At 74.0% G+C, this 56,317-nt stretch carries 50 protein-coding genes, 1 pseudogene and 1 riboswitch (1 of these 52 cut by a window edge); of the genes and pseudogenes, 18 read left to right on the top strand and 33 right to left on the bottom strand.

From position 1 onward, the window contains the following. The 5 genes from ACFV1L_RS28905 to ACFV1L_RS28885 form a co-directional block, all read right to left on the bottom strand. A protein-coding gene (locus tag ACFV1L_RS28905) for a hypothetical protein (protein WP_380371225.1) crosses the window boundary here: on the bottom strand, window positions 1–434 show its 5' portion. 418 nt of this gene lie to the left of the window's left edge; 434 of the gene's 852 nt are visible here — the first part of the coding sequence; the start codon lies at window positions 432–434; the stop codon falls past the left edge of the window. Continuing rightward, window positions 431–1,363, bottom strand: a complete 933-nt coding sequence (locus ACFV1L_RS28900) for a hypothetical protein (RefSeq protein ID WP_380371223.1) — start codon at window positions 1,361–1,363, stop codon at window positions 431–433. The genes ACFV1L_RS28905 and ACFV1L_RS28900 overlap by 4 nt, the downstream gene beginning before the upstream one ends. Window positions 1,364–1,397: 34 nt before the next feature. Continuing rightward, window positions 1,398–2,330, bottom strand: coding sequence for a hypothetical protein (locus tag ACFV1L_RS28895; protein WP_380371220.1), 933 nt, complete (start codon window positions 2,328–2,330; stop codon window positions 1,398–1,400). 199 nt (window positions 2,331–2,529) lie between these two features. Further along, on the bottom strand, window positions 2,530–3,921 hold the full coding sequence (locus tag ACFV1L_RS28890; protein WP_380371217.1) for a hypothetical protein: 1,392 nt from the start codon (window positions 3,919–3,921) through the stop codon (window positions 2,530–2,532). Between the two features lie 129 nt (window positions 3,922–4,050). Next, window positions 4,051–4,938, bottom strand: coding sequence for an LLM class flavin-dependent oxidoreductase (locus tag ACFV1L_RS28885; RefSeq protein ID WP_380371215.1), 888 nt, complete (start codon window positions 4,936–4,938; stop codon window positions 4,051–4,053). Window positions 4,939–5,448: 510 nt separating this feature from the next. Here ACFV1L_RS28885 and ACFV1L_RS28880 point away from each other — a divergent pair. Beyond that, a complete protein-coding gene (locus tag ACFV1L_RS28880; RefSeq protein WP_380371213.1) occupies window positions 5,449–6,714 on the top strand; it encodes a hypothetical protein in 1,266 nt (421 codons plus the stop codon). A gap of 112 nt (window positions 6,715–6,826) precedes the next feature. Here the strand turns inward: ACFV1L_RS28880 and ACFV1L_RS28875 are convergent, their stop codons facing one another. The 3 genes from ACFV1L_RS28875 to ACFV1L_RS28865 are packed head-to-tail and all read right to left on the bottom strand — an operon-like array spanning window position 6,827 to window position 9,155. Beyond that, on the bottom strand, window positions 6,827–7,729 hold the full coding sequence (locus ACFV1L_RS28875) for a hypothetical protein (RefSeq protein ID WP_380371211.1): 903 nt from the start codon (window positions 7,727–7,729) through the stop codon (window positions 6,827–6,829). Further along, window positions 7,726–8,430 carry a hypothetical protein gene (locus ACFV1L_RS28870; RefSeq protein ID WP_380371209.1) on the bottom strand — a complete coding sequence of 235 codons (705 nt, stop codon included), beginning with the start codon at window positions 8,428–8,430 and terminating at the stop codon, window positions 7,726–7,728. The genes ACFV1L_RS28875 and ACFV1L_RS28870 overlap by 4 nt, the downstream gene beginning before the upstream one ends. Continuing rightward, entirely contained in the window at window positions 8,427–9,155 is a 729-nt protein-coding gene (locus ACFV1L_RS28865; RefSeq protein WP_380371208.1) for a WXG100 family type VII secretion target, read from the bottom strand. The genes ACFV1L_RS28870 and ACFV1L_RS28865 overlap by 4 nt, the downstream gene beginning before the upstream one ends. A 291-nt stretch (window positions 9,156–9,446) precedes the next feature. On the opposite strand from ACFV1L_RS28865, the gene ACFV1L_RS28860 reads away from it, so the two are divergent. Beyond that, complete coding sequence (locus ACFV1L_RS28860; protein ID WP_380371205.1) at window positions 9,447–10,514, top strand: ParB-like protein; 1,068 nt, start codon at window positions 9,447–9,449, stop codon at window positions 10,512–10,514. 60 nt (window positions 10,515–10,574) lie between these two features. Here ACFV1L_RS28860 and ACFV1L_RS28855 read toward each other — a convergent pair whose 3' ends face one another. After that, entirely contained in the window at window positions 10,575–11,543 is a 969-nt protein-coding gene (locus tag ACFV1L_RS28855; RefSeq protein ID WP_380371202.1) for a LamG domain-containing protein, read from the bottom strand. Window positions 11,544–11,683: 140 nt separating this feature from the next. Next, window positions 11,684–12,661 (bottom strand): hypothetical protein, encoded by a 978-nt coding sequence (locus ACFV1L_RS28850; protein WP_380371201.1) that lies wholly within the window; start codon window positions 12,659–12,661, stop codon window positions 11,684–11,686. Window positions 12,662–12,925: 264 nt separating this feature from the next. Between ACFV1L_RS28850 and ACFV1L_RS28845 the strand changes: the two genes are divergently transcribed. The 3 genes from ACFV1L_RS28845 (at window position 12,926) to ACFV1L_RS28835 (ending at window position 15,239) form a co-directional block, all read left to right on the top strand. Beyond that, a complete protein-coding gene (locus ACFV1L_RS28845; RefSeq protein ID WP_380371198.1) occupies window positions 12,926–13,345 on the top strand; it encodes a hypothetical protein in 420 nt (139 codons plus the stop codon). A gap of 96 nt (window positions 13,346–13,441) precedes the next feature. Next, window positions 13,442–14,359: a hypothetical protein gene (locus ACFV1L_RS28840; protein ID WP_380371195.1), complete on the top strand. Its 918-nt coding sequence runs from the start codon at window positions 13,442–13,444 to the stop codon at window positions 14,357–14,359. A 67-nt stretch (window positions 14,360–14,426) separates the two neighbouring features. Further along, on the top strand, window positions 14,427–15,239 hold the full coding sequence (locus tag ACFV1L_RS28835; protein WP_380371193.1) for an HAD family hydrolase: 813 nt from the start codon (window positions 14,427–14,429) through the stop codon (window positions 15,237–15,239). 33 nt (window positions 15,240–15,272) lie between these two features. Here ACFV1L_RS28835 and ACFV1L_RS28830 read toward each other — a convergent pair whose 3' ends face one another. The 12 genes from ACFV1L_RS28830 to hisC form a co-directional block, all read right to left on the bottom strand. Further along, window positions 15,273–17,054, bottom strand: coding sequence for a GAF domain-containing protein (locus ACFV1L_RS28830; protein ID WP_380371191.1), 1,782 nt, complete (start codon window positions 17,052–17,054; stop codon window positions 15,273–15,275). A gap of 110 nt (window positions 17,055–17,164) precedes the next feature. After that, window positions 17,165–20,602 carry a thiol reductant ABC exporter subunit CydD gene (gene cydD / locus ACFV1L_RS28825; protein WP_380371236.1) on the bottom strand — a complete coding sequence of 1,146 codons (3,438 nt, stop codon included), beginning with the start codon at window positions 20,600–20,602 and terminating at the stop codon, window positions 17,165–17,167. 34 nt (window positions 20,603–20,636) lie between these two features. Beyond that, a complete protein-coding gene (cydB, locus tag ACFV1L_RS28820) occupies window positions 20,637–21,644 on the bottom strand; it encodes a cytochrome d ubiquinol oxidase subunit II (RefSeq protein WP_380371190.1) in 1,008 nt (335 codons plus the stop codon). A gap of 11 nt (window positions 21,645–21,655) precedes the next feature. Then, window positions 21,656–23,197: a cytochrome ubiquinol oxidase subunit I gene (locus ACFV1L_RS28815; RefSeq protein WP_380371187.1), complete on the bottom strand. Its 1,542-nt coding sequence runs from the start codon at window positions 23,195–23,197 to the stop codon at window positions 21,656–21,658. Window positions 23,198–23,498: 301 nt separating this feature from the next. Beyond that, window positions 23,499–24,962 carry a sensor histidine kinase gene (locus ACFV1L_RS28810; RefSeq protein ID WP_380371186.1) on the bottom strand — a complete coding sequence of 488 codons (1,464 nt, stop codon included), beginning with the start codon at window positions 24,960–24,962 and terminating at the stop codon, window positions 23,499–23,501. Between the two features lies 1 nt (window position 24,963). Further along, window positions 24,964–25,725, bottom strand: coding sequence for a response regulator transcription factor (locus tag ACFV1L_RS28805; RefSeq protein ID WP_380371183.1), 762 nt, complete (start codon window positions 25,723–25,725; stop codon window positions 24,964–24,966). A gap of 151 nt (window positions 25,726–25,876) precedes the next feature. Then, window positions 25,877–26,509: a hypothetical protein gene (locus ACFV1L_RS28800; RefSeq protein ID WP_380371180.1), complete on the bottom strand. Its 633-nt coding sequence runs from the start codon at window positions 26,507–26,509 to the stop codon at window positions 25,877–25,879. A 13-nt stretch (window positions 26,510–26,522) separates the two neighbouring features. Next, complete coding sequence (locus tag ACFV1L_RS28795; RefSeq protein ID WP_380371177.1) at window positions 26,523–27,725, bottom strand: ABC transporter permease; 1,203 nt, start codon at window positions 27,723–27,725, stop codon at window positions 26,523–26,525. Then, window positions 27,722–28,495 (bottom strand): ABC transporter ATP-binding protein, encoded by a 774-nt coding sequence (locus ACFV1L_RS28790; protein WP_380371174.1) that lies wholly within the window; start codon window positions 28,493–28,495, stop codon window positions 27,722–27,724. The genes ACFV1L_RS28795 and ACFV1L_RS28790 overlap by 4 nt, the downstream gene beginning before the upstream one ends. Next, window positions 28,495–29,883 (bottom strand): efflux RND transporter periplasmic adaptor subunit, encoded by a 1,389-nt coding sequence (locus ACFV1L_RS28785; protein WP_380371171.1) that lies wholly within the window; start codon window positions 29,881–29,883, stop codon window positions 28,495–28,497. The genes ACFV1L_RS28790 and ACFV1L_RS28785 overlap by 1 nt, the downstream gene beginning before the upstream one ends. 197 nt (window positions 29,884–30,080) lie before the next feature. Next, on the bottom strand, window positions 30,081–31,373 hold the full coding sequence (locus tag ACFV1L_RS28780; RefSeq protein WP_380371168.1) for a TrpB-like pyridoxal phosphate-dependent enzyme: 1,293 nt from the start codon (window positions 31,371–31,373) through the stop codon (window positions 30,081–30,083). 96 nt (window positions 31,374–31,469) lie between these two features. Beyond that, entirely contained in the window at window positions 31,470–32,546 is a 1,077-nt protein-coding gene (gene hisC, locus ACFV1L_RS28775; RefSeq protein ID WP_380371165.1) for a histidinol-phosphate transaminase, read from the bottom strand. Between the two features lie 287 nt (window positions 32,547–32,833). Between hisC and ACFV1L_RS28770 the strand changes: the two genes are divergently transcribed. From ACFV1L_RS28770 to ACFV1L_RS28760, 3 genes are all read left to right on the top strand, one after another. After that, a complete protein-coding gene (locus ACFV1L_RS28770) occupies window positions 32,834–33,991 on the top strand; it encodes a LacI family DNA-binding transcriptional regulator (RefSeq protein WP_035864529.1) in 1,158 nt (385 codons plus the stop codon). A 147-nt stretch (window positions 33,992–34,138) separates the two neighbouring features. Beyond that, complete coding sequence (locus tag ACFV1L_RS28765; protein WP_084223748.1) at window positions 34,139–35,287, top strand: metallophosphoesterase; 1,149 nt, start codon at window positions 34,139–34,141, stop codon at window positions 35,285–35,287. 149 nt (window positions 35,288–35,436) lie between these two features. Then, complete coding sequence (locus ACFV1L_RS28760; protein ID WP_380371162.1) at window positions 35,437–36,414, top strand: hypothetical protein; 978 nt, start codon at window positions 35,437–35,439, stop codon at window positions 36,412–36,414. Window positions 36,415–36,495: 81 nt separating this feature from the next. Here ACFV1L_RS28760 and ACFV1L_RS28755 read toward each other — a convergent pair whose 3' ends face one another. Continuing rightward, complete coding sequence (locus ACFV1L_RS28755; RefSeq protein ID WP_380371159.1) at window positions 36,496–37,725, bottom strand: M20 family metallopeptidase; 1,230 nt, start codon at window positions 37,723–37,725, stop codon at window positions 36,496–36,498. A gap of 195 nt (window positions 37,726–37,920) precedes the next feature. Here ACFV1L_RS28755 and ACFV1L_RS28750 point away from each other — a divergent pair, with 195 nt between their 5' ends. Next, window positions 37,921–38,724, top strand: coding sequence for a hypothetical protein (locus ACFV1L_RS28750; protein WP_380371157.1), 804 nt, complete (start codon window positions 37,921–37,923; stop codon window positions 38,722–38,724). Window positions 38,725–38,810: 86 nt separating this feature from the next. On the opposite strand, the gene ACFV1L_RS28745 is transcribed toward ACFV1L_RS28750, so the two are convergent. The 3 genes from ACFV1L_RS28745 to thiC form a co-directional block, all read right to left on the bottom strand. Continuing rightward, entirely contained in the window at window positions 38,811–39,299 is a 489-nt protein-coding gene (locus tag ACFV1L_RS28745) for a GNAT family N-acetyltransferase (RefSeq protein ID WP_380371154.1), read from the bottom strand. A gap of 77 nt (window positions 39,300–39,376) precedes the next feature. After that, on the bottom strand, window positions 39,377–39,856 hold the full coding sequence (locus ACFV1L_RS28740) for a hypothetical protein (protein WP_380371152.1): 480 nt from the start codon (window positions 39,854–39,856) through the stop codon (window positions 39,377–39,379). A gap of 326 nt (window positions 39,857–40,182) precedes the next feature. Further along, entirely contained in the window at window positions 40,183–41,967 is a 1,785-nt protein-coding gene (thiC, locus tag ACFV1L_RS28735) for a phosphomethylpyrimidine synthase ThiC (RefSeq protein ID WP_380371149.1), read from the bottom strand. Continuing rightward, window positions 41,963–42,096, bottom strand: a riboswitch (TPP riboswitch). (Overlaps the previous gene by 5 nt.) Window positions 42,097–42,266: 170 nt before the next feature. Between thiC and ACFV1L_RS28730 the strand changes: the two genes are divergently transcribed. From ACFV1L_RS28730 to ACFV1L_RS28700, 7 genes are all read left to right on the top strand, one after another. Continuing rightward, window positions 42,267–42,467, top strand: a complete 201-nt coding sequence (locus ACFV1L_RS28730; protein WP_380371147.1) for a hypothetical protein — start codon at window positions 42,267–42,269, stop codon at window positions 42,465–42,467. 185 nt (window positions 42,468–42,652) lie between these two features. Continuing rightward, window positions 42,653–44,137, top strand: coding sequence for an SPFH domain-containing protein (locus ACFV1L_RS28725; RefSeq protein ID WP_380371144.1), 1,485 nt, complete (start codon window positions 42,653–42,655; stop codon window positions 44,135–44,137). A gap of 140 nt (window positions 44,138–44,277) precedes the next feature. Next, window positions 44,278–45,285 carry a 3-oxoacyl-ACP synthase III family protein gene (locus tag ACFV1L_RS28720; protein ID WP_380371142.1) on the top strand — a complete coding sequence of 336 codons (1,008 nt, stop codon included), beginning with the start codon at window positions 44,278–44,280 and terminating at the stop codon, window positions 45,283–45,285. Continuing rightward, window positions 45,282–46,022 (top strand): glycosyltransferase family A protein, encoded by a 741-nt coding sequence (locus ACFV1L_RS28715; RefSeq protein ID WP_380371139.1) that lies wholly within the window; start codon window positions 45,282–45,284, stop codon window positions 46,020–46,022. The genes ACFV1L_RS28720 and ACFV1L_RS28715 overlap by 4 nt, the downstream gene beginning before the upstream one ends. A gap of 32 nt (window positions 46,023–46,054) precedes the next feature. Beyond that, window positions 46,055–47,515: a class I adenylate-forming enzyme family protein gene (locus ACFV1L_RS28710; protein ID WP_380371136.1), complete on the top strand. Its 1,461-nt coding sequence runs from the start codon at window positions 46,055–46,057 to the stop codon at window positions 47,513–47,515. 51 nt (window positions 47,516–47,566) lie between these two features. After that, the gene (locus tag ACFV1L_RS28705) at window positions 47,567–48,610 is read left to right on the top strand and encodes a cytochrome P450 (protein WP_380371133.1); all 1,044 of its coding nucleotides are present in this window, start codon (window positions 47,567–47,569) and stop codon (window positions 48,608–48,610) included. Between the two features lie 23 nt (window positions 48,611–48,633). After that, complete coding sequence (locus ACFV1L_RS28700) at window positions 48,634–49,539, top strand: NAD-dependent epimerase/dehydratase family protein (RefSeq protein ID WP_380371130.1); 906 nt, start codon at window positions 48,634–48,636, stop codon at window positions 49,537–49,539. On the opposite strand, the gene ACFV1L_RS28695 is transcribed toward ACFV1L_RS28700, so the two are convergent. The 3 genes from ACFV1L_RS28695 to ACFV1L_RS28685 all read right to left on the bottom strand — a co-directional run bounded on the left by ACFV1L_RS28695 (window position 49,536) and on the right by ACFV1L_RS28685 (window position 50,931). Continuing rightward, on the bottom strand, window positions 49,536–49,736 hold the full coding sequence (locus ACFV1L_RS28695; RefSeq protein ID WP_380371128.1) for a hypothetical protein: 201 nt from the start codon (window positions 49,734–49,736) through the stop codon (window positions 49,536–49,538). The two genes, ACFV1L_RS28700 and ACFV1L_RS28695, sit on opposite strands and share 4 nt — an antisense overlap. 175 nt (window positions 49,737–49,911) lie before the next feature. Next, window positions 49,912–50,574: a thiaminase II gene (gene tenA / locus ACFV1L_RS28690; RefSeq protein WP_380371126.1), complete on the bottom strand. Its 663-nt coding sequence runs from the start codon at window positions 50,572–50,574 to the stop codon at window positions 49,912–49,914. A 39-nt stretch (window positions 50,575–50,613) separates the two neighbouring features. Next, window positions 50,614–50,931 (bottom strand): cupin domain-containing protein, encoded by a 318-nt coding sequence (locus ACFV1L_RS28685; protein ID WP_035864507.1) that lies wholly within the window; start codon window positions 50,929–50,931, stop codon window positions 50,614–50,616. Between the two features lie 106 nt (window positions 50,932–51,037). On the opposite strand from ACFV1L_RS28685, the gene ACFV1L_RS28680 reads away from it, so the two are divergent. Next, complete coding sequence (locus ACFV1L_RS28680; protein ID WP_380371123.1) at window positions 51,038–51,412, top strand: phage holin family protein; 375 nt, start codon at window positions 51,038–51,040, stop codon at window positions 51,410–51,412. 120 nt (window positions 51,413–51,532) lie between these two features. On the opposite strand, the gene ACFV1L_RS28675 is transcribed toward ACFV1L_RS28680, so the two are convergent. Beyond that, window positions 51,533–51,961: an SsgA family sporulation/cell division regulator gene (locus tag ACFV1L_RS28675; protein WP_380371120.1), complete on the bottom strand. Its 429-nt coding sequence runs from the start codon at window positions 51,959–51,961 to the stop codon at window positions 51,533–51,535. Window positions 51,962–52,145: 184 nt separating this feature from the next. Further along, window positions 52,146–52,934: an IclR family transcriptional regulator gene (locus ACFV1L_RS28670; RefSeq protein ID WP_380371117.1), complete on the bottom strand. Its 789-nt coding sequence runs from the start codon at window positions 52,932–52,934 to the stop codon at window positions 52,146–52,148. A gap of 363 nt (window positions 52,935–53,297) precedes the next feature. Between ACFV1L_RS28670 and ACFV1L_RS28665 the strand changes: the two genes are divergently transcribed. Next, a complete protein-coding gene (locus ACFV1L_RS28665) occupies window positions 53,298–53,825 on the top strand; it encodes an NUDIX domain-containing protein (protein WP_380371114.1) in 528 nt (175 codons plus the stop codon). Window positions 53,826–53,832: 7 nt separating this feature from the next. On the opposite strand, the gene ACFV1L_RS28660 is transcribed toward ACFV1L_RS28665, so the two are convergent. After that, the gene (locus ACFV1L_RS28660; RefSeq protein ID WP_380371111.1) at window positions 53,833–55,149 is read right to left on the bottom strand and encodes a globin domain-containing protein; all 1,317 of its coding nucleotides are present in this window, start codon (window positions 55,147–55,149) and stop codon (window positions 53,833–53,835) included. A 174-nt stretch (window positions 55,150–55,323) separates the two neighbouring features. Next, window positions 55,324–56,289, bottom strand: a pseudogene (locus ACFV1L_RS28655) (dihydrolipoamide acetyltransferase family protein); the annotation flags it as partial. Window positions 56,290–56,317: the final 28 nt, after the last annotated feature.

The raw sequence follows: 56,317 nt of genomic DNA, 5'->3' as shown, positions 1-56,317 counted from the left end.
AGGGTCTCCTTCAGCGCCTTGTCCAGGTCCGCGTCACGGAGTTCGTGGTCGTTGCCGATCGACTTGTAGTCCGGGCCCAGCCGCCAGCCGGACGGCACCGGCAGCATCAGGTCGCGCAGGCTGCCGAAGTGGTTGCCGTTGGACTTCGCGCCCCACGCCTGGGCCGGGCTCGCCGAGGGCGCGGCGGGCGCCGCGGCCACGGGCGCCGGTCGGTCGCTGTAGTGGACCTTGATGATCGCCTCGCCGATGCCGACGCCGACCAGCGCCGCGGCCACCACCGCGGCGACCGCCTTCAGCGCGGTGCGGCGGGGCTTCGCCGGAGCCTCGCCCCCGGGCAACCCGGTTGGGCCGAAGGGAAGTCCGTCGGCCCCGGGGGCGGTCGGCTCCGGGACGGCGGGCTCGGCGACCGGCTCGGGGGATTCGATGTCGGTCACGCGATTCGCTCCCACTGTCGCTTGGCGATGTCCTCCAGCTGGCCGCGGTCCACCGGGCCCTTGCTGTAGACCTGAACGCCCATCAGCACGGTGCCCTTCCGGGCCAGCGCCTCGCCGTAGTAGTACTTCTCGGTGGTGCGGGCGTACGTGTACTGCACCTTGGAGACCAGGATCAGGCTGTCGTCGTTGCCCGCGATCTTCGACAGGTCCGCGTCCGAGGTGCGCGGCATCAGGCCGACCATCGCCTGGTTCACGAACTCGGGCGTGTACTGCATCAGCTTCACCCGGTACCTGACGTCGCCGGAGGACCAACTGACCGACGCCGCCCGGCGGAAGCCCTCGGACAGCAGGTCGCTGAACTCCGCGGCGCTGTTGCCGTAGTTCTCCGCCAGGTCCGCGGCGGTCAGCCAGCCGTCGCCGTCGCCGTCGGTCTCGTCCTTGGTTCCGTCCGGGCGCTTGATCAGCAGGTCGCGCAGGTCGCCGTCGATGTTCAGCGGCTGCGGACCGGCTGCGGCCAGCGCCTTGGCGTCGACCCGCTCGGCCGGGTAGCTCAGCTTCGGCGCGGCCAGCGCCGGCAGCGGCGTCGCCGGACGGGCCGCCTGGATGCCGTAGCCGACGCCGACGCCGATCAGCGGCCCGGCCACCACGGCGGTCAGGAACAGGGCACCGGCCCCGAACTTCCGCTTCTTGCGCGCGGGTTCGCCGCCCTCGGCGCCCGGCTCGGCCGGCGTGGTGTCGGCCGGCGTGGCGTCGGACGGCAGCGCGTCGGACGGCGGGGCGTCGGGCCGGGTGGGTGCGGCCTCGGACGCGGTGACGGCCTCGGTGACAGGCTCTGCGGCGGGCTCGGCCGGCGGGGCCGCCGCCGGGGGTTCGGACGGCACGGCGGCGGCCGCCCCGGGCTCCGCTGCGCCCGTGGACTCGGTGCTCAACTGGTGCTCCTGGAAGAAGAGTTCGGGACGGCCGTCAGCCGTTGGTGAGGCGGTCGCGCTCGCGCTTCATGGCGTCGAAGAGCAGCGCCTTGTCGGGGTCGCCCTGCACCTCGACGGTGATCTCGTAGACCACGTCGCCGACCACGCCGATGCCGATCAGCGCACCGGTGTACGCCTGCTCCTTGGGCTTGAAGATGTAGCCCTTGGCGTTGGACACGCCGTCGATGTCGAAGGAGTCGTCGCCGTAGCCCGAGTGGTCGGCGAAGCCCTGCGCGCGGTCGGTGCGGCCGAAGCGCTTGAGCTCGGAGCGGATCTCGGTCTTGCCGTCACGGAGGCGGTAGGTGCGGCCGGCGGCGTCCTTGAAGCCCCAGGAGTCCAGCACCTCCTTGATGTCGACGCTGTCGCTGTACTGCGCCTGGAGGTCCTCCATGCTCAGCATCGCGCCGTCCGGCGAACCGTACGGGTCGGCGTTGTCCGGCACCGGGAGCAGGAAGTAGCGCAGGTCGCCGCTGTGCTTGCCGCCGGAGACGCTGCCCTGCAGCGTGCTGGCCGGACGCGGCGCAACGGTCGGCGGGGGAGTCGGGGTCGGCGTGGGGCTGGGCGAGGCGCTGGCGCTCGCACTGGCCGAGGCGCTCGCGGTGACCGCAGGGGCGGCGACCGCCCGCCCGGCCGGGTCGGGCCGGCCGACCACGACGGTGACGGCCGCGCTGGTCGCGGTGACCGCGAGCAGCCCGGCCACCGCCAGCGCGACGCCTGCCGCCCGGGGCAGCCCGCGCCCCGCGGCGCTCGGCTGCGGGGCGTCGGACGGCACGGCCTCGGTGTTCTCGGACGCGGCCTCGGTTTTCTCGGACGCGACCTCGGTGTTCTCGGACGCGGGCGGGGCGAACGGGTTGGACTCGGTGGCCGACGGCTGCTGGGCGGGCGCGGCGGCCGGCCCCTGGCCAGGGGTCGGTTCGGAAACGGACAAGGGTCTCCCCCCAGAGTGCACATGGATGACCGCATGGCAGCGGCGAGCCGTCCCCCCGGCCGACTCGAACACCGGTTCCGCATGCGGTGCACGAATTATGGGAGCCCTGTGCAGTCGTCAACAACACGATTGGGCGGGCGAATAGCCGTATTCCCGCGCCAATCGGACGGTCCGTGACCGAAACGCAACCCGGCCCGGATCAGCTCGTGCCCGAGTCATCCTTCGTGGACGGAGCAGACGCATCGGACGGGACGTCAGCAGGCGGCGCGGGCTGGGCCGGCAGCACCGTCGAGGCCTCGGCCGACGGGGCCTTCGGCGCCTCGTCGGAGGGCGTGGCCGGGGCATGCACCGACGGCGCGGGCTGAGCGGGCGGAGTGGGCTGAGCGGGCGGAGTGGGCTGGGCCGGCGGAGTGGGCTGGGCGGCGTACCCGGCGGGGTCGCCCAGCCGGATGCCGGCGGCCTCCGCCAGGGCGACGTCCAGGCGCTCCTTGCGGATCCGGCGGTCGATGTACATCACGCCGTTGGCGAGCGGCGTCAGCGGGGCGGTCGCCGCGACGATCAGCAGCACGAACAGCAGGCCGATCACCAGCACGGTGGTCAGCGCGCCGGCGCCGGGCAGGGCGTCGGTCGCCTGCGTGTCGTAGGTGTAGGGGTCGTTGTCCGGCATCACCGCGGTGAGGACGATGCCGAACGGGTAGCTCACGATGTTGGACGCGAGGCGGCCGATCAGCCACACCACGAAGGACAGCAGCAGGCTGCGCCACCAGTTGCCCTCGTTCAGCCGCCAGGCCCGGCGGATCGCGCCGACCGCGGTGGTCTCCTCCAGCACCAGCACGGGCACCTGGAGGACCAGGCGGATGTTGACGAAGACGGCGGCCACCACCGCGGCCGGGGCCATCACCAGGGCGAACAGCGAGACCAGCGGGCTGTCCGCGGCCACCGCCCAGCCGATCGGGCCGCCCACCGCGAGGCCGACCAGCAGCACCAGCGGCACCACCACCAGCGCCTGCGACAGCAGGGCCGACCAGACCCGGGGCAGCGCCTCGCGCCAGGCCTGACCGGCCGTCATCGGGCGTCCGAGGGCGGCCGCGCGGAGCACGACCGTGGACAGCGGGCCGGCGACCGCGTACTGGGCGAGCAGCACCAGGAGGAACACCAGGGTCAGCAGCAGCATCGGGCCGACCACGTCCCACACCTGCTGGCCGGTCGCCGAACCGTCGTCCGGCAGCCGGTCGATCGCGTCGCGCAGGTCGCCCACGAAGAGCACCGAGAACAGCACCACCGGCACCGCGCCGATGCCGGTGACCGCCAGCAGCGGCAGGAACAGCGCCTTGAAGTACCGGCGGACGGTGTCGAACACGGCGCTGAACATCTCGCCGAAGGACAGCGGGCGCAGCGGGATGACGCCCGGCTTCGGGGCGAGCGGCGTGGTCCCCCAGGGACCGTGTCCCCACCCGCCGGGTGCTCCCGCTCCCCAGCCCGTGTGTCCGTACCCCTGGCCGTAACCCGGGCCGTGGCCCTGACCGTAGGGCTGTCCGTAGCCCCACTGGCCGCCGGGCTGCTGCCCGGGACCGCCGCTGTCCCCGCTCATTCCGTACCCCTCCTGAGGCTCTCGTCCCGTGCGTGCGCCGGGTTTCGGACGAGCCTAGGGCTCCCCGGCGACCATTCCTGCGGCGGCCCTGGCCGTTCCGGGCCGGGGCCGCCGCGGGCCGACGGCGTGTCAGCCGAGCTGGCGCAGGGCGTCGGTGGCGATCTTCTCGAAGACGTCGAGGTCGCTGGCGAAGATCGAGTCCGGCACCGGCCAGTGGACCACCAGCTCGGTGATGCCCAGCTCCCGGTAGGTTCCCGCCCAGTCGACGAAGGCGTCCACCGACTGCAGCGGCTTCTCCGCGGTGGAGCCCTGCAACAGCAGCTTGTCCAACTCGGCGACGTCCCGGCCGCGTTGCTCGCAGGCCTCGGTCAGCTTGCCGATCTGCCGGGCGATCACCTCGGGCGCCTGCTCCACCGGCACGTCCGCCGGCCCGCGCGGGTCGCCGTACGTCACCCAGCCCTGCCCGTACTCGGCCGCCAGCCGCAGGCCGCGCGGCCCGGTCGCCGCCACGTAGAACGGGAGCCGCGGGCGCTGGACGCAGCCCGGGATGTTCCGCGCCTCCACCGCCGAGTAGTACGCCCCCTCCCGGGTGGTGGTCCCGTTGGTCAGCAACTCGTCCAACAGCGGAAGGAATTCACCGAACCGGTCGGCCCGCTCCTTGGGCGACCAGGCCTCCTGTCCGAGCGCGGTCGCGTCGAACCCCGTCCCGCCGGCCCCGATCCCCAGCGACACCCGGCCGCCGGACACGTCGTCCAGCGTGATCAGTTCCTTCGCCAGCGTCACCGGGTGCCGGAAGTTCGGCGAGGTCACCAGCGTCCCGAGCCGGATCCGCTCGGTCGCGCACGCCGCGGCGGTGAGGGTCGGCACCGACCCGAACCACGGCTCGTCCCGGAAGCTCCGCCAGCTCAAGTGGTCGTACGTGTAAGCCGCGTGGAACCCCAGTTCCTCGGCCCGCCGCCACACCTTCTGTCCCTCGCTCCACCGGTGGATGGGGAGGATCACCGTGCTCAGTCGCATGCTCCCGACCTTACGCGGGCGAGGTTCGGGCAACGCGGAGCAACCGGTTCGAGCCTGACGGGCCGCAGGAATCACCAGGACCTGACTGGGTCGAGCACGGCGAGGAGCCGCTGCGCCGGCGCAAGCCCCGGTACTGCGCGCAGGAGGCCCGGCCCGGGGTCTCCGTGATCGGCGACCGGCTCGGTGAACCCGCCGCCGGGGGTCGGCGCCGGTGGTCCCGGGCGGCGCGCGGCCGTCGGGATCACCCGGTTCCGGCGGACGCCGCGTGAGTGGACCGTTCGTTCTCACCGGTGAGGCGTTTCCACGCCGTCCGGCCGGCAGGTTTCCCGGGGCGGTTCGGGAGGCGTCACACCGGCTTTGCCCGGTGGGGGAATTCCTTTCTCCGTTCGTACCGGCTTCGACTACGCTACGGCCGCGCGCAGGGGGGACCTCGCGCCGCCGCGGTCGGGCCGCGGCCCTTCGACTTCGAGGAAGACAGAGATGCGCATGGCCAGAAGTGCCCCACGTCGCATGCTGAGTGCCGGAATCGCGGTCGCCGCGCTCGGTACCGGATGCCTCGCCTTCGCCGGAGCGGCGCAGGCGGACCCGCAGCCGGTGACGTTCCAGCTCAAGGACCTGGTGCTCCAGCCGGGCGAGTCCGACCGACCGCTGTCCCCGGGGAGCGTCTTCGGCATCGCGGACGGCACGTGGGTCTTCGCCGTGAGCGCGAAGCCGCTGACCGACGCCGGCGCCTCGCTCCAACTCCCGGCCGGCGTCAGCGTCCACGTGAACACCAGGTACGAGAGCTCGCCCTGCGCACCGGTGGCCGGAACCGCGGGCGTGTACACCTGCGACGCCACTCCGCCCAACATCTTCTCCTCGCCGCTGATCGACGTGGCCGACACCGTGCCGGACGGCACGGTCGCCTACTACGGCGTGGCCTTCGTGCCGAAGGGCGGGAGCGTCACGGACGCCGTGGCCAAGGTGAAGACGGCGGGCAGCGGCCCGGCCGGCGGCCCGGCGAGCGAGGGGGCCGCGAAGGTCACCGTGGAGACGCGCGAGCACGTGGCCAGGAACACCGTCAAGGTGACCGCTCCGGACCTCCCGGCCGGCAAGTCGGTCACCCAGCAGGTGACGGTCCACGCGGTGGACCCGGGCAAGCTCCAGCTCCACTTCAACAGCGCCGAGGGCCAGCCCACTTGGCCCTACTTCCCGACCCCGATCGGCGTGAAGGTCACCGAGGCGACGGCGTCGCCCGCGGGGTCCTGCAACCACGTGACGAGCGAGCTCAACTCGCCGACCACGATCATCTGGTGCGACCTCCCCGCCGGTGACACCACCGTCTCCTACACCCTGGCCGCCCAGCCGGAACTGGTGAGCTGGAAGGTCGACGTCCGGGCCGAGTACCAGATCCTGACCTGGGGCGCCGGCAACCCCGAGGCGCACGGTGCGTTCGCCTTCCTCGGCACCACTCCCGCCCCGACCATCACCCCGACGCCGACCCCGACGCCGACCGACCCGGCGACCTCCCCGGCTCCGACGAGCCCGGCCCCGAGCGCCACGGGCACCCCGACCTCGACGCCGACGCCGACTCCGACCGGCTCCCCGGCCGCGACGACGAGCGCCCCGGTGGTCACCGGGACCACCGGCAACACCACCGGCACCACCACCTCCGGCACGCTGGCCAGCACCGGCGTGGACGGCCTTGCCCCCGTGGTGGGCGGCGGCCTCGCCCTGGTGGCCGGCGGCGCCGCGACCCTGGCGGCCCTCCGCCGCCGCCGCGGCTCGCACAGCTGACCCGGCGTCACGCGGAACAGTCGGCCGACCGCACTCCAGCGGCCGGCCGGCTGCCGTCATCTGCGGTACCGGACCGGTGCCCGCCCTACCGGCAGGAAGCCGCCGGGGTGGCTCATGCGCCGGGTTGCGGCCAGGGGAGGGGCTCGGGGCGGCGTTGCCACCACCAGCCGCGCAGGGCGAGTTCGAGGCGCGGGAGGCCCGTGGCTTCGGCGAGGGCCGCGCCCCGGTCTTCGACGGTGCGGGTGCGGAAGGCGTCGTCGACCAGGGTGAGGGCCTCGGCGAACCGGGTCGCGCTCTCGCCGTCGAGCTGGGCGGCCGTCCGCGTCAGTTCGTCCCGCAGCTCCAGGTCCTCCCGGTAGAAGGCGGCGGGGTACCAGCCGTCGGGCGGCCACCCGGTCGCCATGCGGGTGACGAGGGACTCCCAGGCGCCCAGGCGGGTGCGGGCGTACCACTCGGCCTCGGTCTGTTCGCCGCCCGCCGCCGCGTTCGCGGTCTTCCCGCGTTCGGCGGTCCAGGCGTGGAACGCGTCGCTGACGGGGGTGGCGACGCGGTGTTCGCGGATCACTTCGGGCTGCCGGTCCACCGGTACGTCCGGGAGCCCGGGGACCGGCCGGCCGACCGCGTCGAGGGTGTAGCCGGCGTCCTCGTCGTCCGACTCGTACAGCCGGGCCCTGGTCAGCAGGCCGTGCGGCGCCGCCAGCCAGTAGGCGCTCGGCAGGTGCTCGGCCGCGGCGAACAGCACCGGCTGCCCCAGTGCCTCGGCCAGCGCAGCGGCCAGCTCGGACTCCGCGGGGCGAACCGGGTGGCCGTCGGGCACGTACACGTCGAGGGCCCACGAGACGTCTCCGTGGACCGGCTCGTAGGTGCAGCTGACGGTGGCGTCCCAGTTCCGGTCGTCGTAGTCGTCCGCGCCTGCCACGTCGACCTCGTCCAGCGGCTGCCGGAACAGCTCCGCGAGGACGGCGGCGACGCGGTCCCGCGGCAGCATGCCGGTGAGGAGCACGTTGTAGGTCATTTGTGTTTCCCGTGGTAGACGGCGTGGGCCTTGCTGATCACGTGCGGATTGTCGCGGAACCGGGGATCCCTGGTGAAGGCCGGAACCTTGTCCGGGTCCCCGTCGGCCTTGGCCAGTTCCTTCAGCGCCGCGTACTCGTTCCGGTCCATGTTGACGATTCCGACACCGGAGTCCGGGAACACGGTTCCGTGCGGTTCGACGCCGTAGCTCCGGCCGTTGATCTCGTAGCGCTGGGTCTGCGCGTTCCAGTGCGCGTTGCCGGCCGCGATCTCCGCGACGTCCCGGTGCACGTCCTGCTCGTATCCGCGCAGGATGACGCTGTTCTGCGCCTTGACCTGACCGCCCTTCACGCCTGCGAGCGTGTGCCGTCGGTGCGGCGGGTTCAGGCTCTTTCCCCGCGCGGCGCCCGCGACGCCGTCCGCCACGGGCCAGGGTGGGCCGGCCGGCGCCTCCCCGTGCCCGGGCGCGTGCCCCTTGCCGGAGAGCGCGACCGGCCGGGCGTCCGTCTTCCCGTCCTCGAGGATCTTCTTGAGTTCGGTCGCGTGCTTCTCCTCGACCTCCGCGGTGTTCTTGGCCACCTTCCGGAGGTTCGTCCCGGTCTCCCGGTAGAGATTCGACACCGCCTTGCCGGCGTCCTCGGCGAGGGCCTTGCCGACCTTCTCCGCCCCGTCCTCCAGGGCCTTCACGATCCGGTTGGTCACTCGAAGCTCACCGCTCCGGCCTTGGCGCCGAACGCCTGGGCGTGGCCCGCGACCGCTTCGGCGTGGTCGTGCATCATGCGGGCGTGCGCCTCCAGGGCCTCCGGGTCGATCCGGAACCCGGAGCCTCCCCCGCCACCGCCGCCGGACACCCCGAGCGCCGCCTCCGCGGCCTGGAACACCATCCCCTGCACGGCGTTGGCCACCGTGTCCACCAGCGGACCGATCGCCGCCTCCACCACCTGCGCGACGATGTACTGCTCGAGCTGCTGTTCCAGGTAGTTGATCAGGCGCTTCGCGGTCTCCTCGATCAGGACCACCGCCGCCTCCGCCGCACCCAGCGTGGCCACCGCCGCCGCCTGGTCCGCCACGAACGCCGCCGCCAGCGCGACCAGTTCACCGATCGTCTCGACCTTCATCGCCACGATCACGCCCGCCGCGACGTCCAACGCGTCCGCCACCACGTGGCAGGCCTGCACCAGCTCGTTGAAGTGGCTGTCCGACAGCGACGCCCACTTCGCCAGCAGCGCCTCGTACGACGCACCCTCGTACGCCTGCCCCAACTGCCGGACCGTCGACGTCGACTGCTGGTGCACCGACTCCACGTTCTGCGCGAACTCCCGCACATGGGAGGCGAACTCGCGCACCTTGTCCTCGTTCACCGTCGGCCAGTTGATCCCGATGAACGACAGGAACTCCACCACCTCGCCAGGCAGCTCGATCGCCATGCCACGCCCTCCCCCGACGGCATCCACCTTTTCCGCTCGAACGTAGATCCGAGAGCGCCGGGGAAGAGCGGACTTTCCGAAACCATGACCCTTTCGGGGCCGGTCCTGGGGGAGTCGGCGGTGGAACGGCCGGCGCGGCCGGCGCGGCGGGTGCGGTCCGGGGCGTCCGGGGGCCGAGTCGGGCGGGATCGTTCATCCGCGTTCTCCGGGACGCCACGGCGGGGTTGCCGGGTGTTGGCCGGCCGCTGGGACGCTCACGGGCACATTCAGCCATGCTTCGCAGGGAGTGTCATGCGATTCCGAGTCCCGTCCGCGGTACCGCTGTTGGCGGTCGGTGCGGCCCTGGTCACTGTTGCCGCGACGGCGCCGAGTGCGGTGGCCGCGCCCGGTGCGCCGGGGCAGCGTCCGTCGTTCTGCGGGCACGACAACCGGCACACGCCGTTCGCCGGGTACCTGTGCGCCCGGCCCGGTGAGCTGCTGGACGTGCGGATCGGCGACGTCCACCCGACGCAGCCCTCGCTCGGCTACGACGAGGTGTACTACAAGCTCGGCCGGTACACGCTCGGCAAGGACGCGATCAACAAGAAGTTCAGCGACTGGTGCGAGGCGGACGGCCGGGTCGAGGCGGTCGCCGTGCAGCCGGGCGCACGGCTGGACGACCCGTCCTCGTTCACCTGCGCGCTGCCGGTCGGCGCGGAGACCGCGGACAGCGAGGCCGCGATGAAGACCGTGGTGATCGGCCCGGGCGGCGAACCGTTCCTGACGGACGGCCACCACACGCTGACCTCGTTCTACGAGACGCCGGACGGCGGCGCGGACCTGCACGTGCGGCTGCGGGTGCTGGCGAACCTGAGCACCCTGACCCAGAAGGACTTCTGGGCGCGGATGCAGGCCGAGAAGTGGGTGTACCTGCGCGACCCGCAGGGCAACCCCGTGAAGACCGACAAGCTGCCGGCCTCGGTCGGGCTGGCCAACTTCCAGGACGACACGTACCGGAGCCTGCTCTACTTCGGCCGCGACATCGGCTACACCCAGAACTCGGTGCCGTTCCAGGAGTTCTACTGGGGCAGTTGGATCCGGGACGCCTCCCCGGTCGACCTGTCCGGCTGGGACCGGTCGGACCTGACCAGCTACCTGGCCGCCGTGAAGGCCACCACCCAGGCGATGACCGCGCTGCCGAAGACCGCCGTGGTCGACTCCGGCTTCACCGCCGGCGACCTGGACGCGCTGGACCGGTGGAACGCCGGGAAGGCCGCCGACAAGGGCGAGTTCGCCAAGCTGAGCAAGCCCTACTCGGACGCCAAGCCGGGCAAGCTGGCGTACGCGCTCGAGTACAAGAAGGTCAACGGCCTGAACTGAGGGCGTGCGGAAGCGCGGGGGCCGGCGGATGTCCGCCGGCCCCCTTCCGCGTGCTCCGGTTCAGGAGCCGAGCAGGTTCGTCGCCGGTGCCTCGCCGGGCTTCCCGGTAGCCGCTTTGGAGACCTGATCGGCCGTCAGCGCCTTCTTCCACACCTGGACGTCGGTGATCGAGCCGTTCCAGGCGTCCGCCCACGCCGACTTGTAGCGGGCCCGGCCGAGCTCCAGCGGGCCGGTGCCGGCGACGATCGACGGAGCGGGAGTGGTCTGGGCGAGGGTGCCGTCCACGTACAGCGAGATGGTCTTCGCCTTGGCGTTGTAGACGCCGGTCAGCGTGGTCCAGCGACCGGTGGCCGCGGCCGCGGTGGACAGCGCCGTCGCGCTCTTGCCGGCCTCGTTGGCGGTCTGCACCTTGAAGACCCAGCGGTTCTTGTTGGCGCCCGCGTCCTCGCGGCCCAGGTAGAAGGAGAAGAACTGCTCGCCGTTCTGCGACAGCGCCGCCTTGGACGCGCTCGCGGCGTCGTTGCGGACCACGGCCGAGACGGTGAAGTCCTTCGTGGTGTCCACGGACGCGCCGGCGGCCTCGGCGAAACCGTCGCCGGTGCCGGTGAGTTGCAGCGCCTTGCCGTCCCGGCCGTCGGCGGCGCCGACCTTCGCGGCGCTGCCGAGCTTGAGGCCGGGCACCGAGCCGGAACCGTCAGCGGCGGAGTCCTCGTGGCCGCTCTGGCCGCCCTGCCCGTCCTTTCCGCTCGCGCTCGCGGACGGCTTGGCAGCCGGGGACGCCGTGGCACCGGCGGCGGCGGTCTTGGGTGTTGACGGGCCGTCGGCGGAGTCCTGCACCATCACGGCGACGGCGACCATCGCACCGACCGCCACCAGGCCGGTGGCCAGCGCGGTGATGCCCAGGGTCCGCTTGCGGCGGGCCTCCCGCTCCTCGGCCTCCGTCATCGCCCGCCAGTACGCCGCCTCCGCGCCCCCTGCCGCCGGCTCTCTCATCGCGTCCGCGCTGCCCGCCGCCCGCCTGCCCGCCACGTTCTCCCCGATCCGTCCGCTTGCTTCGTCGGCGGAACTCTAGGCGGCCCGGTTCGAACGCGCGAACCGGAACGCCGCGCAGCCCTTCGCCCCGAACACCGCAACGGGCGTCGGAGCGAAGGGAGTTGAAGCGATTTCGGTCAGCCGCGGTGGGCCGCCCGACGGCGGGCCGCCAGCGCGACGCCGCCGGCGCCGAGCAGCACCAGGACGGTGCCGCCGATCAGCATCGGAGTCGAGCCGGAGCCGCCGCCGGTGGAGGCGAGGTTCCCGGTGCCGACCGGGCTGGAGGTCGGGGTCGGCGTGGCGCCCGCGTTCAGGGCGGCCGGGACGGCGGCCGGACCGGCGGCCTCCTTCCCGCCCGCGGTCGGCGTCGGGTCGGCCGGCGTCGACAGGGTGGCGGCCGGGGTGCTCGGGGCCTTGGTGGTGGCGGTGGGCGCGGGGGTGGTCGGGGCACCGGGGTGGACGATCGGCAGGACGATGCGCGGGCCGGAGGCGAGGTGGGCACCCTGAGCGCTCCGGGCACTGGTGTAGACCTCCATCTGCTGCTGCGCCCGGTTGGAGTGGGTGGTGACCGACACGCGGAACTGGAACTCGACGGCCGCGCCGGGGGCCAGGTCGGTGGCGAGCGAGGAGTAGTCGCCGCGCAGCGTCGGGTCGCAGCCCCACTTCATCGGGACGGCCTTCCAATCGCCTCCGGTCCTGACCTCCAGCGCGAGGTCCTCCGGGTGCAGGATGCTGCCCTTCTCACCCGAGTCGTTGAAGAAGGCGATGAACGGCTGGACTCCCCTGAGATCCTCCGTACCGGTGTTGCTGATCGTGACGCCGATCTGCACCGGCGTGCCGCCCGCAGTGACGGTGTCGGCATCCCGCCAGACCCCGTCGATGCGCGCCTTCGGGTCCGCGGCCGGGGCGGCCGCCGGAGCGGAAGCGGACGGCGACGCGGCCGGAGCGGACGCCGAGGCGGAGGCCGCCGGCGCCGAGGCGGAGGCCACCGGGGTCGGCGATTCGTCACCGCAGGCCCAGGCACTGCCCGCCCCGCCGAGGACGGGGACGGTGGCACCGAGGACGGCGGTGGCGGCGAGGACGGCGAGGCGGGCGCGGCGGCTGCGGACGGACATCGGGAGTTCCCCCCAGGAACTGGTGATGGCGAGTGGTGGTTTCGGCGGGTGCCCCTGTTCGTTTCCGCTGGCCGGGCGAGCGCCGTTGAGAGAATTCTGTCGACCCGATGTCCAGTGCGGATCGGTGATTCGTCACCGAACGGCAACAGCCGGGCGCACCCGTACGGCGCGGCGCGGCACCGGCGCTGACGGCCCGTCATCCGGCGTCGGCGTCCTGCGGGTCCTTACCCTCCGCCGATACGGGGCGGGGGTATCGTGGCGGGGATGGAGCGGAGCGGTCGGACGACGGGCCCCGCCGGGCGGACGGTCGCCCGGTGGGCGGTGCTGTGCGCCCTGCTGCTCGGGCTGTTCCTGATGCACGGGAGCCCGGCGAGCGCCGCCGGCTGCCACCGGCCGGAGGGCACTTCCCCGGTGACGGCCCACTCGGGGGCGCATGCCGATGAGAGGGGCGGGCGGGTTTCCGCCGCTGCGCCGGGCGCGCACGGACGGTCGTCCGTCGACTGCGTCTCCACCCAGGCCCGCGACCGGTCGCCGCTGGCCGGCCCGTCCGCCGCCGCGCCGTGGAGCCACCCGCAGCCGCCCGCCCTCACCGGACCGCTGCGGACCGGCGGGGCGGAGAGCGGCCGGTCGCCGCCGGACGGCGGGCGGGAGTTGCTGACCCGGGTCTGCGTCGCGCGCAGGTGAGGGTGCCACCCGGCCGTCCCTGCGGGGGCCGCCGGGCGCCGCGTCCTGTCCGCGAACGCGCACCGCCGGTGCGCGCGCACCCTGGAGCGAACTCCGATGACCCGCACCACCACGACCACCCGCCGCGCCCTCCTGGCCGGCGCGGCAGCCGCCGCGCTCGCCCTGACGCTGACCGCCTGCGGCAGCGACGCGATGCCCGGCATGGACCACGGCGCCGCGCCGTCCGCGACGGGCTCCCCCGCCGGGCACGACATGCCGGGGATGAGCCACGGCCCGGACGGCATGGCGGGCATGCCCGGCAAGGGCCACGGCGCCGACGGGCTGGCCGCCGAGCAGGGCGGCTACCGCCTGGACGGCAGCCTCGCCGGCTCCGAGTACCGGTTCACCGTGACCGGACCGGACGGCAAGGTGCTGACCGACTACCAGCCCGAGCAGACCAAGGAGATGCACTTCTACGCGATCCGCTCCGACCTGTCCGGCTTCCAGCACCTGCACCCGGTGCGGGGCGCCGACGGCGCCTGGACGGCCCCGCTGGCCGCCCTGCAGCCCGGCGAGTGGCGGATGTACGCCTCGTTCATCCCCGGCGCGGGCAGCGGCAAGGGCACCGGCCTGGTGCTCAGCCGCACCGCGACGGTGGCGGGGCAGGCCGCCGCGGTGCCGCTGCCGGCGGCCGCCGCGAGCACCACCGTCGACGGGTACACGGTGGCGGTGGCGGGCACCCCGAAGGCCGGCGCGGCCGGGGAGCTGACCGTCACCGTGACCAAGGACGGGAAGCCGGTCACCGACCTGGAGCCCTACCTGGAGACGTACGCGCACCTGACCGCCTTCCACGCCGGCGACCAGGCGTTCGCGCACCTGCACCCGGAGAACCCGGCGGCCGCCGGGGCGGGCGGCGGGCCGACCCTGTCGTTCCACGCCGAGCTGCCGAAGGCCGGCGACTGGCGGCTGTTCCTGCAGTTCCAGACCGGCGGCACCCTGCACACCGCGGCGCTCACCCTGAACGTCGCGGCCTGACGCCGCCCGGGCCCGTCCCCCGTCCGGGGCGGGCCCGGTTCCCGCACGGGTGCGCGAAGATGGACGGGTGACCACCTCCCCGCGCCCCCGCCTGATCGCCACCGACCTCGACGGCACCCTGCTGTGCCCCGGCGGGACGGTCTCCGCCCGGACGGCCGCCGCGCTGGCCGCCGCCGAGGCCGGCGGGGTGCAGGTGGTGTTCGTCACCGGCCGCCCGCCGCGCTGGATGCGGCACCTCGGCCCGCACATCGGCGGCCACGGCGTGGCGATCTGCTCCAACGGCGGCGCGGTGGTCGACGTCCGGCGCGGCGAGCTGCTGGAGAGCTGCCCGCTGGACGTCGCCGACGCGCTGACCGTCGTGGACCGGCTGCGCGCCGAACTGCCGGGCACCGCCTTCGCGTTCGAGTTCCCGGGCGGCTTCGCCCGGGAGGCGGGGTACACCGTCTTCCACGGCGAGTCCGAGACGGACCATCCGGTCGGGCCGGCCGCCGAACTGCTCGCCTCCGGCGCGGTGGACGGCCTGTTCAAGCTGCTCGGCAAGCACCCCGACCTGTCCCCCGACGAGTTCCTCGACCGCGCCCGCGCCGTCGTCGGCCCGCTCGCCGAGGTGACCCGCTCCAGCCCGATCCCGCTGATCGAGATCAGCGCCCCCGGGGTCACCAAGGCCACCAGCCTGGCCCGCTGGTGCCTCCGCCACGGCATCGACGCGGCGGAGGTCGTCGCGTTCGGCGACATGCCGAACGACCTGGAGATGCTGGCCTGGGCCGGCCAGTCCTACGCCGTCGCCAACGCCCACCCGCTGGTCCTCGCCTCGGTCGCCCGGCACACCGTCAGCAACGAGCACGACGGCGTCGCCGCCGTCATCGAGACCCTGATCTGACGCTCCGTCACCGGGCGGATCGCCGTCCGGCCGTCAGAGGCGGGCCGTCCAGCGGACCCGGGTGCCCTTGGACTGGGGGCCGGGCTCGTGCCAGGCGTCGCCGCCGAGGGCTTCGGCGCGGCGGGTGAGGTTGCGCAGGCCGGAGCGCCGGCCGCCGTCGGGGATGCCGACGCCGTCGTCGGTGACGGTGAGGAGGACGCCCGGCAGGCCGGGGCAGGTCGGGTCGGGGGCGACGGGGCGGCCGTCGGGGCCGAGGTGCACGGTGGCGTCGAGTTCGACGGCGACCCGGGAGGCGCGGGCGTGGCGGGCGGTGTTGGAGAGCATTTCCCGCAGGGCGGCGAGCAGTTGGCGGGAGGCCTGTTCGCCGACCAGGCTCTCGACCGGGCCGGTGAAGGTGATGGTCGGCCGGAAGCCGAGCGCGGCCGCGGCCTGGCTGCCCTCGCGCAGGACCCGGGTGCGGAGGGTGTCGGGCTCGTCGTCGGTGTCGCCGTGCTGGAGGGCGTAGATGGTGGTGCGGACTTCCTGGATGGTGGCGTCGAGTTCGTCGACGGCCTGGCCGATGCGCTCCTGGACCTCGGGGACGACGGCCCGGCGGGCCGCGCCCTCCAGCATCATGCCGGTGGCGAAGAGCCGTTGGATGACCAGGTCGTGCAGGTCGCGGGCGATCCGGTCGCGGTCCTGGAAGACCGCCAGGCGCTGCTGGTTGCGCTGGTACTCGGCGAGGCGCAGGGCCAGTGCGGCCTGCGAGGCGAAGGTCTCGGCGAGTTGCCGTTCGGTGTCGGTGAACGGGGCGGTGCCGGCCTGCCGCCACACGCACAGGGCGCCCAGTACCCGTCCGGCGGAGACCATCGGCACGGCCATGGCGGGCCCGAACTCGCGGGCCAGGCGGTCGAACTGGCCGTCGGAGGCGGCGTCGGGGGCGGCGGCGAGGTCGTCGAGGAAGACGGTTTCGCCGGCCAGCAGCCGGGGGGCGAGGCCGTGTTCGGGGAGCAGTTCGCCGGTGAGGTAGGCGGCGCGTTCGCCGGAGGCGTGGGCGACCCGCATGCGGTCCTCGCCGGCCGGCAGCAGGACCATGCCGAGGGCGCCCTCGGCGAGTTCGCGGACCTGTTCGGCGGCGACGGTGAGGGCGATCTGCGCCTCGTCGGTGGACAGCAGCGAGGTGGTGACGGCGGCGGCGCCGGTGATCCAGCGTTCGCGGCGGCGGCCCTGCTCGTACAGCCGGGAGTTCTCGATGGCGACGCCCGCGGCGGCGGCCAGGGCCAGCACCACCTGCTCGTCCTCGGGGGTGAAGGAGCCGCCGCCCTGCTTCTCGGTCAAGTAGAGGTTGCCGAAGACCTCGCCGCGGACCCGGATCGGCACGCCGAGGAAGGACACCATCGGCGGGTGTGCGGCGGGGAAGCCGACCGAGCGCGGGTCGGTGGACAGGTCGGTGAGCCGCAGCGGCCGGGGGTCGTCGATCAGCGCGCCGAGGATGCCGCGCCCGGTCGGCAGGTGGCCGATCCGGCGGGCGGTCTCGTCGTCGACGCCGACGTGGATGAAGTCGGACAGGCCGCTGCCGTGCGGGTTGACCACGCCGAGCGCGGCGTACCGGGCGTCGACGAGTTCGGCCGCGCCGGAGGCGATCCGCTGCAGGGTGGCGTGCGGGTCGAGTCCGGCGCCGACCGAGACCACGGCCTCCAGCAGCCGCTGCATCCGGTCGGTGACGGCGGCGGCGGACTGCAGCCGCTCCGAGACCTCGGTGACGAGGGTGTCCAGCCCGAGCGAGGAGATCTCGGGGATGTGCGGTGGACCGCTCTCGGCGGACGGCTGACCCATGCCACCAGTGTGCCTGTTCGACCCGGTTCGTCCGGGCTTTCGAGCCCCGCGACACCGGGCCGGCCGGGCCGGCACGGCGGCCGTCCCGGGTCGGCCGGCACAGCCTCCGCTCAGGCGGCCACCGGGCGGGCCTCGCCGGCGCGTTCCCGGGCCAGCATCGCGGCGAGCCGCCCGCCGGGCCGGTCGGCCAGCTGCGACCAGCGGCCGCGCTCGACCACCCTGCCGTCGTCGAGCACCAGCACCTCGTCCACGCTGCTGTCGTCCAGGCCGGCCAGCCGGTGGGTGATCAGCAGCGTGGTGCGGCCCTCGGTGGCGGCCAGCAGGTCGGCGGTCAGGGCGTCGGCGGTGGCCGCGTCGAGGTGTTCGGCGGGTTCGTCGAGGATCAGCACGGGGAAGTCGGCGAGCAGCGCGCGGGCCAGGGCGAGGCGCTGGCGCTGGCCGCCGGAGAGTCGGGCGCCGTGTTCGCCGACCATGGTGTCGAGGCCCTCGGGCAGGCTGTCGACCCAGTCGAGCAGGCGGGCCCGGGCGAGGGCGGCGCGCAGTCGCGGCTCGTCGGCGTCGGGGCGGGCCAGGCGCAGGTTCTCGCGGACCGAGCTGTCGAAGACGTGGGCGTCCTGCGCGCACAGGCCGATCACCCGGCGGACGTCCTCGCCGGCGAGGTCGCGGGTGTCGACGGCGTCGGCCAGCCGCACGGAGCCGGCGGAGGGCTCGACGAAGCGCAGCAGGACGTGCGCGAGGGTGGTCTTGCCGGAGCCGGACGGGCCGACCACGGCGACCCGCCGGCCGGGCCGCAGTTCGAGGTCGACGCCGCGCAGCGCGTCGTGTGCGGCGCCGGGCCAGCGGGCGGTCAGGCCGCTGACGCGGAGCGGGAGTTGCGCGGCGGGCAGCGGCTGGGGGTCGGCGGGTTCGGTCACCGGGAGGGGCGCGGCCAGGACTTCGGCGAGGCGTTCCTGCGAGGCCCTGGCGCGTTCGCGGAAGCGGACCGCGGTGGGCATGGCGGCGACGGCCTCGAACGCGGCCAGCGGGGTGAGCACCACGACGGCCAGGCAGACGCCGGGCAGTGCGCCGGAGGCGACGCCGCGGACGCCGACCGCGGCGGCGGCGACCACCGTCAGGCCGGTCACCAGGGCGACCAGGCCGGCGGAGAGCGCGCCGGTGGCCGCGGAGCGCCCGGCCAGCCGGGTCAGCGCGGCGTCGGCGGCGCGGGTGGCGCGGAGCCGGGCGGGGAGGGCGCCGGCGACGGTCAGTTCGGCGGTGCCGGTGAGGGTGTCCAGGACGGCGGTGGCCAGTTCGCCCTTGGCGGGGGCGTGCCGGCGTTCGGTGCGGCCGGAGATCCGGCGTTCCAGGGCGGGGACGCCGGCGCCGGCGAGCAGCAGGCCGAGGGCGAGCACCGCCCCGGCGAGCGGGAGGAACGCGGCGAGGGCGGCGGAGGCGGCCAGCGAGACCACGGCGGCGACCGCGGCGGGCAGCCGCCAGCGCAGGTGGAAGTCCTGTACCGCGTCGACGTCGGCGACCAGCCGGGACAGCAGGTCGCCGCGCCGGAACTGCGGGAGGCCGGCGGGGGCGAGCTGTTCCAGGCGGCGGTAGACGGCGGTGCGGATGCCGCCGAGGGCCTTGAGCACGGCGTCGTGCGAGACCAGCCGCTCGGCGTAGCGGAACACGCTGCGGCCGATGCCGAACGCCCGGACGGAGGTGACGGCGACCATCAGGTAAAGCACGGGCGGCATCTGGGAGGCGCGGGAGATCAGCCAGCCGGAGGTGCCCATCAGCGCGACGGCGCAGCCGAGGGCGAGCGAGCCGAGGAGCACGGCGAGCCACATCCGGGGCACCCGGGGCGGGGCGGCGGGCGCGGGGTCGTCCTCGGGTGCGGGGCGGGGTCCGGGCAGGGCGGCCCGCGGGGCCGGGGTGGCGGCGGGAACGGGGGCGGGGGCGGGGGCGGGGGCGCCGGGCAGGCGGACGTGGTGGTCGGCCAGGGCGACCAGTGCCGGCCGGTGGGTGATCAGCAGGACGGTGCGGTCGATCCGGCCGAGGGTGTCCAGCAGGGCGGCCTCGGTGACCGGGTCGAGGTGCGCGGTGGGTTCGTCGAGGACGAGCAGCGGCCGGTCGGCGAGCAGGGCGCGGGCCAGGGCGAGGCGCTGGCGCTGGCCGGCGGAGAGGCCGTGGCCGTTCTCGGCGAGCCGGGTGCCGGGGGCGGCGAAGTCGACGTGGGCGGCGGCGAGGGCGGCGGCGAGTTCGGCGTCGGTGGCGTCGGGGCGGGCGAGGCGGACGTTGTCGGCGACGGTTCCGGCGAACAGGTGGGGGTGCTGCGGGACCCAGGCGAGTTGGGCGTGCCAGCTCGCCGGGTCGGTGTCGGCGAGCGGCTGGTCGCCGATCAGGACGCGGCCGGCGTCGGGGCGGACGAAGCCGAGCAGGACGTTCACCAGGGTGGTCTTGCCCGCCCCGCTGGGTCCGGTGAGGACGGTGGTGCGGCCGGCCGGCAGCACCAGCGAGACGTCGTGCAGGGCGTCCTGCGCGCGGCCCGGGTGGCGGACCGTCAGGCCTTCGATCCGGATGTCCGTGCCGGCCACCGGCGGTGCCGGGCGGCGGCCGGTGTCGGGCAGCGGGGTCTCCAGCACCTCGAAGATCCGGCCGGCGGCGGCCAGGCCCTCGGCGCTGGAGTGGTACAGCGCGCCGACCTGGCGCAGCGGCAGGTAGACCTCGGGGGCGAGGACCAGCACCAGCAGGCCGGTCTCCAGGTCGAGGGTGCCGTCGACCAGGCGGAAGCCGATCGACACGGCGACCAGGGCGACGGAGAGGGTGGAGAGCAGTTCCAGGGCGAAGGAGGAGACGAAGGCCAGCCGCAGGGTGCGCAGGGTGGCGCGGCGGTAGTCCTCGGTGATCCGGCCGATCGCGGCGGCCTGGGCCTTGGCGCGGCCGAAGACCTTGAGGGTGGGCAGGCCGGCGACGACGTCGAGGAAGTGGTGGGAGAGCCGGGACAGGCCGGCGAACTGGCGGTCCGTCCGGGCCTGGGTGGCCCAGCCGATGAGGATCATGAAGAGCGGGATCAGCGGCAGCGTCCCGCAGATGATCGCGGCGGACGCCCAGTCGGCGCCGAGGATGCGGGCCAGGACGACCACCGGGACGACCACGGCGAGTGCCAGTTGCGGCAGGTAGCGGGCGAAGTAGTCGTCGAGGGCGTCGACGCCGCGGGTGGCGAGGGTGGCCAGGTCGCCGCTGCGGCGGCCGGCGAGGTGGGCGGGGCCGAGCGCGGTGGCGTGGTCGAGCAGCCGCCGCCGCAGGGTGGACTTCACGGTGGCGACCGAGCGGTGCGCGGTGAGTTCGGTGAGCCAGGCGACCAGGGCCCGTCCGAGCGTCACCGCGGCGAGGCCGAGCAGCGGCCCCCACAGCGGCGACTGGCCGCGCTGGAAGGCCCGGACCACCAGGTCGGCGATCAGCGCGGCCTGGGCGACCAGCAGGGCCGCGCCGACCCCGCCGAGCACGACGGAGCCGGCGAGGAAGGCGCGGGTGGTGCGGGCGTACGCCAGCAGCCGAGGGTCGATCGGACGCATCCGCTGCCGGCTGTCCATCGGGCGGTACTCCTGGTCAGTGGTGGGCGGGGGCGGGGATGTGCTGCACGCCGATCCGGCGGCGGAAGACCCAGTACGTCCAGCCCTGGTAGAGCAGCACGAGCGGGGTGAAGACCACCGCGACCACGGTCATCACCTTGAGCGTGTAGCCCGAGGACGAGGCGTTGCTGACGGTCAGCGACCAGTCGGGGTTCAGGGTGGACGGCATCACGTCGGGGAACAGCGACAGGAAGAGCATGCCGACGGCGGCGACGATGGTCAGTCCGCTGAGGCCGAACGCCCAGCCCTCGCGGCCCGCCTGGTTGGCGCCGAGGGCGCCGACCAGGGCGAGCACGGCGACGATCGTGGCGGCGAGGCTCCAGTGGTTGCCGGAGTCGATCTGGGTCCAGATCAGGAAGGCCAGGGCGAGCACGGCGGTGACCAGTCCGAGCACGGTGGCCTGGACGCGGGCCCGGAGCCGGATCTCGCCGGTGGTCTTCAGGGCGGCGAACACCGCGCCGTGGAAGGTGAACAGCACCAGGGTGGTGAGTCCGCCGAGCAGGGCGTAGGGGTTGAGCAGGTCCCAGAGGGTTCCGACGTAGTTCTTGTCCTGGTCGATCTCGACGCCGCGGACGATGTTGCCGAAGGCGACGCCCCACAGGAAGGCGGGCAGCAGGGAGGTCCAGAAGATGGCGAGTTCCCAGTTGCGCTGCCAGCGTTCGCCGCTGCGCTGGTGCCGGTACTCGAAGGAGACGCCGCGGACGATCAGGCAGACCAGGATGAGCAGCAGCGGGACGAAGAACCCGCTGAACAGGGTGGCGTACCAGTCGGGGAAGGCCGCGAAGGTGGCGCCGCCGGCGGTGAGCAGCCACACCTCGTTGCCGTCCCAGACCGGGCCGATGGTGTTGATCAGGACGCGGCGTTCGGCGGTGTTGCGGGCCAGCAGCCGGGTGAGGATCCCGATGCCGAAGTCGAAGCCCTCCAGGAAGAAGTAGCCGATCCACAGGACGGCGATCAGGATGAACCAGAGGTCGTGCAGGTGCATGTGATCCGTCCTCAGTACGCGAAGGCGAGGGGCTTGTCGGCGTCCTCGTCCTCGGAGGGGCCGCGCAGCGTCGGGTCCTTGGCGGGCGGCTTCTCGTCGGTGTCGGGGCCGGCGGCGGCGTACTTGGCGAGCAGCTTCACCTCGATCACGGCGAGGATCGCGTAGAGCGCGGTCAGCGTGCACAGGCCGAGGACCTGGGTGCCGACGCTGACGTTGGGGGAGACCGCGTCGCGGGTGCGCATCAGGCCGAACACCACCCAGGGCTGGCGGCCCATCTCGGTGAAGATCCAGCCGAAGCTGTTGGCGATCAGCGGGAAGCCCATGGTGAGGATGCCGATCCGCCAGCTCCACCGGGTGAAGAAGACGTTCATCTCCCGGTTCTTCGTCAGCATCAGCTTCGGCGGCTCGTCGTCGCCGGTGCGGTGCTCGGGGGCCAGCCAGAACTTCCGGCGGGTGGTCCACAGGCCGATCAGCGCGGCGACGAAGGACGTCATGCCGAAGCCGATCATCAGCCGGAATCCCCAGTAGGTGACGAAGATGTTGGGGATGTAGTCGGTGGGCTGCCCGCCGTGCTGGGCGGCCTCGGCGGCGGCGGTGTCGTTGATGCCGGGGACTTCGGACGAGAAGTCGTTGTGGGCGAGGAAGGACAGTATTCCGGGGATCTCCAGGGCGACCGAGTTGTGGCCCTTGGAGACGTCGCCGACGGCGAACACCGAGAACGGGGCGGGGGCCTGGGTGTCCCAGAGCGCCTCGGCGGCGGCCATCTTCATCGGCTGCTGCTCGAACATCACCTTGCCGAGGGTGTCGCCGCTGATCGCGGTGCCGAGGCCGGCGACCACGGCGATGGCCAGGCCGAAGCGCAGCGAGGTGCGCATGGCGGCGGTCTTCCGCTTGTCGGGCTGCTTGCCCTGCTTGGCGCGCCACAGGTGGAAGCTGGCGATGCCGACCACGAACGCGGCGCCGGTGAGGAAGGCCGCGGTCAGGGTGTGGAAGACCTGCACCAGGGTGGTGTTCTGGGTCAGTACCCGGACGATGTCGGTGAGTTGGGCCTTGCCGGTGGCCGGGTCGATCCGGTAGCCGACCGGGTGCTGCATCCAGGAGTTGGCGGCCAGGATGAAGTACGCGGACAGCGCGGTGCCGATGGCGACCATCCAGATGCAGGCCAGGTGGATCTTCTTCGGGAGCTTGTCCCAGCCGAAGATCCAGAGCCCGATGAAGGTGGACTCGAAGAAGAACGCGATCAGCGCCTCCATCGCCAGCGGGGCGCCGAACACGTCGCCGACGAACCGGGAGTAGTCGGACCAGTTCATGCCGAACTGGAACTCCTGGACGATGCCGGTGACCACGCCCATGGCGATGTTGATCAGGAAGAGCTTGCCCCAGAACTTGGTGGCGTGGAAGTACTTCTCCTTGCCGGTGCGCACCCACGCGGTCTGCAGGCAGGCGACGATCGACGCCAGGCTGATGGTGAGTGGGACGAAGAGGAAGTGGTAGACGGTGGTGATGCCGAACTGCCATCGCGAGATGGTCTCGTGAGCGACTGCTAGGTCCACTGCGCCCTCTCTCACAGGATGTGCAAACCGGACAAAAAGCATATTTAGCACGCGGTGGTGCCGAACCTGCCCAAGCTTGTCCGCTTGTGAACGTGAACACGTTCACAAGAGCAGTATCCATGATGCTTATCAGTGCATTCGCACGGGGGGTGGGTGTTTTCCGACACGGCGATGATCCGCCGCCTGCCCGGCCGTCCACAAGCAGCCCCCGGGCACCGCCGCTGTACCGAACGGCGCTTGACACCGCCCGCACTGACGGGGCATCAGCCCAGGTCGGACCGCCTGCAGGGAGGGGCGCGGGTCAGGACTGGTGCGGCAGGACCACCCGGAACGCCGCACCGTCACCCGGCGCGGTGCGCAGGGACAGCTCGCCGCCGTGCGCGGCCACCAGCGCCGAGGCGATCGCCAGCCCCAGGCCCGCTCCCCCGCCCTCGCCGGCCCGCCGGGCCCGGGAGCCGTCCACCCGGTAGAAGCGCTCGAACACCAGCGCCGCCTGGTCCTCGGTCATGCCCGGGCCCCGGTCGGCCACCTCCAGCAGGCAGCTGCCGTCGGCCCGGCCCACCCCGATCCGGACCGCGGTGCCCGGCGGGGTGTGCTTGACCGCGTTGCCCACCAGGTTGGTCACCACCTGGCGCAGCCGGGCCTCGTCGCCGAGCACCGGCGCGGGCTGCGGGGCACCCTCGCCGCGCGGGCCGGTCAGTGACACCGGGCGGCCCGGGTCGAGCGCGGTCAGGTCGTGCAGGGCGTCGGCGGCCAGTGTGCGCAGGTCCATCGGGGCCAGGTTCAGCGGGCGCTCCTCGTCCAGCCTGGCCAGCATCAGCAGGTCCTCGACCAGGCCGCCCATCCGCACCGCCTCCGACTCGATCCGGTCCATCGCCCGGTCGACGTCCTCCAGGGCGCCCATCCGGTGCAGCTCGGCGAAGCCGCGGATGCCGGCCAGCGGGGTGCGCAGCTCGTGCGAGGCGTCGGCGACGAAGCGGCGCATCCGGCGCTCGGACGCGGCCCGGTCGGCGAACGCCGTCTCGATGTCGGTGAGCATCCGGTTCAGCGCCGCCGACAGCCGGCCGACCTCGGTGCGGGCGGGCAGTTCGGGCATCCGGTGCGACAGGTCGCCGTCGGCTATCCGCTGGGCGCCCGCCTCCAGCTGGCGCAGCGGCCGCAGTCCGGCCCGGACGGCGAGCGCGCCCAGGCCGGCCAGGCCCACCAGGACCGCGCCGCCGATGGTGAAGAAGGTGGTGCGCAGGTGCTTGATGGTGGACTGCACGTCGTCCAGCGGCACCGCGACCTGCACGAACCGGGGGGAGCTGAAGTCGCCGCCGGTGGTGCGCTGCAGCGGCAGCACCAGCGAGCGCCACTCGCTGCCGCGCGGCACCTTCTCGGTGAACGGCGCGCCCTCCCGGCGCGTCAGGCCGGCGGCGGTCAGCGCGGGCAGCTGCGGCGCGGGCTCGGAGTCGGTGAGCGGCTGGCGCAGCACCGACAGCACGGTGCCGTCCGCGGACAGGTAGCGCACCACGTACTCGCTGGGCAGCGTCTGGCCGGTGCGGCGGGCGACCGACTGCGGGCTGAACACCGACACCGGGGCCTGCTGGCGGGTCGGCGCGCGCCGCGACAGCGGCTCGGCGTACCGCTCCAGCTGCTGGTCGGCGCGCTCCACCAGCTGGCCGCGGACCACCCCGAGCACCAGCGTGTCGCTCACCACCAGGCCGGTGGTGACCAGCAGCAGCGACAGCACCAGCAGCCGGACCCGCAGCGAGAAGCGGGCCATCTCAGCTGTTCGGCGGGCGGCGCAGCGCGTAGCCGATGCCGCGCACCGTGTGGATCAGCTTGGGGCCGTGGGCCGGGCCGGAGTCGAGCTTGCGGCGCAGGTAGGAGATGTAGGACTCGACGATGGAGAGGTCGCCGCCGAAGTCGTACGCCCACACGTGGTCGAGGATCTGCGCCTTGGAGACCACCCGGCCGACGTTGGCCATCAGGTAGTGCAGCAGCTTGAACTCGGTGGGGGAGAGCGAGACCGGGACACCTCCGCGGGTGACCTCGTGCGCGGTCGGGTCGAGGGTGAGGTCGGCCACCACCAGGCGGCCGTCGTCGGCGGGGCCGCCGGCCCGGCGCAGGATCGCCCGGATCCGGGCGATCAGCTCCTCCAGGCTGAACGGCTTGGTGACGTAGTCGTCGGCGCCGACGGCCAGGCCCTGGACCTTGTCGCCGGTGCCGTCCTTGGCGGTGAGGAACAGCACCGGGACGTGCTCGGGGCTCTGCGGCCACTGGGCCTGGTCGCGCAGCCGCTGGACGACGGTGAAGCCGTCCAGGTCGGGCAGCATCACGTCGAGCACCACCAGGTCGGGGCGCTCGGCGGCGACCGCGTCCAGCGCCTCCTGGCCGGTGGCGGCGGAGGCCACCCGGAAGCCGGAGAACCGCAGGCTGGCGGAGAGCAGTTCGCGGATGTTGGGCTCGTCGTCCACCACCAGCAGGAACGGCTCGCCGCCGCTCGGGGTCGCCGCGACGGGGCTCGACTGCACTGCTCCTGACACGATCTGCTCCGCCTCCCGGGCCGGGACTGAAAGGGCCGGCCCGGGCGGTTCCGGGGCGGTCCGAGGTGGTCCGCCGGGCTCTCCCGGCCGACCACCGTCAGACAGACCCTAGCCCGGGCGGGCTACGCAAAGTGAATGAAGAGGGCATCGCTCATCCGGTCGTACTCGAACCGGTACCGGATCCGGACCCTGCCTGGCCGCCCGTGCCCGCCTGGCCGCCGCGGCCGCCGAAGCCGCCCGCGCCGCCCTCGGTGAGCTGGGTCGCGCTGTAGGAGCCGTCCGCGCCCTTGCTGCCGAGCACGGTGACGCTCTGGCCGGGCTGCAGGTCGCCGACCTTGCCCTCCTTGGTCGTGGTGACCTTGGTGGAGTCGCCGGTGGTGACCTTGACGGTGTTCCCGTTGGCGTCGGTCAGGTAGACGGTGGTGCCGTCCACCGACTTGACGGTGCCGCGAGTGAAACCGCCGCCCGGACCGCCGGGGAACTGGCCGCCGCCCTGGCCGTTCTGACCGCCGCCGTAGCCCCCGAAGCCGCCCTGGCCGGCGCCGCGGCGGCCGGTGTTCTGACCGCCGCCGGGGACCTGGTTGCCGGAGGCCCGGGTGCCGCCCGCGCCGCTGCCGTTGTCCTTCTGGTACCAGACGCCGCCCGCGAAGGACAGCACGGCGATCAGGCCGCCGGCCAGCGCCAGGGTGGGCCAGGGGAGCTTGCGGCGCGGCGGCGCGGCCAGCTCGGCGGTGATGTCGCGGGCGTCCGGCGCGGTGGCCAGCAACTCCTGCTCGTCCGACATGGGAGGGCTCCTTCTACTCGTGCCGGAGGGCGTCGATGGGGCGCAGCGAGGCGGCCCGGTTGGCGGGGTAGCTGCCGAAGAACAGGCCGATGGCGACGGCGATGCCGAACGCGCCGAGCACCGACTCGGGGATCACCACCGGCTTGATGCCGACCACCGAGAAGTGCGAGCCGGCGATTCCGGCGAGCACGCCGAGGCCGGCGCCGATCACCGACAGCAGGGTGGACTCGGCGAGGAACTGGCCGAGGATGACCGCGCGGGGCGCGCCGAGCGCCTTGCGGATGCCGATCTCCCGGGTCCGCTCGGTGACGGTGACCAGCATGATGTTGGTGATGCCGATGCCGCCGACCAGCAGCGAGATCGCGGCGACCGCGCCGAGCAGCACCGTGAAGGTCTTGGTGGTGGACTCGCGGGCGCTCAGCAGCGAGGTCTGGTTGCTGATCCGGAAGTCGACCTTGGCGGCGTCCTTCAGCGCGTGGGTGCCCATCAGGATCCGGGTGATGTCGGCCTGCGCCTCGGTGGTGGTGTCGGCGGAGGAGGCCTGCACCAGGATCTGGTTGACCGAGCCGAAGCCGGTGAACGCGTTCTGCACGGTGGGCAGCGGGGCGATCACCACGTCGTCGGGGTCGTTGAAGCCGGTGGAGCCCTTGGCGGTGAGGACGCCGGTGACGGTGAACGGGGTGCCGCCGATGGTGATCCGCTTGCCGATCGGGTCCTCGGCGGCGAACAGCTCCTTCGCGGTGGTCGAGCCCAGCACCGCGACCTTGCGGGAGTTCAGCACGTCGTCGGCGGAGAAGTAGTCGCCCCTGGCGACCTTCTGGTTGGCGGTCTCGAAGTACGCCGGGTAGGTGCCGACGATCTGGCCGGGCTGGTACGAGATGTTCCCGTACAGCGCGGTGCCGCTGGTGGTGACCACCGGGGCGACCGACTTGATGGCCGGGGCGTCGGTGGCCGAGGCGAGGGCCCTGGCGTCCTCGACGGTGAGCTTCCTGGCGGCGGTGGCGGAGCCGCGGGAGGCGGCGGAGGAGACGGTCAGCGAGTTGGTGCCGAGCGAGGTGATGGACTCCTTCACCGCCACCGAGGAGCCGTTGCCGACCGCGAGCAGCAGGATCACCGAGGCCACGCCGATCAGCACGCCGAGCATGGTGAGGGCGGAGCGGACCTTGTTGGCGGCCAGGCCGCCGACCGCGAAGCGGACCATCTGCCAGGCGATCACGCGACCACCCCCGCGGCCAGGGCCGGCGGCGGTCCGTCGACGGGGGCCTGCCGGACGTCGGAGACGACCGCGCCGTCGACCAGCCGGACGACCCGCTTGGCGTGCCGGGCCACCTCGTCCTCGTGGGTGATGGTCACGACGGTGCGGCCGCGTGCGTTGAGGCCGTCGATGATGCCCAGCACCTCCTCGGTGGAGCGGCTGTCGAGGTTGCCGGTGGGCTCGTCGGCGAGCAGCATCGCGGGCGCGGTGACCAGGGCGCGGGCCACCGCGACGCGCTGCTGCTGGCCGCCGGAGAGCTGGTTGGGCTTGTGGCCGGCCCGCTCGGCGAGGCCGACCAGGGTGAGCGCGGCCATCGCCCGGCGGCGGCGCTCGGCGGCCCGCACGCCCGCGTAGGCGAGCGGCAGTTCGACCTGGGCCAGGGCGGTGGTGCGCGGCACCAGGTTGAACGACTGGAACACGAAGCCGATCTTGCGGTTGCGCACCAGCGCGAGCTGGCCCTCGTCGAGGTGGCCGACGTCGGTGCCGTCGAGGAGGTAGCGGCCGGAGGTGGGCACGTCCAGGCAGCCCAGGATGTTCATCAGGGTGGACTTGCCGGAGCCGGACGAGCCCATCACCGCGACGTAGTCGCCCTCGGCGACGTCCAGGTCGACGCCGAGCGGTTCGCCGTCCGGGCCGAGCGGCCCGCGCAGGGCGTGCACGACGGCGTCGCCGTGGCCGTAGGACTTGGTGACCCGGCGCACCTGGATCACCGGGGGCTTGCCGGTGCTCATCAGCGCGAGCCCCCGGTGCCGCCGCCGCGGTTGCCGCCGCCGTTCCCGCCGCCGAAGCCGCCCGTGCCGCCGCCGAAGCCGGCGCCGCCGTTCAGGCCGGGGAAGTTGCCGGACGGGAAGCCGTTGCCGGTGCCCGCGGTGGTGGCGGTCAGCTCAACCTTCTCGCCCGCGGTGAGGCCGTCGACGACCTGCACGGTGGTGTCGCCCTCGATGCCGACGGCGACCTGCACCCGCTCGGTGGTGCCGTCGTCGTGGACCACGGTGGCGGTGCGGGTGGCACCGGTGCCCTGGAGGGCCGCGGTGGGCACCGACAGGGCGTTCTCGGCGGAGCCGGTGACCACCGAGATGGTGGCGCTCAGGCCGGTGCGCAGGGTGGAGGTGTCGCCGGTGATCTGCAGCACCGCGCCGTACTGCACCGCGCCGTTGGTGGAGCTGGAGGGCAGCGAGCTGACCGACAGCACGCTCGCCGCCAGCTTGGTGTCGGACTGCGCGTTCAGGGTGACGGTGGCGTTCTGGCCCTTCTTCAGCTTCAGCGAGTCCAGTTCGGAGAAGTTCGCGGTGACCTCCATCCCGGACGGGTTGGTCAGCACGATGAAGCCGGACGGGGTGGTGCTCGAAGTGCCGCTGCCGGTGGAGGACTTGGCGCCCGACGAGGAGCTGCCGGCGGAGCCGGAGGAGGTGCCGGCGCCGGCGACGGTGTCGCCGACCTTGCCGGAGACCGAGGCGACGGTGCCGTCGGTGGTGGCGGTCAGCGTGGTGCCGGCCAGCGCGGCCTTCGCGTTGGTCAGCGCGGTCTGCGCGTTGTCGACCTGCTGCTGGGCCTGGGCGATCTGCGCCTGGTCGATCTTCACGGTGGTCGTGGTGGTCGGCTGCGGGGTGGTCGCGGCGGTGCCGGCACCCGCGCCGGAGCCGGAGCCGCCGCGGCCGGAGGAGCCCGAGGAACCGCCCGTGCCGGAGCCGGACGAGCCGGTGCCGGGGACGGTGGTGGTCACCGTCTCGCCGGCCTCGGCCTTGGTGAGGTTGGCCTCGGCGGCGGTCAACGCGGACTGCGCCTGGTCGACCTGCTGCTGGGCGGCGGTGGTGTCGACGGTGGCCAGCACCTGGCCCTTCTTGACGGTGTCTCCGACCGCGACCTTCACCGCGGTCAGCCGGCCGCCGGTGGTGAAGTCCTGACCGGCGTCGGAGGGGGAGAACAGCGTGCCCGATCCGGACACGGTGGCCTGGACGGTGCCCTGGGCGACCGTGGCGGTCCGGACCTTGGCGGCGGCGACGGCCTTGCCGGTCCCGCCGTCCAGGGTGGTGTACGCCAGCGCGGCCCCGCCCAGCAGGGCCACGCCGAGCGCGGAGTTGACGAGGACGGCACCACGCCGTCGCGGAAGCACCTTCATGGCGCAGAAGCATCGTCCGGTGCCCTTTCGCGGCCCTGTGCGGATCCTGGGCGCGGGCTGGGGCCACCGATCCGGACGAATCGCCGCGGATCGCCCGCCGGCAGGCCCTCGGCCCACTGGCGGACGACCAGCTCTTGACCGGCCTCCCAGAAACCTCCCAGCGAAGTCCCGTCCCCGGTTCACCCGGCCGCGGGCGTTCAGTCGGTCAGCTTCCCGGCGAAGTGGTCGAGGTAGGCCTGCATGTCGAAGTGCCCGTGCCCGGACAGCGCGAACACGATCGCCTTCGGCTCGCCGGACTCCCGACAGGCCAGCGCCTCGTCGATCGCCACCCGCACCGCGTGGGTGGACTCCGGGGCCGGGACGATGCCCTCGGCGCGGGCGAACGCCACGCCGGCCTCGAAGCAGGCGGTCTGCGGCACGGCCACGGCCTCCACCAGGCCGAGCTCCTTGAGGTGGCTGACGATCGGCGACATGCCGTGGTAGCGCAGCCCGCCGGCGTGGATCGCGGGCGGGGTGAAGGCGTGCCCCAGGGTGTGCATCTTCATCAGCGGGGTGGTGCCGGCGCTGTCGCCGAAGTCGTAGTCGTAGCGGCCGCGGGTCAGCGTGGGGCAGGACGCGGGCTCCACGGCGACCGCCCGCACGGTTCGGCGGCCCGCCAACTGCTCGCCGAGGAACGGGAAGGCGAGTCCGCCGAAGTTGGAGCCGCCGCCGGCCGCGCCGATCACCACGTCCGGGTAGTCGTCGAGGGCGGCGAACTGGGCGAGCGCCTCCTGTCCGATCACGGTCTGGTGGAGCAGCACGTGGTTGAGCACCGAGCCGAGCGCGTACTTGGCGCGTCCGCCGGCGGCGGCCACCGACTCGACCGCCTCGGCGATCGCCAGGCCGAGGCTGCCGGTGGCGTCCGGGTCGTCGGCGAGCGCCGTGCGGCCGGCGCCGGTCAGTCCGGAGGGGCTGGCGTGCACCCGGGCGCCGTAGGTCTCCATCAGGGCCCGCCGGTAGGGCTTCTGGTCGTAGGAGACCCGGACCATGAAGACCTCGCAGTCCAGTTCCAGGAACGAGCAGGCGAGGCCGAGCGCACTGCCCCACTGCCCGGCGCCGGTCTCGGTGACCAGCCGGGTCACCCCGGCCCGCTTGTTGTAGTACGCCTGGGCGAGGGCGGTGTTGAGCTTGTGCGAGCCGGTCGGGTTGCCGCCCTCGTACTTGTAGTAGATCCGGGCGGGGGTGCCGAGGGCCCGTTCGAGGCGTTCGGCGCGCAGCAGCGGGGCGGGCCGCCAGCGGCGGTACAGGTCGAGGACGGGGCCGGGGATGTCGACCTCGCGGGGGCCGCCGAGTTCCTGGGCGGCGAGTTCGGCCGGGAACAGCGGGGCGAGGTCGTCGGCGGTGACCGGTTCCTTGGTGCCGGGGTGCAGCATCGGCGGGACCGGCGCGGGCAGGTCCGGGAGGATGTTGTACCAGGTGGTGGGCGTGGGATCGGTGTGCTGCCGGCTCATCCGGGCCTCCCTGCGGTGCGGTCGCTTGCCGCCGGGAGTCCTTCCACGCCGACGGGGCGGGCAACCGTGCCGCCCGCCCCGCCTTCTGACGTCGGGTCAGATCTCCTTGCGGAACGCCTCGGCGGCGGCCAGGAACAGGTCGTTGCCCTCGACCTCGCCGATCGAGATCCGGACGCCCTCGCCGGGGAACGGGCGGACCACCACGCCGGCCTCGCCGCAGGCGGCGGCGAAGTCGAGGGTGCGCTCGCCGAGCCGCAGCCAGACGAAGTTGGCCTCGGAGTCGCCGACCGTCCAGCCCTGGGCGCGCAGCGCGGCGGTGACCCGGGTGCGCTCGGCGACCAGCGCCTCGACCCGCTCCAGCAGGGCGTCCTCGGCGCGCAGCGAGGCGACCGCGGCGTCCTGGGCGAGCTGGCTGACGCCGAACGGGACGGCGGTCTTGCGGAGCGCGGTGGCGACCTGCTCGTGGCCGATGGCGAAGCCGACCCGCAGGCCGGCCAGGCCGTACGCCTTGGAGAAGGTGCGCAGCACGCAGACGTTGGGGCGGTCGCGGTAGAGCTCGATGCCGTCCGGGACGTCCTCGTCGCGGATGAACTCGCGGTAGGCCTCGTCGAGGACGACCAGGATGTGCGCGGGCACGGCGTCCAGGAAGCGGACCAGTTCCTCGCGGTGCAGGGCGGCGCCGGTCGGGTTGTTGGGGTTGCAGACGAAGATCAGCCGGGTGCGGTCGGTGATCGCCGCGAGCATCGCGTCGAGGTCGTGGCCCTCGTCGGCGGTGAGCGGGACCGGCACGGGTGTGGCGCCGGCGATCTGCGTGATGATCGGGTAGGCCTCGAACGAGCGCCAGGCGAACATGACTTCGTCGCCCTCGGCGGCGGTGGCGAGCACCAGGGACTGCGCGACGCCGACCGAGCCGGTGCCGGTGGCGACGTGCTCGGCGGGGACGCCGAAGCGCTGGGCGATCTCCGCGGTGAGGGCGCCGACACCCATGTCGGGGTAGCGGTTGAAGTCGCCGGCGGCGGCGACCGCGGCCTCCAGGACGCCGGGCAGCGGCGGGTAGGGGTTCTCGTTGGAGGACAGTTTGAAGGAGTCGGCGCCCGCAGGCTTTCCGGGCTTGTAACTGGGAATGCCGTCCAGGCTCGGCCGCAGGCGGGGGCCGTGCTCGCGCTGAACCACGGGGTTCTCCGTTTCTCTCCGTCGGCGGTGGTGCCGATCAGTCCCCGGTCGGGTGCCGTGAACGATACCGACCGCCCCTCACCCGTGCGGGTGAGTTGCTCGTCCGGGTTACGGGTGCAGATCAGCCATTCTGCCGGGTTCCTTTGGCACATGTCAGAGGTATCCGAGGCGAAAAACCGCAGCTATCGAAGGGCGCACCCCGGAGGCGTTCATGGAGAAACGGTTCTTCGACGTCCCGTAGCGAACCGGTCACAGAACGCCGCGATGCGCCATACGATCGGTCCGCCATGACAGCAGCAGCCAATCAGAACGGTCGCCGAGCCACCGCCTCACGGCGCCTGGAACGGGCAGGCATCCGGGACGTCGCGGCGGCCGCCGGAGTCTCCATCACCACGGTCTCGGACGCGCTCAACGGAAAGGGCCGCCTCCCCGACGAGACCCGCAGCCGGGTCCGCGAGGTCGCCGAACGCCTCGGCTACCGGCCCTCCGCCGCCGCCCGGACGTTGCGCACCGGCCGGTCCGGCCTGATCGGACTGACCGTCACCACCTACGGCGAAGAGCCGTTCACCTTCACCGAGTTCGCCTACTTCGCGGAGATGGCGCGGGCCGCCACCAGCGCCGCGCTCGGCCGCGGCTACGCCCTGGTGGTGCTGCCCGCGTCCTCCCGGCACGACGTGTGGAGCAACATCGCGCTGGACGGCACGGTGGTGATCGACCCGCCCGACCAGGACCCGCTGGTCACCGAGCTGTACCGGTCCGGCGTGCCGGTGGTCTCCGACGGCAAACCCGGCAACTGCCCGGTCACCGCCTGGGTGGACAACGACCACGAGGCCGCCGTCCTGGGCATCCTGGAGCACCTGAGCGAGGCCGGCGCCCGCCGGATCGGCCTGCTCACCGGCACCTCCACCGACACCTACACCCGGCTCTCCACCGAGGCGTACCTCGCCTGGTGCGACCGGGTCGGCCAGGAGCCGGTGTACGAGGCGTACCCGGCGCACGACCCGGCCGCCGGCGCGGTCGCCGCCGACCGGCTGCTGGCCCGCCCGGACCGCCCGGACGCGGTGTACGGCCTGTTCGACCCGAACGGCACCGACCTGCTGGCCGCCGCCCGCCGCTACGGCCTGCGGGTGCCGGACGACCTGCTGCTGGTGTGCTGCTCCGAGTCCGACGTGTACGCCAACACCGAACCCCCCATCACCACGCTGTCGCTGAAACCCCGTCGGATCGGCACCACCGTGGTCAACCTGCTGATCGACGCGATCGAAGGAGTCGACGCGGGTTCCGGAGCGGTCCCCGGCCGGCTGTTCCCGCCGCGCTACCGGACCGCCGGGACGGGTCCGCCGCCGGGCACGCTGATGCCGACCGAGTTGATCGTGCGGGCCTCCTCGCAGCGCCGCTGCCCGCGCACCACGGTCAGTCCGCCCCGCCCGCCGGGCGAGGTGTGAGGGTGCGCCGCCCGCACCCGCCGGTGGTCCGGACCACCTCGGACCGGGGCAGACCGGGCGGCCGGTCCGCCGCCCGACGGGTCAACGGGAAAAACGGATACCGACCAGGTGAGGACGGCGGGAGAGTGCGCTTTCTATGATGGGCGAATGACACCCGAGGACCTCTTCCGCGAACCCGAGCACCCGCACTCGGGCATCCGCTCCCGCCAGGACCTCGACGTGCTCCCCCAAGGCTCCTGGTTCGAGCCGGCCGAACCGGCCGGCTACCAGTACGAGGACACCCACAGCACCTACGGCGGCGCCCACTACCTGGAGCAGCACTGGGCGCCCGCCGGGCAGTTCGGCGACAGCGCGCCCGTGCCCGGGCACTACGCCCCCACCGGGGCGGCCCCGCACGAGGACCCGCCGACCATCGAGCTCGGCCCGCCGATCGAGGCCGCGCCCGCCGTCGAGGTGCACTTCCCGTACCCGCAGCCCGAGCCCGGCGAGGGCCCCGGCCCGCTGTTCGTGATCGGCGACGTGCACGGCTACCTCGACGAGCTGCTCGCCGCGCTGCACCAGCAGGGCCTGATCGACGCCGAGGGCCACTGGTCGGCCGGGCGTTCGCGGGTCTGGTTCCTCGGCGACTTCACCGACCGCGGGCCGGACGGCATCGGCGTCATCGACCTGGTGATGCAGCTGGCCGCCGAGGCGGCCGCGGCCGGCGGCTACTGCCGCGCCCTGATGGGCAATCACGAACTGCTGTTCCTGGGCGCCGCCCGCTACGCCGACGAGGCCGTCCAGTCCACCGCCGGCACCGCCTCGTTCCTGGCCGCCTGGCGGCTCAACGGCGGCCAGCAGCACGACCTGGAGCGCCTGCAGCCGCACCACATCAGCTGGCTGTCCCGGCTGCCCGCGATGGCGCTGGAGGACGGCCACCTGCTGCTGCACTCCGACACCACCGCGTACCTGGAGTACGGCGAGACCATCGCCGACGTCAACGACGCCGTGCACGCGCTGCTCGCCGACGAGGGCATCGACGAATGGTGGGACGCCTTCCGCAAGTTCACCAAGCGGTTCGCGTTCCGCGGCCAGGCCGGCACCATGGCCGCGCAGGAGCTGCTCGCGATGTACGGCGGCTACCGGGTGGTGCACGGCCACAGCCCGATCCCGTACCTGACCGGCGAGCACCCGGAGGACGGCACCCCGCCCCACGTGCCCGGCCCGTACATCTACGCCGACGAGCTGGCCATCGCGATGGACGGCGGCGTCACCATGGACGGACGCCTGCTGGTCGCCCGGCTGCCGCTGAACTGACGCCCGGCCGCCACAGAACTGAACAACTGTACGACGGCGCAAGGGAACTGAGCGCACTGAAGTTCCGGAAAGAGCCTGTCGGCGCGCTCCCGCGCACCCCTACCATCGAGGCCTGCGACCTTCCGTCCACCTCGCGGAACGGGGTACCCATGAGCCACCCGCCGCGCCTGCTCGCCGAGGACCGCGCCGACTTCGCGCGCCTGCTCGACGAAGCCCTGCGCGACCCCACCGTCCGGCAGGCCCTGGCCGCGCCGGGCGCGCACCTCACCGCCGAACAGCTGCACACCAAGGCGCTCGCGGACGCCGACACCGTCGCCGCGCCCGCCGCCGCCGAGTACGCGCACTACCTGGCGCTGCGCACCGCCCTCGCGGAACGGCCGGACGGCGCGCCGCCCGCCGGGGCCGGGCTGTTCCCGGTGCTGACGGTGCTGACCCCGGTGCTGGCCGGCGCCGCCGGACTGGTCCTGCTGCTGCTCGGCTGGCTGCTGCGGGCCGCCGCGCCCGGACTGGCGCTCGGCCGTTCCACCGTCACGGCCGGCCTCCTCGCGCTGGCCGTCGCCGCCGCCGCACTGCTGATCGGCGGCGCGGGGCTGGTCCTCACCGCGCTGCGCGACGCCTCCGGCGGCCCCGACGCGGACCCGCAGCAGCACGCCGACCTGGCCGAGGCCCGGGCCGCCTGGCACACCGCGCTGCGCGAACGCGCCCTGCTGCCCTGGCTGCTCGACAACCACTCCGCCGCGCCCGCCGCCGTCCCGCGCGCCCGCACCGCCCCGCCCGACCTTCACCGCCCCGGCTTCAGCCGGGCCGCGTACGCCAGCCCCGACTTCACCAGCCCCAATCGCGAGGGACTGACGGACGATCAGGGCGGTCCGCGCCCGGCCCGGTTCACCAGCCCCGGACACCACAGCCCCGACTTCACCAGCCCCGGACCCGAAGGCCTCACCGACGACCAGGGCCGCCGCCGCACCGAAGGCCCCCGCTTCACCAGCCCCGGACCCGAACAACTCACCGACGCCGACGGCCGCCCCGACCCCGACCGCCTCGGCTACACCGCACCCGACTTCACCAGCCCGGGACCCGAGGGCTTCACCGACGGGGAGGGCCGGCCGCGCCGGGACGGCGACTGATCGTCCGCCGCCGGGACGGGCGTCCGGGCACAGCCGGCGCACCGCGACGGGGACCGCCCGCGGTGGTGACTCCCGCGGCCCTCAGTCGCCCGTCCGTTCCAGGGCCAGTGCGGCCAGCAGGGCTGCCGCGTCGCCGAGCACGCCGTCGTCGAACCGGGCCTGCGCGGAGTGGTTGTAGGGCGCGGTGGCCGGGTCGGCGCCCTGCGCGCAGGCGCCGAACACCAGGTAGGCGGCGGGGACGTGCGCGGCCAGCAGGCCGAAGTCCTCCGAGCCGGCCAGCGGCCTGGGCATCTCCAGGTACCGTTCCGCGCCGAACAGCCGACGGGCCGTCCGGGCCGCGTACGCCGCCTCGGCCGGATCGTTGACCGTCACCGGATAGCCGGGCTCGACCACCGCGTCGACCCGGCAGCCGTGCGCCTCGCCGATGCCGCGCACCACCCGCACGGCCCGCTCCAGCACCCGCTCCCGGGCGGCGGGCGAGAACGAGCGGACGGTGGCGGCGAATTCGGCCCGGTCGGGGATGACGTTGTCGACGGTGCCCGCGTGGAAGCTGCCGACGGTGAGCACCACCGGGTCGAACGCGTCGAACCGCCGGGTCACCATGGTCTGCAGCGCCAGCACCGCCTCGCAGGCGACCGGGACGGGATCGAGGGCCAGGTGCGGGCTCGACCCGTGCCCGCCGCGACCGGTGACCGTCACCCGCAGCCGGTCGGCGGCCGCCATGATCGGGCCGGGCCGGCCGGCCACCTGCCCGGCGGGCAGCAGCGCGGCGGCGACGTGCAGCGCGTAGGCGGCGACCACCCGCTCCCCGGCGGCGTCCAGCACGCCCTCCTCGATCATCAGCCCGGCCCCGCCGTCCCCCTCCTCGCCCGGCTGGAACATGAACACCACGCTGCCGCACAGCAGTTCGCGGCGCGCGGCGAGCAGCCGGGCCGCACCGACCAGTGCGGCGGCGTGCAGGTCGTGCCCGCAGGCGTGCATCGCACCGGGCGTCCCGGAGGTGTACGGCAGGCCGGTCTCCTCCTGGACGGGCAGCGCGTCCAGGTCGGCGCGCAGCAGCACCGCCGGGCCCGGGCGGGTGCCGCGCAGCACGGCGGTGACGGAGGACAGCCGCACGCCGAGGGTGATCTCCAGCGGGAGGCCGTCCAGGGCGGCAAGGATCCGGGCCTGCGTGCGCGGCAGGCCGAGTCCGATCTCGGGGTGGCGGTGCAGCTCGCGCCGGAGGGAGATCAGGTCGGGCCGGAGGTCGGCGGCGGCGCGGCGCAGGTCGTCGAGGGCAGGGTCGGGAGCGGGGTGGACGTCGGCCGGCATGGTGCGCCTCCTGGGTGGGCGGGAGCGGTCCCTCACATCCTGGACCCGGCGCTGCGGTTCGAGGACCCCGCAGCACCGGCCGGATGCTCTCCGGAGGCACCGTTCCTGACTGTCCGTCAATTTACTGGGCTTCTCCGATGGTTGAACTTTCCTTTACCCGTCCGGGCATACAGTCCGACTGACACAATGGCTGCCATGACGCCACCGATCCGCGCCCGCGCCCTGGCTTCCCTGGCCGCCCTGCTCGTCGCCGGACTCGCCGTCACCGGGTGCGGCTCCGGCGGCCCGAAGCGGACGGCGGTGAACTTCGCCGCGGACCGTCCGCTGTCCGTCGAGGAGCTCCGGCACGCCGCCGAGCAGCTCCGCCACCGGGCCGAACTGCTCGGCCTCAAGGCCCCCCGGGTCAGCACCGAGGGCGGCACCCTGTCGCTCTCCGCCGCCGGGCCGATCGCCGACCGGATCGAGGCCCTCACCCATCAGCTCGTCGTGGAGTTCCGCCCGGTCCTCGCCGCCGGCCTCCCCGACAGCCCGACCCCCTCCGGCACGGTTCCGCCCCAACTGCTTTCTCAGTACCAGGCGTTGAACTGCTCGACACCGGCGCGGCCCGCCGATCCCGCCACCGGGACGGTCGCCTGCAGCACGGCCTCCCCCCAGCAGCCCGCCACCAAGCTGGTGCTCGGCCCGGCCGCGCTCAAGGGCGCCGACATCGCCGCGAGCACCGCCGGCTTCGAGAACCAGTGGCAGATCAACCTCACCTTCACCCCCGCCGGCGCGACCGCCTTCACCTCCCTCACCACCCAGCTGTCCGGCCAGCCCGACCCGGCCAACCAGCTCGCCATCGTCATCGACGGCGCCGTCGTCTCCCACCCCTACATCAGCCAGCCGATCACCGGCGGCCAGGCCGTCATCAGCGGCAGCTTCACCCGCGCCGAGGCCGAGACCCTCGCCGCCCAACTCGCCACCACCGACCTCCCCGCCGGACTCCACCCCACCGCCTGACCCCGGGCCGACCGTCCGCGCGGAAGCCCGGGACGCCCCCGGCGTCCACCGCTCCGCCGCCCGCGCACGACACCGCCCGGCGGGGGTCAGAGTTCCTTGCGCAGCAGGGTGCACATCGTCTCGTGGCGGCGGATCGAACCGTCCGCCGCCACCACGTCCCAGGAATCCGGCTCGCGGCCGTAGGCGCGGTAGCCGAGGCGCTCGTAGAGGGCGCGGGCGCGGGGGTTGTCGTCCTCGACGCCCAGTTCGGCGCGGGTCAGGCCGCGGGTGGCGATGCGGTGTTCCGCGGAGCGGACCAGGAAGGTGCCGATGCCGCACGACCGGAGGGCGGGATGGACGCCGAGTTGCCAGAGCGTCCCGGCGCCCGGGCGCACCGTGTAGTCGATGCCGCCGAGCGCGACCGGAAGGTCTGCGGGGGTGCAGACGGCCAGGTAGTCGATCTCGCCGTCCGCCATCCGCCGCAGCTGGTCGGCGAGTTGGCGCACGTGCATGGCGTCCCCGGACCAGCCGCAGGACGGCAGGTCCGCCTCGGTCAGTGCCCGGACCGTCAGGCCGATCCTGATCCCGGTCGTCACCGCATCACCCCCGTCAGGCTCCGCCAGTATCCGCCAGACGCCCGCTGCCCCACCAGGACGCCTCCCGTTCCGGTTGGTCAGTCGGTGCCGGCGCTGCCGTGCGGGCACGTCTCGGCGGGGCTGAAGGTCCGGCGGACCGGCCAGGGCGGGAACTCCTCGGACGGGACGCCGGACGCGAGCAGGTTCCAGCGGTCGACCCAGGGCCGGGCGGCCTCGGGGCAGCACCAGACGCGGTTCCAGCTCCAGTAGTTCCTGCCCTTCGCGCGCTGCACCGCGGGGCTGTGGAGCGCCTTGATGCGGAAGCTCTCCAGGTGGCGCCGGAAGACGATCACGTTGACGTGGCGCGACCCGCGACCCCGGTGGCGGCCGACCACCTGGAGCCGCTCGTCCTCGCCCTGGTACCGGGGCGGGAACACCCAGAGCCTCGCCCCCGGCGCGAAGTGCTTGAGCCCGTCCTGAACGTCCGCCCCGCCCGGCCCGTGGACAGTCCGACCCGCCACGTTGGCCACCACGCACCACTCCAGCAGCCCGCCGGCCTTCTCCTCACGCTCCGTCATGCCGAGCAGTCTGCCTCCACCCGGCGACCGTACGCGAACGAGTTCCCCCGGCCCCCGGTTGACGACGTCCAAAACCCGCCGGTCCCGCAGCCCGTGCCGCCACGCGGCCGCGCCCTCGTTCAGCACGCTTGGAAGGAGTTCGCCAGCCACGACGCGGACCGGATCAAGCGTTCACGAAGTCGGGCAGCAAGCCGGCCGAAGTCCGGTTGTTGCCACGTCCCTGTCCACCGGTCCGACGGGCAGAGGCACCCCGCAGTGCCGGGACCGGCGCCGCACCGGGAGAACCTCCTGGTGTCTCCCGGTGCGGCGCCGTTACGGGTCGGGCGTCAGTCGGCGAGGGGCAGGTAGACGCGGTTGCCGTGGGCGGCGAATTCGGCGGACTTCTCGGCCATGCCGGCCAGGACGGCCTGTTCGGCTTCGCCGCCGTGTTCGTCGCGGATCTGCTGGCTGATCTTCATGGAGCAGAACTTGGGCCCGCACATGGAGCAGAAGTGCGCGGTCTTGGCGGGTTCGGCGGGGAGGGTCTCGTCGTGGAAGGCGCGGGCCGTCTCGGGGTCGAGGGCCAGGTTGAACTGGTCCTCCCAGCGGAACTCGAAGCGGGCGTCGGAGAGGGCGTCGTCCCAGGCCTGGGCGCCGGGGTGGCCCTTGGCGAGGTCGGCGGCGTGGGCCGCGATCTTGTAGGTGATGACGCCGGTCTTGACGTCGTCGCGGTTGGGCAGGCCCAGGTGTTCCTTGGGGGTGACGTAGCAGAGCATCGCGGTGCCCCACCAGGCGATCATCGCGGCGCCGATGCCGGAGGTGATGTGGTCGTAGCCGGGGGCGACGTCGGTGGTGAGGGGGCCGAGCGTGTAGAACGGGGCCTCGTCGCAGATCTCCTTCTGGAGGTCCATGTTCTCGCGGATCTTGTGCATCGGGACGTGCCCGGGGCCTTCGATCATCACCTGGACGTCCTTGGCCCGGGCGATCCGCCCGAGCTCGCCGAGGGTGGTGAGTTCGGCGAACTGGGCCTCGTCGTTGGCGTCCGCGATGGAGCCGGGCCGCAGGCCGTCGCCGAGGGAGAAGGTGACGTCGTAGGCGCGGAGCAGGTCGCAGAGTTCCTCGAAGTGGGTGTAGAGGAAGTTCTCCTGATGGTGCGCCAGGCACCACGCGGCCATGATGGAGCCGCCGCGCGAGACGATGCCGGTCTTGCGGCGGGCGGTGAGCGGGACGTACCGCAGCAGCACGCCGGCGTGCACGGTCATGTAGTCGACGCCCTGTTCGCACTGCTCGACGACGGTGTCCCGGTACACCTCCCAGCTCAGTTCCTCGGCCCGGCCGTCGACCTTCTCCAGTGCCTGGTAGAGCGGGACGGTGCCGATCGGGACGGGGGAGTTGCGCAGGATCCACTCGCGGGTGGTGTGGATGTTGCGGCCGGTGGAGAGGTCCATGACGGTGTCGGCGCCCCAGCGGGTGGCCCAGGTCATCTTCTCCACCTCCTCCTCGATGGAGGAGGTGACGGCGGAGTTGCCGATGTTGGCGTTGATCTTCACCAGGAAGTCGGTGCCGATGATGGCCGGTTCGATCTCGGGGTGGTTCACGTTGACCGGGATGACGGCCCGTCCGCGCGCCACCTGCTCGCGCACGAACTCCGGCTCCAGGCCTTCCCGGAGCGCCACGAACTCCATCTCGGGCGTGATCAACCCGCGCTTGGCGTAAGCGAGTTGGGTGACAGCGACGCCGTCGCGGGCGCGCAGCGGGCGGCGCGGGCGGCCGGGGAAGACGGCGTCCAGGTTGCGCAGGTCGCCGCCGCGCGGAGCGGTGTGCTTGATGCCGTCGTCCTCGGGCCGGGACTGCCGGCCGTCGTACTCCTCGACGTCGCCGCGCTGCCGGATCCAGGCGTCGCGCAGCGCGGGCAGTCCGCGCCGGACGTCGGTGGGGTGGGACGGGTCGGTGTACGGGCCGGAGGTGTCGTACAGCGGGACGGTGCGGCCGTTGGTCAGTTCGACCTCGCGGTAGGGGACCCGCAGGTCGGGGCGGCTGCCCTGGCGGTAGGCCTTGCGCCAGGCGGGGGTGGGGTAGCCCGCGGCGGCGGCGGACTCGCGGGCAGACGTGTGCTCAGAAAATGCGGTCATCGGACCTTCAACTCCCTACGCCGGCATTACCCGGTCAGGTTCCTGCGGTCGGCGCAGCAGGTGGTCCGCGGGTCCGCGTACCGTCAGCGCCCTCTCAGCCCGGTGCTCCGAGCTCCCGTTCCGCGCAGGCGTCGTCCGCCTGCGTTCGGTTCCTCACCGTAGGGCACCGGGCGGCCCCGGTCCAGGGCGCATCGCCGGGGCCCGGGCCGCGCATCGCCGCTGTCGGGCCGCGCCCGGCGGGCAACTGCCGCGCGGCGCCGAGCTGTTCACGCTGCGGGCGGGGTGGGAGGATGGTCCGGATGATCGGACTGGTGGGACGGGTGACGGGGCGGATCGGCGCGGGCCTGGTCGGCGAGGTGATGGTGCACGTCCCCGAGCGGCTGGGCAGTGAGGCGTTCCTGGCGTACCGCGCCACCCCGGGCGAGCCGCTGCAGCCGGGCACCATGGTGGTCGTGGTCGATTACCAGCCACCGCGAACGGTCTACGTCGAACCCTTCTGACGCCGTGTCGGAGCGGACCAGCAGACCTCCTGCAACAGTTTCGGGACAGTGGGAGTTCTCTCCGTCCGGACTCTTCCCCCGTGATCGCCGACGGCGGAGAATGCGGCTGCCACCGGGTTCCGCGCCAGATCTGCACAACCCAAGCGCAGCACGGGACCGGTGTGCCCTGAAGGGGGAGATTGCCGATGCTGATCGGCATCGTCGGAGGCGCCGTCGTCGGCGTCGTTCTTCTGATCGTCCTGTTCAAGCTCATGTGGCGGGTCGCCGAGCCGAACGAGGCCCTGGTCATCTCGGGTTCCAAGCACGGTGAGGGGCTCGGCTTCCGGGTGGTCACCGGTCGGGGCACCTTCGTGGTGCCGGGTGTCCAGGTGGTCCGCCGGCTGTCGCTGGACCTGAACGAGGCCGCGCTGGACGTGGAGTGTGTGACGTCGCAGGGAATTCCCGTGCACGTCAAGGGGGTTGTGATCTTCAAGGTGGGCGACGACCCGGCGTCGATCGCCAACGCCGCCCGGCGTTTCCTGGACCAGCAGAAGATGATGGGCCAGCGGGTGCACAACGTGTTCGCCGGCCACCTGCGCTCCATCGTCGGCGGGCTGACCGTCGAGGACATGATCCGCGACCGCGAGCGGCTCACCGGTGAGACCCGCTCCGCCTCGGGCATCGAGATGGAGAAGCTCGGCCTGATCATCGACTCGCTGCAGATCCAGGAGATCCTGGACCCGACCGGCTACATCACCAACCTGGCCGCGCCGCACGCCGCGGCCGTCCAGCGCGACGCCCGCATCGCCGCCGCCGAGGCCGACCGCCGGGCCACCGAGGCCGAGCAGGAGGCGTTCGCCCGCAAGGCCGAGGCGACCCGCAACTCCGGTATCCAGCAGGCCGGCTACCAGGCCGAGATGGACACCGCCGCGGCCCGCGCGCTGCAGGCCGGCCCGCTCGCCCAGGCCGCCGCCCGGCAGGAGGTCGTGGTCCAGGAGACCAAGGTCGCCGAGCTGGAGGCGCACCGCAAGGAGCAGCAGCTGCAGGCGGACGTCCGCAAGCCCGCCGACGCCCGGGCGTACGAGACCCGCACCAAGGCCGAGGCCGACCGTGACGCCCGGATCTCCGCCGCCGAGGCGCTGGCCCGGGAGACCGAGCTGAAGACGGCCGCCGAGGCGAACCGGGTCAAGGTCGCCGCCGCCGCGGAGGCCGAGGCCACCAAGGCCCGCGGTCTGGCCGCGGCCGAGGCCACCCGGGCCACCGGTGAGGCGCAGGCCGCCGCCGAGGCCGCCAAGGGCCTGGCCGAGGCGGAGGCGGCCCGGGCGAAGGGTCTCGCCGAGGCGGAGGCCACCCGGGCGCAGGGCCTGGCCGAGGCCGAGGGCATCAAGGCCCGCGCCGCGGCGCTGGCCGAGAACCAGGAGGCGGTCGTCGCCCAGCAGCTCGCCGAGAACTGGCCCGCGATCGTGCGGGCCGGCGCGGACGCGTTCGGCAACGTCGAGCACATGGTGCTGCTGAACGGCGCCGAGGGCATGTCGGAGCTGTTCGCCAAGGCGCTCACCATGGGCGGCACCGGCCTCGGCCTGGCCCGCCAGCTGCTCACCGCGATGTCCCCGGCCGCCGAGAACGCGGAGGCCGGCAAGGCCGCCGCCGCCCCGGCGCAGGTCATCCCGATCCAGGCCGACGCCGAGTAACTCCGCCACGGCAGCGGCACGTTCCGCCCGGGTGAGGGATCCTCCTCCCCGGGCGGACCCACGTCCGGCCTCCGCACTCCCCAGCCCGGCTGAGTACCCGTACTCACGCCCCGCCGCCGAGCCCGCGCGAGCATCGAGCCATGGACCTCCTGCCTCGCATCGGGATCACCGCGACCGGCGCGTACCTGCCCGAACAGACCGTCACCTCACGCCAGTTGCAGGACGAGGTGGCGGCCGGCGCCCGGCTGCCGCTGCCCGACGGCATGTTCGAGAAGGCGACCGGCATCCGCACCCGGCGCTTCGCCCGGCCCGACGAGTACGCCTCGACGCTCGGCCTGGGCGCGGCCCGCCGGGCGCTCGCGGCGCGCGGGATCGGGCCGGACGGCATCGACCTGCTGCTGTTCGCGTCCGCCTCCCGGGACGTCTGCGAGCCCGCCACCGCGCACCTGGTGCAGGCCGAACTCGGCTCCCGTGCCCATGCGTTGGATCTCTCCAACGCCTGCAACAGCTTCTTGAACGGGATCGACACGGCCCGCGCGATGATCCTGGCCGGACGGGCCCGCCGGGCGCTGGTGGTGACGGGGGAGACGCCGAGCCGGGCGATGCGCCGCGACCCGTCCGGGCTCGCCGAGTTCCGTGACGGCTTCGCCGGCTACACCTTCGGCGACGGCGGCGCGGCCGTGGTGGTGGAGCGGGTGGAGCGCGGCGGCATCCTCGACATCGAGACGGAGACGGCGTCCGAGCACTGGGAGGTCGGCGGCATTCCGGGCGGCGGCTCCCGGCATCCGCGCGGCGACGAGTGGAGTTATTTCCGCGGCGGGGGAAAGGAGTTGCGCGGGGTGTTCGAACAGATCGGCGCGGACATCCTGACCCGGGTCGCGCGCCGCACCGGTTTCGGCTGGGACGCCTACGCCCGGGTGCTGGTGCACCAGGTCACGCTGCCCTACCTGGAGCGGTTCGTGGAGCTGACCGGGGTGCCCGACGACAAGCTGGTGGTCACCGTGCCCGAGCTCGGCAACCTGGCGTCCGCCACCATCGGCGTCCAACTCGACCGGATATCAGGCGGGTTGGAGCCCGGCGAGCGGGTGCTGATGGTCGGTCTCGGCGGCGGGGTGAGCCTGATGACGATGGTCTGGGAGAAGTCGTGACCGCGCTGTGGGTGATCGTCCCCGCCTACCAGGAGGAGGCCCGGATCGGCGCCACCCTGCGCGCCCTGGCCGGGCAGCGCGACCGCGACTTCACCCTGCTGGTGATCGACAACGGCTCCACCGACACCACCCGCGAGCAGGTCCTCGCCTTCGCCGACCGGGCCCCGTTCCCGGTCGAGCTGCTGGTCGAGCCGCAGAAGGGCGTCGGCTGCGCCGTCGACACCGGCTTCCGGCACGCCATCGACCGCGGCGCCACCCTGCTGGCCCGCACCGACGCCGACTGCCTGCCGGAACCCGGCTGGACCGCCGCCGCCCGGGCCGGGATGCTCGCCTGCGGCGGGCTGGTCTGCGGCAGGGTCACCGCCCGCCGCGACGAGCACGGCCCGGTCGGGCGCGCCGTGTTCCGCGTCCTGGTCGCCCTCGGCGCGTTCTTCGGCCGGATCCGCCCCGCGCACCGCCGCCGGCACGGCTACCTGACGCCCTACCGGATGCACGCCGGCAACAACATGGCCATCACGGCCGACCTGTACCTGGACTCCGGCGGCATGCCCCGCCGGCCCTCCCCCACCGACCGCGCGTTCATCAACCGGATCCGCCGGATCAGCACCGCGATCGTGCACCGCCCCGACATGGTGGTCCAGAACTCCACCCGCCGGATCCGCGCCTACGGCCTGCGCGGCACCGCCCGCTGGTACCTGGAGCGCGGCGCCGGCCACCGCTCCGTCGACGTCCGCTGACCCGCCCCGCCCGAACCCGAGGAGTCCCGATCGTGCTCGACCAGCTCGACCGCGCCCTGCGCGAAGGCGGCTCGCGCCCGGCCCTGCTCGGCAGCACCCGCTCCGGCGCCCCGCGCGTCCTCGCCCGCTGCGCCGAACTCACCGACCGGGCCGACCGGTTGGCCGCCGCCCTGCACCACCGGCACGGCCTGCGGCCGGGCGACACCCTGGGCGTCGCGGTCCGGCCCGGGCCGCGGGCGCTCGCCGTCCTGCTCGCCGCGCACCGCCTCGGACTGCGCACCGCCGTCCTCGACCCGGCCGCCGGCCCGGACGTGCTGCGCGCCCGGCTCGCCCTCGCCCCGCCCGCGCTGATCCTCGCCGACGCCGCCGCGCAGGCCGTCGCCGGCTGGGCCCGCCCGCTGGCCCGCCGCGCCCACCTCGAACTGCCGCCGCTGCACGCCCTCGCCCCGGTCGCCACCGTCGGCCCGCGCCACCCCGGCTGCGCCCGCGCCCTCGGCGACCACCCCGCGGCGCCGCCAGCCGGGTACGACGGCGACGGCGACGCGGTGATCGTCTTCACCTCCGGCACCACCTCCGCGCCGCGCGCCGTCGTCCACACCCGGGCCTCGCTGGCCGCCGGCATGCGCGCCGTGGACGCCCTGGTCCGCCCCGGCCCCGGCCGCACCGTGCTCGGCGGCACCACTTTCGTGCTGGTCCCGGCCCTCGCCGCCGGCGCCACCGTCGCCCTCCCGGCCCGGGGCGGCCGCACGCTGCAACGGCAGATCGACCGCCTCGCCCCGGACGAGACCTACCTGACGCCGCCTCGGCTCCGGCCGCTCACCCGCCTGACCGGCCGGGTCTGGACCGGCTCCGCGCCCGCCGACGCCGCCCTGCTGCGCCGCGCGAAGGCCGCCGGCGCGACGGAGGCGTGGGGCGTGTACGCGCTCACCGAGCTCTTCCCCGCCGCCGCCGTCGAGGAGCGCGACAAGAGCGCCCACCAGGGCCCCGGCGACCTCCTCGGCCACCCCCTGCCCGGCGTCCGCACCCGCCTCGCCGCCGACGGCGAACTCCTGCTCGCGGCACCCGCCGCCCGCGACCGCTACCTCGGCGAACCGTCCGACCCGTGGGTCCGCACCGGCGACCGCGCCCAGCTCGACCCCGACGGCCGGATCGTGCTCGCCGGACGGCTCAAGGACATGGTGCTGCGCCGCGCCGAGAACATCTATCCCGGCCTGTACGAGCCCTCCCTGCACCTCCCGGACGTCGAACTCGCCGTCCTGGTCGGCGTCCCCGCCCCCGGCGGCGACGAACGCCTCGTCGCGCTCGTCCAACCCCGCCACGGCGCCGACCCGCACCGCCTCCGCGCCGCCCTGCGCACCCCCCTCGCCCGGATGGGCGCCGCCCGCCCCGACGCCGTCCTCCTCGGCCCCGTCCCGCTCACCGGCCGCTCCCGCAAACCCGACCGCCCGGCCGCCGCCCGCTACTGCGCCCGGCGGCTCGCCAAGTCCCGCTGACCGCCCCGGCGAAGCCCCTCGGGTTCCCGCCAACCGCCCCTGGAGGCCGACGTGACCGCCCGCACCGCCGACCGCACGGTCTACCTCCGCAGCCACCCCGTGCTGTTCACCCTGCTCGCGGCCACCCGCCGCCGTCCGGTGCTGCGCCTCGGCCGGACGGTGCTCGTCCACCACCCCGAGGCGTACCGCGAGGTCCTCACCCGGGTGCCCCTGGACCGGACCGCCGGGCACACCACCGGCGGCGCCGCCGCCCGGCTCGCCGGCGGCGGCCTGCTCTTCGACCAGTCCGGCCCCGAACACCGCGACGCCCGGCGCGAGTTGACGACACTGCTGGGCTCCGGCGGAGTCGCCGCCCTGCGTCCGCTCTGGCAGCGGATCCTCACCGAGGAACTCTCCGGCCCGCTCCGCTCCCGCCCCGTCGACCTGGTCCCCGTGGTCCGCAGGCTGGCCGGCACCACCGCCGCCGGCCTCACCGGCAGCACCGCCGACCCGACCGCCCTCGCGCTCGCCGCCGAGCACGCCGCCGCCGCCACCGCCCGCGCCCACCTGCCGTCCCTGCTGCCCCGCCGGGGGGACGACCGCCGGGCCCGTCTGGCCGCCGACCGCCTGGCGGAGCTGCTGCCCGATCCCCGGGACGCGATGCTGGCGGTCGCCGCGGTCAACACCACGCTGGCCGCGCTGCCCCGCGCCGCCGCCTGGTGCGCCCGCGCCGAGCGGTGGGAGCAGGCCCGCACGGACCCGGGGGCGCTGGCCGCCGAACTGCTCCGGCTGACCGCCGCCTCCCCGGTGCTGCCCCGCGCGGCCGCCGCCGACGCCGCCGTGCTCGGCCACCGGATCCGCCGCGGCGACCGCCTGCTGCTGGTCGCCCGGCACGCCGCCGAGGCCCACCGCGACACCCCGGCCGGAGATCCGGCCCTCGCCACCCGGGCCCCGTTCGGCCTGGGCCGCCACAGCTGCCCCGGCGCCTCCCTCGCCCGCGCCCAACTCGCCGACCTGCTCGGTGCGCTGGCCCCGCACCGCCCCCGCGTCCTGCGCACCGCCGCCGACCCGCACAGCGCCCTGCCCGCCTACCGCCGCTGCCTCCTCGGCCGCTGACCCCCGCCTCCCGGAGCCGCCCCGTGCCCCTGCCGACGCTCGCCCTGACCGGTGCCACCGGCTTCTGCGGCAGCCACCTGGCCGCCCTCGCCACCGCCCGGGGCCACCGGGTGCTCGCCCTCGGCCGCCGCCCGCCCCGGCACGGCACCCACCTGCCCTGGGACGCCACCGCCCCGGACGTCCCCGACCTCTCCGGGGCCGATGCGGTGGTCCACTGCGCCGCGGCGGTCGGCGACCACCCGCCGGGCTCCCCGCAGGAGCGGATCCAGCACGCCGTCAACGTCGGGGCGACGCGACGGCTGCTGGACGCGGCCGACGGCCGCCCGTTCGTGTTCGTGAGCAGCGCCAGCGTCTACGACCCGCGCCCGGACCGGTCGTCGGTGACCGAGCGGCACCCGACCGCCGGCGGCCACCTGAACGCCTACGGGCGGACGAAGGCGGAGGCGGACCGGCTCGCCGTGGCCGCCGGTGCCGTCGTGCTGCGCCCGCGGGCGGTGTACGGGCCGGGCGATCCGCACCTGGTGCCGCGGCTGCTGGCGTCGGTGCGGCACGGAGTGCTGGCGCTGCCGGGCGGCGACGTGCCGCTCAGCCTGACGGCGGTGGAGAACCTGGCCGCGGCCTGCCTGGCGGCGCTCGACTGGGCGCCGGGCGCGTACAACATCGCCGACCGGGCCCCGTACCGGCGGGACGCGGCGCTGCGCGGGGTGCTGGCGGCGCACGGCGTCCGCGCCCGGCTGCTCCATGTCCCGTACCGGCTGGCCGGGTTGGCGGTGGGCCGGCGCGAGGGCGTGACCCGGTACGCGCTGGACCAGCTGGCCCGGCCGGTGGTGCTGGACACCACGAAGTCCCGGCTCCAGGGGTTCACCCCGGACCGGGACCTCGGTCACCACCTCGCCCGACCGGCCGGGCAACTGCCCGGCGGGGCTTAGCTCTTGGCGGCCTTCTTGATCAGGATCACCACGGCGGCGGCGATGCCGACCAGCACCAGGATGTTGATCGCGAAGCCGACCAGGCTGAACACCGCGCCGACGACGGCCCAGAAGACCTTCCACGCGATGACGATCAGGACGATCGGGACGACGACGTTGCGCACCCACGAGGGCAGCGACTTCCAGAGCTCGGCCATGTCCGTACCTTCTCCCCTCGGGCTCGGTGCCGGTGGTTCCGGCTGCGTTCCCGCTCCCTCGATCTCGACACTTCGATCGTAGGCGGGCCGGAAGGCCGAATCGAGGCTTCCCGGCCCGGAGAGAACCCGGAGATCCGTCCCTGAGCCGGGGCCCGGGAGAACCCTCAGGGCCCGCTCACACCGGCCAGGTCTCGCCCCGCCAGGCGGCGTCCCAGAACATCCACTCGTAGCGCGAGGTGGTGGTGAAGTGCTCGACCACCCGCCGCCGTTCGGTCGCCGAGAGGTCTTCGCCGATCCGGTCGGTGAGGTCCAGGACGCGGCGCACCACGGCCTGGAACTCGTCCCCGCCGTAGGCGGCGATCCACTTCGCGTACAGCGGGTCGGGGGAGGAGCGGCGCAGCAGTTCCTCGCCGACCCGGGCGTAGATCCAGTAGCAGGGCAGGACCGCGCCGAGCGCCTCCGCGAAGGAGCCGCCGTAGGCGGTGGCCAGCAGGTAGCTGGTGTAGGCGCGGGTGGTGGGGAGGACGGGTTCGGCGGCGGCCGCGGCGGCGTCCTCGCCGAAGGCGTGCAGGAAGTCGGCGTGCATCTCCTGCTCGGCGGCGATCGCGCCGACCGCGTCGTTGGCGAAGGCCAGCACCTCGTCCTCGCCGGGGGCCTTGGCGGCGCAGACCGCGAGGGCCCGGGCGTAGTCCCGCAGGTAGTGGGAGTCCTGGACCACGAAGTGCCGGAAGGCGGCGCGCGGCAGGGTGCCGTCGGTGAGGCCGGCCAGGAACGGGTGGTCGAGTATCCGGGCGTGGACGGGCTCGATGGCGGCCCACAGTTCGTCGGTGAGTTTCACGGGCTCTGCTCCCCTGTCGGCGAGTTCGGTGCGGCGCGGTCAGTCCTCCGGCGGGGAGAACACCACCAGCACCCGCAGTTCTTCGGTGATGTGGTGGAAGCGGTGCTCGGTCCCGGCGGGGACGAACACCACGCTGCCGCGGGCGACGGTCGCGGTCTCCCGGCCGACGGTCAGCTCGGCCCGGCCGCTGACCACCAGGTAGATCTCGTCCTGGTCGTGCGGCGTCTGCGGGTCGGTGTCGCCGGGGGAGAGCGCGTACAGTCCGGCGGACATCGTCGGCTGCTTCAGGAAGCGCAGGTACGCGCCGTCGCCGGCGGCGCGTTCGGCGTCCAGTTCGTCCAGCCGGAACAGTTTCATCTGGGCACGGCTCCTCTCCCGGTCCGGGCCCATTCAACAGCACGGCACAACACGAGGGTTCCGGGGAGCTTCCCCGCACCGGGGCGGGCCTGTCACCATCCGCAGCATGAAGAATTTCGTGATCAAAACGCTCATCAACGCGGTGGCGATCTGGATCGCCGCCTGGATCGTCAATGGGATCACGCTGTCGGGGGACGACTGGCAGCACAAGACGATCACCGTGCTCGCGGTGGCGCTCGTCTTCGGTGTGGTCAACTTCGCCATCAAGCCGCTGGTGAAGCTGTTCTCGCTGCCGCTGTTCGTCCTGACGCTGGGTCTGATCACCTTCGTGATCAACGCCCTGATGCTCTGGCTGACCTCCTGGGCGTCGGACAAGCTCAACCTGGACTTCCACGTCGAGGGCTTCTGGTCGGCGCTGCTCGGCTCGCTGATCATCAGCGTGGTGTCCTGGGGCCTGCACCTGGCCATCGGCGACGACTGAGCGGCCGTCGGTCCGGGGCCGGTCGACGGTCGGTCGGCCACCGGGCGGTGCCGGGCGGTGCTCCGGGCCCGCCTGACGGCCGGTCACCTCGCGCCGGCCGCCCGGCCCGGCGGTGCGGGGTCAGCCCGTGCTCTCGCGCCCGGTGGTGGACAGGATGCTGGCCAGTTCCTGGTCGAGTTCGCCGGCGGCTGTCTCCTGGCCCATCGGCACCACCCGGTCGGTGCGGGCGAGGAAGGCGAGCAGCGGCGCGGCGGCGGCGCGCATCCGCGCGTCGCCCTCGGGGGAGCGCAGCACCAGGTCGACCTCGGTGAGTTCCCCGCCGACGGGGTGGATGTGCACGTCGCCCTCGCCGCTGGCCCGGCTGAGGCCGTCGACCAGCAGTTCGCGCGCGAAGACCCAGGTGACGGGTTGGTCGCCGGGCAGGTGGAACGTGAACCGAACGGCGAACGGGTCGTCGCCGTCGTAGTCCAGGTCGACCACGATGCGGAAGGAGAGCTCGCTCGACACCACCAGGTGCATCGCGATCTGGGCTTGGACCGTGCTGTGCATGCGCCAGTACCTCTCGTTCTGCCCGCCCGTGTGCGCCGAGGGTCGAGCGGTGGGGTCGGGCATCTATCGGTGAGCTGTCGGTTCTTTGTCCCTTGATTCCCCGTTCGGTCCTCATCGTCCAGGTTTGGCGTCGATGTGGACAAGGTGTGCTTTTTCAAATGGTGAACGAACACACCGGACGGGGTCAGCGCACGAAGGCCGGGAACATCGCCCCCACCAGGGAGCGCAGCCGGGCCGCGGCCGGGCCGAGCCGGTCGCCCTGCTCGACGGGCAGCGATATCGCCACCGTGGCGACCACGGAGCCGACGGTGATCGGCACCGCCGCGCAGACCGTGCCGAGCGCGTACTCCTGCCGTTCCAGCACCGGCATGGTGGGCCGGACGGCGTCGAGCCTGCGCAGCACCGCCCGCAGGTCGCCGGAGGTGGACGGGGTGATGGCGGTCGGGCGGTGCCGGGAGAGGTGGTCGAGCCTTTCCTCCGCGCCGAGTTGGGAGAGCAGGCAGAGTCCGACGGCGTGCGCGTGCGCGGTGCTGCGGAAGTCCGCCCACTCCTCGACCGGGGGCTGCCCGGGGCCGGAGACGATGTCCATCATCCGCACCTCGCCGTCCTGGTAGACCGCGTGGTAGACGGCGGCGCCGAGTTCGTCCCGCAGCCGTTCCATCCGGCCGCGCAGGTCGGCGTACTCGGACTGGCGGGAGTCGGCGCGGCGGATGCCGTCCACCGAGGCGCCGAAGTAGAACCGGCCGTCGTCGCGCCGCAGGTAGCCCTCGTGGGTGAGGGTGCGCAGCAGGTGGTAGGTGGTGCCGAGCGGGAGGCCGGCCGACCGGGCCAGTTGCTTGGCGGTGGCTCCCTGCGCGTTGGCGCCGACCGCTTCGAGCAGCCGCAGGGCGCGCTGGACGGAGCCGATCAGGGTGGGGGCGCGTATGCCTTTGGTGGGCGGCGCGGTGGGCTCCCCGGTCCGGTGCATGGTCATCCCCATCCCCCGGGCGCTGAGGGGCATTCGGAGACATCCGCTCCGAATCCGCCCGGCAGTCGGACATTGCAGCACAGGGCGGGCATCCCCGCAATGATTATGGAGAACCCGTCGGCCGATTCGCCTTCGTTTTCAAGGCCGAATCGGCGCGGTGGCCATATCTCGACAGGTTGCAGGCGGGCCGAACGGGTGAATCGAAGATCCACAGCCGGTGCGCCCATCGCCGCCCCGCCACGCACCCGGGCATGCCGCTCCACCCGAACGGCGGAACAGATCCCTCCGATTCGCTCCCCTGTACGAGTTTCACGGCCACCGGCGCGCGGGAGACTCCCGCACAACCCTCGTGCCACGGAGGTGACAGCCATGCCGGACCCGGTCCGTCCTGTCGTCAAGCGCACCGCCCGCGCGATCCTGCTGGAGTTCGATCCGGCCGACCCGCACTCCCCCGCCTCCCTGGTGCTGATCCGCCGGGTCCGCCCCGGCTCCCCGCACCCGTACTGGATCACCCCCGGCGGCGGCGTCGAGCCCTCCGACCCGACCGTGGTCGCCGCTCTGCACCGCGAGGTGGACGAGGAGCTCGGCGGGAAGATCACCGACGTGGTGCCCGCCTTCGTGGACACCGTGGCGCACCCCCGCCACGACGACGGCACCCCCGCCCACCCGCACGGCGTCAAGGTGCAGCACTTCTTCGTCTGCCGGCTCACCGACTCCGACCCGGCCCGCCGGCACGGCCCCGAGGTGGAGCAGCCCAACGGCGAGTACGAGATCGTCCGGGTGCCGTTCACCCGCGAGGGCGTCACCTCGGTCAACGTCGTCCCTCCCGGCCTCCGCGCCTACCTCGCCGCCAACATCGAGGGCGTCCGCGCCCTGCTCGCCGACGACCTGGGCTGACCGTCCGTCAGGCCGCCCGCTCCGCCGGGTCGTGCCGGATCGCCCCGGCCGGCAGCCCGCACCTCCGCAGCACCGCCGCCCCGGCCCGCACCATCGCCGCCGGGCCGCTCAGGTACGCCGCGAAGCCGTGCCACGGCGCCCGCCGGGCCACCGCCTCGGGCAGCTCCCCGGCCAGCGGGCCGGACGCGCCCGGCTCGGACAGCACCGGCCGCACCGTCAGCCAGCTGTGCCGCTCGGCGAGTTCGCGCAGCTCGGCCAGCCGGTACAGCCCGGCCTCCCGCCGCGCCCCGTAGAACACCTCCACCCGGCGGCCCGCCGCACCGTGCGCGGCGACCTCCTCCACCAGCGCGCCGATCGGCCCGATCCCGGTGCCGCCGCCCAGGCACAGCAGGTCCTCCCCCGCCGCGTGGTCCACCGTCATGCCGCCCTCCGCCGCGCCCAGCCGCAGCACGTCGCCCGGCCGCGCCCGGTGCACCAGCGCGTTGCTCACCCAGCCCGCCGGCACCGCCTTCACGTGCAGCGTCAGCAGCCCGTCCGCCCGCGGCGCCGACCCGAACGAGTACGGCCGCCACACCCGCGGCCACCAGGGCGTCTCCACCTCCGCGAACTGCCCGGCCCGGAACGGGTACGGCTGGTCCGGACGGAGCGTCAGCACCGCGACGTCCTCGGCCGCCTGCCGGTGCGCCACCACCTCCGCCTGCCACCACGGCGGGGTGGCGCGCGCCTCCTCCTCCGCCGCCTCGACCAGCAGCCGCGACACGGGTGCCAGCAGCCGCCGCCAGGCCGCCTCGGCCCGCTCGTCCCACCCGCCGCCGTACCGGGCCAGCGCCTCCACCAGGCAGTCCGCGGCGGCGGCGTAGTGCCCGCTCAGCACCCCGTACTTGCGGCAGCGGCGGGCCAGCGGGCCCAGGTAGGCGCGCAGCGCCCCCGGGTCGTCGCCGTGCCGCACGCACTCCTGCAGCACCCGGAGCAGCTGCTCGCGCGGCCCGTCCATGGCGGCGGGGAACACCGCCCGCAGCTCCGGGTGGCGCAGGAACACCAGCGCGAAGAAGTGCGCCATCGCCCGGTCGGCGACCGGGCGCACCGCCGCCAGCCCGGCCCGGACCAGCACCAGGTCCTCCGCGTCCGGCGGCTGCCCCGGCCCCGCCGCCCGCTCCACCGCGGCCGGCTGCGCCCCGGAGGCGTGCACGCCCCACGCCAGGGCCCACCGGTCGTCCGGGCCGACCCGGTTCGACGCCGGCGGGAACAGCCCGGCGGGCACGGCCGGCGGCCGGGTGGGCTTCGCCGGGAGGGCCGGCACGAGTGCGAGCTGACGAGTAGCCAAGGGAATCGTTCCGCTTCCGGTCGACCGAGCTGCTGACGCCCCAGCACAGTGGCACCGGCGGCACGGTCGTTCCGACGAATCCGGCGAACCCCGGACATCCGGCCGGTCCACCCGCTACCCTCCCCGTCCGGGCCCGGCGCACCGTCGTGCACCGGGGCCCCGGACGGGCCCTGCTCACAGCCCGCGCAGCAGCATGCCCGGGCGTTCCACGCAGTCCGCGACGAACCGCAGGAAGCCGCCCGCGGTGCCCCCGTCGCAGACCCGGTGGTCGAAGGTGAACGACAGCTGGGTGACCTGGCGGACCGCCAGTTCGCCCTCGTGCACCCACGGCTTCGGGGTGATCCGGCCCACCCCGAGCATCGCCGCCTCCGGGTGGTTGAGGATCGGCGTGGAGCCGTCCACCCCGAACACCCCGTAGTTGTTCAGCGTGAACGTCCCGCCGGTCAGCTCCGCCGGGCCGAGCGACCCGGCCCGGGCCGCCTCGGTCAGCCGGGCCAGCTCCACCGACAGCCGTTCGGTGCCGAGCAGGTGGGCGTCCCGCACCACCGGCACCAGCAGCCCGCGCTGTCCCTGCGCCGCGAAGCCCAGGTGGACGGCGCGGTGCCGCCGGACGGCGTCGCCCTCCACGCTGGAGTTGAGCTCGGGGAAGCGCTCCAGTCCGGCCAGGCAGATCCGGGCCAGCAGCGCCAGCACGCTCACCTTCGGACCCGGCACCTGGTTCAACTGGGCGCGCAGCGCCATGAGTTCGGTGGCGTCGGCGTCCACCCAGCAGGTCGCCGCCGGGATCTCCCGGTGGCTGCGGGTCAGCTTCTCGGCGACCGTGCGGCGCAGCCCGCGCAGCGGGACCAGCTCGTCGTCCGTTCCACGTGGAACCTCGGCCGGGACGGCGTCCGCCTGCTGGATCGCCCGTTCCACGTCCCGGCGGGTGATCAGCCCCTCCGGTCCGCTGCCGGCCACCCCGGCCAGGTCGATCCCGTGCTCGCGGGCGATCCGGCGCACCAGCGGCGAGATCACCGCGACCGCCGACCGGGCGGGGGACGAGGAGGCGGCGGGAGGGAGCCACGGCCGAGGGCCGGCCGGAGGGGACTGCGGAGCTCTGGGCCGGCGTCGGCGAGGGGCTGGGGGCGATCGGCTTGGCCCCCGGGGCCGCTGCCTTCAGCTCGAGCAC

Origin of the sequence: Kitasatospora sp. NPDC059646 (assembly GCF_042734615.1) — a bacterium.
GTDB lineage: Bacteria > Actinomycetota > Actinomycetes > Streptomycetales > Streptomycetaceae > Kitasatospora.
This window is presented reverse-complemented; position numbering and strand designations above follow the sequence as displayed.

Excerpts from the sequence above, each read along its gene's own strand:
- ACFV1L_RS28890 (WP_380371217.1), bottom strand. The coding sequence starts at position 3,921 with ATGAGCGGGGACAGCGGCGGTCCCGGGCAGCAGCCCGGCGGCCAGTGG.
- ACFV1L_RS28885 (WP_380371215.1), bottom strand. The coding sequence starts at position 4,938 with ATGCGACTGAGCACGGTGATCCTCCCCATCCACCGGTGGAGCGAGGGA.
- ACFV1L_RS28880 (WP_380371213.1), top strand. The coding sequence starts at position 5,449 with ATGCTGAGTGCCGGAATCGCGGTCGCCGCGCTCGGTACCGGATGCCTC.
- ACFV1L_RS28875 (WP_380371211.1), bottom strand. The coding sequence starts at position 7,729 with ATGACCTACAACGTGCTCCTCACCGGCATGCTGCCGCGGGACCGCGTC.
- ACFV1L_RS28865 (WP_380371208.1), bottom strand. The coding sequence starts at position 9,155 with ATGGCGATCGAGCTGCCTGGCGAGGTGGTGGAGTTCCTGTCGTTCATC.
- ACFV1L_RS28860 (WP_380371205.1), top strand. The coding sequence starts at position 9,447 with ATGCGATTCCGAGTCCCGTCCGCGGTACCGCTGTTGGCGGTCGGTGCG.
- ACFV1L_RS28850 (WP_380371201.1), bottom strand. The coding sequence starts at position 12,661 with ATGTCCGTCCGCAGCCGCCGCGCCCGCCTCGCCGTCCTCGCCGCCACC.
- ACFV1L_RS28845 (WP_380371198.1), top strand. The coding sequence starts at position 12,926 with ATGGAGCGGAGCGGTCGGACGACGGGCCCCGCCGGGCGGACGGTCGCC.
- ACFV1L_RS28840 (WP_380371195.1), top strand. The coding sequence starts at position 13,442 with ATGACCCGCACCACCACGACCACCCGCCGCGCCCTCCTGGCCGGCGCG.
- ACFV1L_RS28830 (WP_380371191.1), bottom strand. The coding sequence starts at position 17,054 with ATGGGTCAGCCGTCCGCCGAGAGCGGTCCACCGCACATCCCCGAGATC.
- cydD (WP_380371236.1), bottom strand. The coding sequence starts at position 20,602 with ATGCGTCCGATCGACCCTCGGCTGCTGGCGTACGCCCGCACCACCCGC.
- cydB (WP_380371190.1), bottom strand. The coding sequence starts at position 21,644 with ATGCACCTGCACGACCTCTGGTTCATCCTGATCGCCGTCCTGTGGATC.
- ACFV1L_RS28810 (WP_380371186.1), bottom strand. The coding sequence starts at position 24,962 with ATGGCCCGCTTCTCGCTGCGGGTCCGGCTGCTGGTGCTGTCGCTGCTG.
- ACFV1L_RS28800 (WP_380371180.1), bottom strand. The coding sequence starts at position 26,509 with ATGTCGGACGAGCAGGAGTTGCTGGCCACCGCGCCGGACGCCCGCGAC.
- ACFV1L_RS28790 (WP_380371174.1), bottom strand. The coding sequence starts at position 28,495 with ATGAGCACCGGCAAGCCCCCGGTGATCCAGGTGCGCCGGGTCACCAAG.
- ACFV1L_RS28785 (WP_380371171.1), bottom strand. The coding sequence starts at position 29,883 with ATGAAGGTGCTTCCGCGACGGCGTGGTGCCGTCCTCGTCAACTCCGCG.
- ACFV1L_RS28780 (WP_380371168.1), bottom strand. The coding sequence starts at position 31,373 with ATGAGCCGGCAGCACACCGATCCCACGCCCACCACCTGGTACAACATC.
- ACFV1L_RS28770 (WP_035864529.1), top strand. The coding sequence starts at position 32,834 with ATGACAGCAGCAGCCAATCAGAACGGTCGCCGAGCCACCGCCTCACGG.
- ACFV1L_RS28765 (WP_084223748.1), top strand. The coding sequence starts at position 34,139 with ATGACACCCGAGGACCTCTTCCGCGAACCCGAGCACCCGCACTCGGGC.
- ACFV1L_RS28760 (WP_380371162.1), top strand. The coding sequence starts at position 35,437 with ATGAGCCACCCGCCGCGCCTGCTCGCCGAGGACCGCGCCGACTTCGCG.
- ACFV1L_RS28755 (WP_380371159.1), bottom strand. The coding sequence starts at position 37,725 with ATGCCGGCCGACGTCCACCCCGCTCCCGACCCTGCCCTCGACGACCTG.
- ACFV1L_RS28750 (WP_380371157.1), top strand. The coding sequence starts at position 37,921 with ATGACGCCACCGATCCGCGCCCGCGCCCTGGCTTCCCTGGCCGCCCTG.
- ACFV1L_RS28740 (WP_380371152.1), bottom strand. The coding sequence starts at position 39,856 with ATGACGGAGCGTGAGGAGAAGGCCGGCGGGCTGCTGGAGTGGTGCGTG.
- thiC (WP_380371149.1), bottom strand. The coding sequence starts at position 41,967 with ATGACCGCATTTTCTGAGCACACGTCTGCCCGCGAGTCCGCCGCCGCC.
- ACFV1L_RS28730 (WP_380371147.1), top strand. The coding sequence starts at position 42,267 with ATGATCGGACTGGTGGGACGGGTGACGGGGCGGATCGGCGCGGGCCTG.
- ACFV1L_RS28725 (WP_380371144.1), top strand. The coding sequence starts at position 42,653 with ATGCTGATCGGCATCGTCGGAGGCGCCGTCGTCGGCGTCGTTCTTCTG.
- ACFV1L_RS28720 (WP_380371142.1), top strand. The coding sequence starts at position 44,278 with ATGGACCTCCTGCCTCGCATCGGGATCACCGCGACCGGCGCGTACCTG.
- ACFV1L_RS28695 (WP_380371128.1), bottom strand. The coding sequence starts at position 49,736 with ATGGCCGAGCTCTGGAAGTCGCTGCCCTCGTGGGTGCGCAACGTCGTC.
- ACFV1L_RS28685 (WP_035864507.1), bottom strand. The coding sequence starts at position 50,931 with ATGAAACTGTTCCGGCTGGACGAACTGGACGCCGAACGCGCCGCCGGC.
- ACFV1L_RS28680 (WP_380371123.1), top strand. The coding sequence starts at position 51,038 with ATGAAGAATTTCGTGATCAAAACGCTCATCAACGCGGTGGCGATCTGG.
- ACFV1L_RS28675 (WP_380371120.1), bottom strand. The coding sequence starts at position 51,961 with ATGCACAGCACGGTCCAAGCCCAGATCGCGATGCACCTGGTGGTGTCG.
- ACFV1L_RS28670 (WP_380371117.1), bottom strand. The coding sequence starts at position 52,934 with ATGACCATGCACCGGACCGGGGAGCCCACCGCGCCGCCCACCAAAGGC.
- ACFV1L_RS28665 (WP_380371114.1), top strand. The coding sequence starts at position 53,298 with ATGCCGGACCCGGTCCGTCCTGTCGTCAAGCGCACCGCCCGCGCGATC.